General features: G+C 70.7%; 53 protein-coding genes and 3 pseudogenes (1 of these 56 cut by a window edge). 22 read left to right on the top strand and 34 right to left on the bottom strand.

The genetic code is table 11. The features are described from left to right. Together NW895_RS27410 and NW895_RS27405 are read right to left on the bottom strand one after the other, a co-directional pair. Positions 1–821: the 5' portion of a fumarate reductase/succinate dehydrogenase flavoprotein subunit gene (locus NW895_RS27410; RefSeq protein ID WP_289938814.1), read on the bottom strand. 1,138 nt of this gene lie to the left of the window's left edge; only the first 821 of its 1,959 coding nucleotides appear in the window; the start codon lies at positions 819–821; its stop codon lies off the left edge, out of view. A gap of 2 nt (positions 822–823) precedes the next feature. After that, complete coding sequence (locus NW895_RS27405; RefSeq protein ID WP_289938813.1) at positions 824–1,492, bottom strand: succinate dehydrogenase; 669 nt, start codon at positions 1,490–1,492, stop codon at positions 824–826. A 120-nt stretch (positions 1,493–1,612) separates the two neighbouring features. Here NW895_RS27405 and NW895_RS27400 point away from each other — a divergent pair, with 120 nt between their 5' ends. Continuing rightward, on the top strand, positions 1,613–2,497 hold the full coding sequence (locus NW895_RS27400) for a LysR substrate-binding domain-containing protein (RefSeq protein WP_289938812.1): 885 nt from the start codon (positions 1,613–1,615) through the stop codon (positions 2,495–2,497). Positions 2,498–2,747: 250 nt separating this feature from the next. Next, positions 2,748–3,068 (top strand): hypothetical protein, encoded by a 321-nt coding sequence (locus NW895_RS27395; RefSeq protein WP_289939148.1) that lies wholly within the window; start codon positions 2,748–2,750, stop codon positions 3,066–3,068. 48 nt (positions 3,069–3,116) lie between these two features. Here NW895_RS27395 and NW895_RS27390 read toward each other — a convergent pair whose 3' ends face one another. The 3 genes from NW895_RS27390 to NW895_RS27380 form a co-directional block, all read right to left on the bottom strand. Then, positions 3,117–5,258: an EAL domain-containing protein gene (locus tag NW895_RS27390; protein WP_289938811.1), complete on the bottom strand. Its 2,142-nt coding sequence runs from the start codon at positions 5,256–5,258 to the stop codon at positions 3,117–3,119. Beyond that, positions 5,255–6,067 carry an SAM-dependent methyltransferase gene (locus NW895_RS27385; RefSeq protein WP_289938810.1) on the bottom strand — a complete coding sequence of 271 codons (813 nt, stop codon included), beginning with the start codon at positions 6,065–6,067 and terminating at the stop codon, positions 5,255–5,257. The genes NW895_RS27390 and NW895_RS27385 overlap by 4 nt, the downstream gene beginning before the upstream one ends. A 212-nt stretch (positions 6,068–6,279) precedes the next feature. After that, positions 6,280–7,266, bottom strand: coding sequence for an SCO0930 family lipoprotein (locus NW895_RS27380; RefSeq protein ID WP_289938809.1), 987 nt, complete (start codon positions 7,264–7,266; stop codon positions 6,280–6,282). Positions 7,267–8,050: 784 nt separating this feature from the next. Here NW895_RS27380 and NW895_RS27375 point away from each other — a divergent pair. The 3 genes from NW895_RS27375 (at position 8,051) to NW895_RS27365 (ending at position 9,706) form a co-directional block, all read left to right on the top strand. Next, complete coding sequence (locus tag NW895_RS27375) at positions 8,051–8,179, top strand: hypothetical protein (protein WP_289938808.1); 129 nt, start codon at positions 8,051–8,053, stop codon at positions 8,177–8,179. 16 nt (positions 8,180–8,195) lie between these two features. Continuing rightward, entirely contained in the window at positions 8,196–8,960 is a 765-nt protein-coding gene (locus tag NW895_RS27370; protein ID WP_289938806.1) for a DUF4239 domain-containing protein, read from the top strand. Positions 8,961–9,163: 203 nt separating this feature from the next. After that, positions 9,164–9,706, top strand: coding sequence for a hypothetical protein (locus tag NW895_RS27365; protein ID WP_289938805.1), 543 nt, complete (start codon positions 9,164–9,166; stop codon positions 9,704–9,706). A 111-nt stretch (positions 9,707–9,817) separates the two neighbouring features. On the opposite strand, the gene NW895_RS27360 is transcribed toward NW895_RS27365, so the two are convergent. Beyond that, the gene (locus NW895_RS27360; RefSeq protein ID WP_289938804.1) at positions 9,818–10,315 is read right to left on the bottom strand and encodes a hypothetical protein; all 498 of its coding nucleotides are present in this window, start codon (positions 10,313–10,315) and stop codon (positions 9,818–9,820) included. Positions 10,316–10,649: 334 nt separating this feature from the next. Here NW895_RS27360 and NW895_RS27355 point away from each other — a divergent pair, with 334 nt between their 5' ends. Continuing rightward, positions 10,650–11,312, top strand: a complete 663-nt coding sequence (locus tag NW895_RS27355) for a class F sortase (protein WP_289938803.1) — start codon at positions 10,650–10,652, stop codon at positions 11,310–11,312. 30 nt (positions 11,313–11,342) lie between these two features. Here the strand turns inward: NW895_RS27355 and NW895_RS27350 are convergent, their stop codons facing one another. Further along, a complete protein-coding gene (locus NW895_RS27350; RefSeq protein WP_289938802.1) occupies positions 11,343–12,179 on the bottom strand; it encodes a polysaccharide deacetylase family protein in 837 nt (278 codons plus the stop codon). Between the two features lie 390 nt (positions 12,180–12,569). Between NW895_RS27350 and NW895_RS27345 the strand changes: the two genes are divergently transcribed. Both NW895_RS27345 and NW895_RS27340 read left to right on the top strand, forming a co-directional pair. After that, entirely contained in the window at positions 12,570–13,031 is a 462-nt protein-coding gene (locus tag NW895_RS27345; RefSeq protein WP_289938801.1) for a universal stress protein, read from the top strand. Between the two features lie 280 nt (positions 13,032–13,311). Then, positions 13,312–14,724: an amino acid permease gene (locus NW895_RS27340; RefSeq protein ID WP_289938799.1), complete on the top strand. Its 1,413-nt coding sequence runs from the start codon at positions 13,312–13,314 to the stop codon at positions 14,722–14,724. A gap of 44 nt (positions 14,725–14,768) precedes the next feature. Here the strand turns inward: NW895_RS27340 and NW895_RS27335 are convergent, their stop codons facing one another. After that, on the bottom strand, positions 14,769–15,917 hold the full coding sequence (locus NW895_RS27335; protein ID WP_289938798.1) for a CapA family protein: 1,149 nt from the start codon (positions 15,915–15,917) through the stop codon (positions 14,769–14,771). Positions 15,918–16,142: 225 nt separating this feature from the next. Here NW895_RS27335 and NW895_RS27330 point away from each other — a divergent pair, with 225 nt between their 5' ends. The 4 genes from NW895_RS27330 (at position 16,143) to NW895_RS27315 (ending at position 19,195) form a co-directional block, all read left to right on the top strand. Then, complete coding sequence (locus tag NW895_RS27330; protein WP_289938796.1) at positions 16,143–16,700, top strand: sigma-70 family RNA polymerase sigma factor; 558 nt, start codon at positions 16,143–16,145, stop codon at positions 16,698–16,700. A 135-nt stretch (positions 16,701–16,835) separates the two neighbouring features. Further along, entirely contained in the window at positions 16,836–17,351 is a 516-nt protein-coding gene (locus NW895_RS27325; protein ID WP_289938793.1) for a hypothetical protein, read from the top strand. A gap of 173 nt (positions 17,352–17,524) precedes the next feature. Next, complete coding sequence (locus NW895_RS27320; protein ID WP_289938792.1) at positions 17,525–18,193, top strand: zf-HC2 domain-containing protein; 669 nt, start codon at positions 17,525–17,527, stop codon at positions 18,191–18,193. A gap of 81 nt (positions 18,194–18,274) precedes the next feature. Then, positions 18,275–19,195, top strand: coding sequence for a hypothetical protein (locus NW895_RS27315; protein ID WP_289938791.1), 921 nt, complete (start codon positions 18,275–18,277; stop codon positions 19,193–19,195). A 10-nt stretch (positions 19,196–19,205) separates the two neighbouring features. Here the strand turns inward: NW895_RS27315 and NW895_RS27310 are convergent, their stop codons facing one another. The 3 genes from NW895_RS27310 to NW895_RS27300 form a co-directional block, all read right to left on the bottom strand. Continuing rightward, positions 19,206–20,069, bottom strand: coding sequence for a DNA-formamidopyrimidine glycosylase family protein (locus tag NW895_RS27310; RefSeq protein ID WP_289938790.1), 864 nt, complete (start codon positions 20,067–20,069; stop codon positions 19,206–19,208). Between the two features lie 37 nt (positions 20,070–20,106). Then, on the bottom strand, positions 20,107–22,191 hold the full coding sequence (locus NW895_RS27305; protein ID WP_289938789.1) for a SpoIIE family protein phosphatase: 2,085 nt from the start codon (positions 22,189–22,191) through the stop codon (positions 20,107–20,109). A gap of 114 nt (positions 22,192–22,305) precedes the next feature. Continuing rightward, on the bottom strand, positions 22,306–23,106 hold the full coding sequence (locus NW895_RS27300) for a DUF6777 domain-containing protein (protein WP_354670110.1): 801 nt from the start codon (positions 23,104–23,106) through the stop codon (positions 22,306–22,308). A 140-nt stretch (positions 23,107–23,246) separates the two neighbouring features. Here NW895_RS27300 and NW895_RS27295 point away from each other — a divergent pair, with 140 nt between their 5' ends. Further along, entirely contained in the window at positions 23,247–24,668 is a 1,422-nt protein-coding gene (locus tag NW895_RS27295; RefSeq protein WP_289938787.1) for a lipase maturation factor family protein, read from the top strand. Here the strand turns inward: NW895_RS27295 and NW895_RS27290 are convergent. Genes NW895_RS27290 through NW895_RS27255 form a run of 8 tightly spaced genes read right to left on the bottom strand, consistent with a single transcriptional unit; the run spans position 24,656 to position 32,556 of the window. Then, positions 24,656–25,498 (bottom strand): amidohydrolase family protein, encoded by an 843-nt coding sequence (locus tag NW895_RS27290; RefSeq protein WP_289938784.1) that lies wholly within the window; start codon positions 25,496–25,498, stop codon positions 24,656–24,658. The genes NW895_RS27295 and NW895_RS27290 overlap by 13 nt on opposite strands. After that, positions 25,495–25,809, bottom strand: coding sequence for an L-rhamnose mutarotase (locus NW895_RS27285; RefSeq protein ID WP_289938782.1), 315 nt, complete (start codon positions 25,807–25,809; stop codon positions 25,495–25,497). Before NW895_RS27285 ends, NW895_RS27290 begins: the two co-directional genes overlap by 4 nt. Positions 25,810–25,819: 10 nt before the next feature. Further along, on the bottom strand, positions 25,820–26,806 hold the full coding sequence (locus NW895_RS27280; RefSeq protein WP_289938781.1) for an aldo/keto reductase: 987 nt from the start codon (positions 26,804–26,806) through the stop codon (positions 25,820–25,822). After that, the gene (locus NW895_RS27275) at positions 26,803–27,558 is read right to left on the bottom strand and encodes an SDR family oxidoreductase (RefSeq protein WP_289938780.1); all 756 of its coding nucleotides are present in this window, start codon (positions 27,556–27,558) and stop codon (positions 26,803–26,805) included. The genes NW895_RS27280 and NW895_RS27275 overlap by 4 nt, the downstream gene beginning before the upstream one ends. Next, positions 27,555–28,907, bottom strand: a complete 1,353-nt coding sequence (locus NW895_RS27270) for an L-fuconate dehydratase (RefSeq protein WP_289938779.1) — start codon at positions 28,905–28,907, stop codon at positions 27,555–27,557. Before NW895_RS27270 ends, NW895_RS27275 begins: the two co-directional genes overlap by 4 nt. 37 nt (positions 28,908–28,944) lie before the next feature. Continuing rightward, complete coding sequence (locus NW895_RS27265; protein ID WP_289938778.1) at positions 28,945–29,973, bottom strand: ABC transporter permease; 1,029 nt, start codon at positions 29,971–29,973, stop codon at positions 28,945–28,947. Next, positions 29,966–31,474 (bottom strand): sugar ABC transporter ATP-binding protein, encoded by a 1,509-nt coding sequence (locus NW895_RS27260; protein ID WP_289938777.1) that lies wholly within the window; start codon positions 31,472–31,474, stop codon positions 29,966–29,968. Before NW895_RS27260 ends, NW895_RS27265 begins: the two co-directional genes overlap by 8 nt. 8 nt (positions 31,475–31,482) lie before the next feature. Further along, complete coding sequence (locus NW895_RS27255; protein ID WP_289938775.1) at positions 31,483–32,556, bottom strand: sugar ABC transporter substrate-binding protein; 1,074 nt, start codon at positions 32,554–32,556, stop codon at positions 31,483–31,485. 164 nt (positions 32,557–32,720) lie between these two features. Between NW895_RS27255 and NW895_RS27250 the strand changes: the two genes are divergently transcribed. Both NW895_RS27250 and NW895_RS27245 read left to right on the top strand, forming a co-directional pair. Next, the gene (locus tag NW895_RS27250) at positions 32,721–33,419 is read left to right on the top strand and encodes a FadR/GntR family transcriptional regulator (RefSeq protein ID WP_289938773.1); all 699 of its coding nucleotides are present in this window, start codon (positions 32,721–32,723) and stop codon (positions 33,417–33,419) included. 110 nt (positions 33,420–33,529) lie between these two features. Continuing rightward, a complete protein-coding gene (locus NW895_RS27245; RefSeq protein ID WP_289938772.1) occupies positions 33,530–34,873 on the top strand; it encodes an amidase in 1,344 nt (447 codons plus the stop codon). 70 nt (positions 34,874–34,943) lie between these two features. Here the strand turns inward: NW895_RS27245 and NW895_RS27240 are convergent, their stop codons facing one another. From NW895_RS27240 to NW895_RS27205, 8 genes are all read right to left on the bottom strand, one after another. Then, a complete protein-coding gene (locus NW895_RS27240; RefSeq protein WP_289938771.1) occupies positions 34,944–35,426 on the bottom strand; it encodes a GNAT family N-acetyltransferase in 483 nt (160 codons plus the stop codon). A 57-nt stretch (positions 35,427–35,483) separates the two neighbouring features. Continuing rightward, on the bottom strand, positions 35,484–35,657 hold the full coding sequence (locus tag NW895_RS27235; protein WP_289938770.1) for a hypothetical protein: 174 nt from the start codon (positions 35,655–35,657) through the stop codon (positions 35,484–35,486). A gap of 324 nt (positions 35,658–35,981) precedes the next feature. Further along, positions 35,982–37,466, bottom strand: coding sequence for an SDR family oxidoreductase (locus tag NW895_RS27230; RefSeq protein ID WP_289938769.1), 1,485 nt, complete (start codon positions 37,464–37,466; stop codon positions 35,982–35,984). Between the two features lie 103 nt (positions 37,467–37,569). Then, positions 37,570–38,904, bottom strand: a complete 1,335-nt coding sequence (locus NW895_RS27225; protein ID WP_289938767.1) for a wax ester/triacylglycerol synthase family O-acyltransferase — start codon at positions 38,902–38,904, stop codon at positions 37,570–37,572. 332 nt (positions 38,905–39,236) lie between these two features. After that, entirely contained in the window at positions 39,237–39,701 is a 465-nt protein-coding gene (locus NW895_RS27220; RefSeq protein ID WP_289939131.1) for an SPW repeat protein, read from the bottom strand. Between the two features lie 119 nt (positions 39,702–39,820). After that, entirely contained in the window at positions 39,821–41,041 is a 1,221-nt protein-coding gene (gene glgC, locus NW895_RS27215) for a glucose-1-phosphate adenylyltransferase (RefSeq protein ID WP_289938766.1), read from the bottom strand. 77 nt (positions 41,042–41,118) lie between these two features. Continuing rightward, the gene (gene glgA, locus NW895_RS27210; RefSeq protein ID WP_289938764.1) at positions 41,119–42,270 is read right to left on the bottom strand and encodes a glycogen synthase; all 1,152 of its coding nucleotides are present in this window, start codon (positions 42,268–42,270) and stop codon (positions 41,119–41,121) included. A gap of 53 nt (positions 42,271–42,323) precedes the next feature. Next, complete coding sequence (locus NW895_RS27205; RefSeq protein WP_289938763.1) at positions 42,324–43,112, bottom strand: (2Fe-2S)-binding protein; 789 nt, start codon at positions 43,110–43,112, stop codon at positions 42,324–42,326. Between the two features lie 210 nt (positions 43,113–43,322). On the opposite strand from NW895_RS27205, the gene NW895_RS27200 reads away from it, so the two are divergent. Continuing rightward, positions 43,323–44,426: a DMT family transporter gene (locus tag NW895_RS27200; protein WP_289938761.1), complete on the top strand. Its 1,104-nt coding sequence runs from the start codon at positions 43,323–43,325 to the stop codon at positions 44,424–44,426. Here the strand turns inward: NW895_RS27200 and NW895_RS27195 are convergent. Continuing rightward, positions 44,416–45,636, bottom strand: coding sequence for a transglycosylase family protein (locus tag NW895_RS27195; RefSeq protein ID WP_289938760.1), 1,221 nt, complete (start codon positions 45,634–45,636; stop codon positions 44,416–44,418). The genes NW895_RS27200 and NW895_RS27195 overlap by 11 nt on opposite strands. Positions 45,637–45,953: 317 nt before the next feature. Between NW895_RS27195 and gndA the strand changes: the two genes are divergently transcribed. After that, positions 45,954–47,393 (top strand): NADP-dependent phosphogluconate dehydrogenase, encoded by a 1,440-nt coding sequence (gene gndA, locus NW895_RS27190; RefSeq protein WP_289938759.1) that lies wholly within the window; start codon positions 45,954–45,956, stop codon positions 47,391–47,393. Positions 47,394–48,179: 786 nt separating this feature from the next. Here gndA and NW895_RS27185 read toward each other — a convergent pair. Both NW895_RS27185 and panD read right to left on the bottom strand, forming a co-directional pair. After that, positions 48,180–48,524 carry a GNAT family N-acetyltransferase gene (locus NW895_RS27185; RefSeq protein WP_289938758.1) on the bottom strand — a complete coding sequence of 115 codons (345 nt, stop codon included), beginning with the start codon at positions 48,522–48,524 and terminating at the stop codon, positions 48,180–48,182. 20 nt (positions 48,525–48,544) lie between these two features. After that, the gene (gene panD, locus NW895_RS27180) at positions 48,545–48,964 is read right to left on the bottom strand and encodes an aspartate 1-decarboxylase (protein WP_289938757.1); all 420 of its coding nucleotides are present in this window, start codon (positions 48,962–48,964) and stop codon (positions 48,545–48,547) included. Positions 48,965–49,292: 328 nt separating this feature from the next. On the opposite strand from panD, the pseudogene NW895_RS27175 reads away from it, so the two are divergent. Together NW895_RS27175 and NW895_RS27170 are read left to right on the top strand one after the other, a co-directional pair. Continuing rightward, a pseudogene (locus NW895_RS27175) lies at positions 49,293–49,538 on the top strand (transposase); the annotation flags it as partial. A 52-nt stretch (positions 49,539–49,590) separates the two neighbouring features. Next, positions 49,591–50,136, top strand: coding sequence for a transposase (locus NW895_RS27170; protein WP_354670114.1), 546 nt, complete (start codon positions 49,591–49,593; stop codon positions 50,134–50,136). Here the strand turns inward: NW895_RS27170 and NW895_RS27165 are convergent. After that, a pseudogene (locus NW895_RS27165) lies at positions 50,115–50,249 on the bottom strand (IS701 family transposase); the annotation flags it as partial. The gene NW895_RS27170 and the pseudogene NW895_RS27165 overlap by 22 nt on opposite strands. 215 nt (positions 50,250–50,464) lie before the next feature. On the opposite strand from NW895_RS27165, the pseudogene NW895_RS27160 reads away from it, so the two are divergent. Next, positions 50,465–50,605, top strand: a pseudogene (locus NW895_RS27160) (IS110 family transposase); the annotation flags it as partial. A gap of 37 nt (positions 50,606–50,642) precedes the next feature. Here the strand turns inward: NW895_RS27160 and NW895_RS27155 are convergent. From NW895_RS27155 to NW895_RS27145, 3 genes are all read right to left on the bottom strand, one after another. Then, positions 50,643–51,476 (bottom strand): sulfotransferase, encoded by an 834-nt coding sequence (locus NW895_RS27155; protein WP_289938756.1) that lies wholly within the window; start codon positions 51,474–51,476, stop codon positions 50,643–50,645. Between the two features lie 119 nt (positions 51,477–51,595). Then, the gene (locus NW895_RS27150; RefSeq protein ID WP_289938755.1) at positions 51,596–52,912 is read right to left on the bottom strand and encodes a glycosyltransferase; all 1,317 of its coding nucleotides are present in this window, start codon (positions 52,910–52,912) and stop codon (positions 51,596–51,598) included. A gap of 286 nt (positions 52,913–53,198) precedes the next feature. Then, positions 53,199–53,534: a hypothetical protein gene (locus NW895_RS27145; protein WP_289938754.1), complete on the bottom strand. Its 336-nt coding sequence runs from the start codon at positions 53,532–53,534 to the stop codon at positions 53,199–53,201. Between the two features lie 367 nt (positions 53,535–53,901). Between NW895_RS27145 and NW895_RS27140 the strand changes: the two genes are divergently transcribed. Continuing rightward, complete coding sequence (locus NW895_RS27140) at positions 53,902–54,906, top strand: LuxR C-terminal-related transcriptional regulator (protein ID WP_289938753.1); 1,005 nt, start codon at positions 53,902–53,904, stop codon at positions 54,904–54,906. 406 nt (positions 54,907–55,312) lie between these two features. Continuing rightward, positions 55,313–56,704, top strand: a 1,392-nt coding sequence (locus tag NW895_RS27135; protein ID WP_289938752.1) for a condensation domain-containing protein, incomplete at its 3' end; no start/stop codon positions are given.

Below are 56,704 nucleotides of genomic sequence, written 5' to 3'. Positions count from 1 at the left end.
GGGTTGGCGAAGTAGGCGCCGCGCCGGTGGGCCCGCCAGACGGCGGTGGCGTTGGAGTTCATGGCGTTGGTCGACAGGTAGAAGACGTTGCCGTAGCCGCCGCTGGCGAGTACGACGGCGTCCGCGAAGTAGGTGTCGATCCTGCCGGTGATCAGGTCCCGGGCGACGATCCCGCGCGCCCGCCCGTCGATGACGATCAGGTCGAGCATCTCGGTGCGCGGGTGCATCTCGATGTTCCCGGCGGCGATCTGCCTGCTGAGGGCCTGGTAGGCGCCCAGCAGCAGCTGCTGGCCCGTCTGGCCGCGGGCGTAGAAGGTCCGTGACACCTGGACGCCGCCGAAGGACCGGGTGTCGAGCAGACCGCCGTACTCCCGCGCGAAGGGCACGCCCTGCGCCACGCACTGGTCGATGATCTCCACCGAGATCTGCGCCAGACGGTGGACGTTCGACTCGCGCGCCCGGAAGTCGCCGCCCTTGACGGTGTCGTAGAACAGCCGGTGGACCGAGTCACCGTCGTTGCGGTAGTTCTTCGCCGCGTTGATGCCTCCTTGCGCGGCGATGGAGTGGGCGCGGCGCGGGGAGTCCTGGTAGCAGAACTGGACGACGTGGTAGCCCTGCTCGGCGAGCGTGGCGCCCGCGGAGCCGCCCGCGAGGCCGGTGCCGACGACGATGATCGTGTGCTTGCGCCGGTTGGCCGGGTTGACCAGCTTCGCCTCGAAGCGGCGCTTGTCCCAGCGCTCGTGGACCGGGCCGGACGGGGCCTTGGTGTCGGCGACCGGCTCACCGGTCGTGTAGGCCGTGTACTCGCTGTACGAGGTCATGTTCAGCTCACCACTCCGGTCATGACGCCCACGGGTACGGCGATGAAACCGGCCGTGAGCAGCAACGCGAGGACGTTGGCGACGGTCTTCAGGGCGCGGTCGCGGGTGCGGCTGCCGACGCCGAGGGTCTGGGCGGCACTCCAGAAGCCGTGCCGGATGTGCAGGCCGAGGGCGAGCATCGCGACGATGTAGATGACGTTGCCGTACCAGGTGGAGAAGGTGTCCACGACGTTCTGGTACGGGTGACCCGGCCGGAAGCCGGGGTGCACGGTGCCGGTCGTCAGATCGAGGATGTGCCAGACGACGAACAGGCCGAGGATGACGCCGCCCCAGCGCATGGTGCGCGTCGCGTAGCTCGCCCGCGGCTTCTTGTGGACGTACTTGCTGGGCCGTGCCCTGAGGTCACGGCGGCTGAGCTGGTACGCGGAGACGGCGTGGGCGACGACCGCGGCCACCAGCACGACCCGGATGAGCCACAGCGTCCACTCGTAGTGCATGAAGGGCTCGCCGATGGTGCGCAGCCAGTGTGCGTAGTGGTCGAACTCGCCGGCCCCGAAGAAGATCTTCAGGTTTCCGATCATGTGGACGACCAGGTACAGCAGCATGATCAGTCCGCTGACCGCCATCACGGTCTTCTTGCCGACGGTGCTGTCCCACACGGTGCGTGCCATGGACGGCCGTCGGTCCGTCCGCGTTGCCAGAGCCATGGCACAGCACGCTAGAACTGCGGGTGCTCATCGGTCCAAGACATGGTACGGCTCGTTCCGATAGGCATCTCCTATGCTGGCCTCATGCAGTTCCAGCAGCTCCAGTACTTCGTGGCGGTCGCCGAGACCCGGCACTTCACCCGGGCCGCCGACCTGGTGCATGTGGCGCAGCCGTCGCTGTCGCAGCAGATCAAGGCGCTGGAGCGGGAGTTGGGGGCGGATCTGTTCCTGCGGGCGCGCGGCAACATCACGCTCACCGACGCGGGCGAGGCGCTGCTGCCGCTGGCCCGGCGCATCCTGGCCGACGCGGACACGGCCCGGCACGAGGTGCAGGAGCTGGTGCAGCTGCGCCGGGGCCGGATCCGGCTGGGCGCGACGCCGAGTCTGTGCACGGGCCTGCTGCCGGACGTGCTGCGCGCCTTCCACGACCGGTATCCCGGCATCCGGCTGCTGATCGAGGAGGGCGGCTCCCACGACCTCGTACGGGAACTGGCGCGCGGCGCCCTCGACCTGGCGCTGGTCGTCCTGCCGCTGCCGACCCCGTCCCCGGCGCTGACCACCGTGGAGCTGCTGCGGGAGGACCTGGTCGTGGTGTCGTCACCGGAGGCACCCCGGCCCGGCGGCGAGCGGCGGACCGTGCGGGTCGCCGATCTGGCAGGGGAGCGTCTGGTGATGTTCCGGCACGGCTACGACCTGCGGGAACTGACCGTGGCCGCGTGCCGCGCGGAAGGGTTCGAGCCGGACTTCGCGGTGGAGGGCGGGGAGATGGACGCCGTGCTGGGATTCGTGCGGGCCGGTCTGGGCGTCGCCGTCGTACCGCGGATGGTGGCGGCGCGATCGGGCCGTGGACTGCGGGTGACTCCGCTGGCCCGACCCGGTCTGCACCGGACGATCGCCCTGGCCCACCGCAGCGACGTGGCTCCACCGCGGGCGGCGCGAGAGTTGCAGCGCATGCTGCTGGAACGATGACCGGCCAGACTCCGCCGACCCGACCCGCACCGGACAACCGCCCTCACCCACCACAGCGACGTGGCTCCACCGCGGGCGGCGCGAGCGCTGGGCAGCGGCGCACCGCACGCAGAGTCTTCCCCTCCGCGTGGCGCGGCACCTCGGCCTGCGCGACCGTCGGGAAGCCGTCGCCGCCGCCGACCGCTCCCGCGCCGGGTGGCGGCCGGATATTCGCTTCGCCGGGTGGGCACTTGCTGCCTAGGCTTGCGCTGTGAGTGCTGAACAGTACGCCAGGTACCGGGACGACACGGACGTGCTGGCGGCCATCGGTGCCTGTGTCGCCGCGCAGACCGGCCGGGTCACGGTGCGTCTGCCGAGGACACTGGCCGAGGCCGCGGTGGCCGCGTGGAACCGCGACGAGCACGAGGCGCCCGGCGAGGAGACACCCACCCAGTACGCGCTGCGCGACGGCGCCGCGGAACTCGCGCTGATCGGTCTCGCGATCACGGAACGCGGCCGCCACGAAGGCGAGGAGGTCGCCGTCGACCTGGACGTCGCCGCCGCGGGGGCGGCCGTGCGGGCCGCTCGATGACCAGTGGGGGGCCGTGCGGCGTTCCCCGCCCAGCCGCCGCCCCGGCGCTCAGCCCGTCGCGTCCACCAGCGCCAGTTCGTGCAGCCGCTCCGGCGGGCCCGGGCGGGCGTAGTACCAGCCCTGGGCGGTGTCGCAGCCGAGTATGCGCAGCTGCTCGGCCTGGGCGCCGGTCTCCACCCCCTCCACGGTCACCGCGAGGTCCAGGCTGTGGGCCAGGGAGACGATCCCCTCGACGATCTTCAGGTCGACGGGGTCGGCCGGGAACTGCTGCATGCTCTGGGTGAAGGACCGGTCCAGCTTGAGGATGCTCACCGGGAGGCGACGGAGGTTGGCCAGGTTCGAGTAGCCCGTGCCGAAGTCGTCCAGGGCGATGTCGACACCCATCTCGGCCAGTCGGCGCAGGGGTTTCAGCAGGTCGTCGTCGGCGCCGATGAGGGCCGACTCCGTGACCTCCAGGCACAGCGCCTCCGGATCGACGCCCGTGCGCTCCAGGATGTCGACGGTGTCCTGGACCAGGCCGGGGTGGGTCAGCTGGCAGGGCGAGAGGTTGACGTTGATGCGCAGCGGGCCCGCGGCGTCTCCCCCGTGCCGCTCCCGCCACTCGCGCGCCTGGCAAACCGACTGCTCCAGCACCCAGCGGCCCAGCGGAACGATCAGCCCCGTGTGCTCGGCGAGCGGGATGAACCGGTCCGGGCCGAGGACGCCGTGCTGCGGATGCAGCCAGCGCACCAGGGCCTCGGCGCCGCGCACGCTGCCGTCGCCGAGGTGGACCAGCGGCTGGTACTCGATGAAGAACTCGCCCCGGTCCAGCGCCGTCGGCAGAGCCGTCGTCAGCCCGTGCCGGGTGATGACGCGGGCGTCGGCCTCCGGGTCGGCGAGCTCGAACCGGTTGCCGCCCGCCGACTTGGCCCGGTACATGGTGATGTCGGCGCTGCGCAGCACCTCCGCCGGGCTGCGCTCCCCCGCCGGGCCCTCGACGATGCCTATGCTGCCGCGCACGGTCAGCTCCCGGCCGTCCACGCTGATCGGGGCGAGAAGCGCGTTCATGATGCGCGCGGCGAGTTCGTCGACCGTGCGCCGGGTGTCGGGGCCGGTGGTCAGCGCCACGAACTCGTCGCCGCCCAGCCGGGCGACCATCTCGCCGGGCGCGGTCACGCAGGACTGCAGCCGGTCGGCGACCTCGACGAGCAGCCGGTCGCCGGCCGAGTGGCCGAGACTGTCGTTCACGGTCTTGAAACCGTCCAGGTCGAGGTAGCACAGGCCGAAGCGCTGCCCCTCCCCCGCGCCGAGCGCCTTCTCCAGGCGTTCGAAGAAGAAGCTGCGGTTGGGCAGGCCCGTGAGCGCGTCGTGCGTGGCCTCGTAACGCAGCCGCAGGTTGAGCAGCCGCCGCTCGGTGGTGTCCTCCATGAGGGCCAGCTGGTACTGGGGCCGGCCGTCGGCGTCGCGCAGCAGGGAGACCGTCAGGTTGGTCCACAGGACCGTTCCGTCAGGCCGGCAGAAGGCCTTCTCCAGGTGGTAGTGCTCACGCTCGCCGCGGACGAGTTCGTCGTAGAGCCGCCAGGTCTGGGGCGCGTCGTCGGGGTGCGTCCACTCCCTGACGTTGCGGCCGCGCAGGGACTGCTCGGACAGGCCGAACATCCGCAGCAGCGCGCCGTTGACCTGCAGGACGTTGCCCTCCAGGTCGGCGATGCCGATGCCTATGGCCGCGCCCTCGAAGACCGCGCGGAAGCGGGCCTCGGTCGCGTGCAGCGCCTGCGCGACCACGCCCTGCGCATTGAGGGCGGCCTGCGCGATGGCCTCCTGCTCGGCCAGGGTGCGCCGGCGCAGCGCCGCCGCGAACCCGGCGGCCATGGCGTGCTGCAGCCGCGAGGAGCGCGCCCGCAGGTCCTCCTGGTCACCGTCCTCGCCGCAGTACAGCACCAGGTAGGCGTCGACGCAGTCCAGCGACCGGCTGAGCGCCTCGGGGTCGGTGCAGTGCGCGTCGACCAGCGCGGCGCCGACGGCCCTGCCCGCGCCCGCGTCGAAGGTGCGGGCCCGCAGCGCCTCACTCAACGTCCGGGCCAGCGGGAGCAGTTGCTCCTCGAACTCGGGCCGCGTCGACGAGGTGGAGGTCACCGGGAACACGGCCCGGCTCCAGATCGTTGCGAACCGGCGCAGTCTGTCCTCCGGCCCGTCCGGCTCCGCGATCACGCCGTACGCCCCACGCCGGCGAAACCGGAGAACGCGAAGGGGTCCTCGTCCTCCGGCGCCGTCTCGGGCCGCCAGTGCGGCATCGGCACCAGTCCGGGTTCCACCATGTCGTACCCCTCGAAGAACCGCTCGATCTCGTCGCGCGAGCGCATGATCAGCGGGTTGCGAATGTCCTTGTACACATCCACCACACCCTCCGTCCGCTCGGGCGGCAGTGGGATTCCCTCGTACGAGGCGTGCGTGAGCACGAGCAGGCTGCCGGGCGCGAGCGCGTCGCGCAGTTCGGCCACCGCCCCGTACGGGTCGTCCGCGTCTTCCACGAAATGCAGTATGGCAACGAGAAGCAGCGCCACTGGCCGATTCAGGTCTATCAGCCGTTCGACTTGGGGGCTGTTCAGGATCTCCTGGGGCTTGCGGAGGTCCGCGGCCACGACGTCCGCGTCGTCGTTGCCCTCCAGGACCGCCTGGCTGTGCGCGACGGCGACCGGGTCGTGGTCGACGTACACCACGTGCGCCCCGGGTCTCTCCCTCTGGGCCACCTCGTGGACGTTGCCGAAGGTCGGGATGCCGGAGCCTATGTCCAGGAACTGGGTGATGCCCTCACCGGCGGCGAAGCGCACCGCGCGGCGCATGAACGCCCGGTTCGCCTGCATGATCTTGGGGAGCCCCGGCATGAACTCCATGGCCTTGCGGGCCGCTTCCCGGTCGACCTCGAAGTTGTGCGAACCGCCCAGGTAGTAGTCGTAGATGCGGGAGACACTCGGCACCGAGATGTCGATGCTCCGTGGGGCCCAGGCGGGACGCTCCATCTATCTCTCCAAGGCGTAGGCGATCCGGTGTTCGAGCAGAGGCTACTGATCGCCCGCCAAACGAGCGAGCGGAAACGGAAATTGACCGTCCGTTCCCGGTCACTGCCGGCGGCACGTGCCGCCCGAAAAGCGGGCCGCTCCCTCCGCCTGCGAGGCGGAGGGAGCGGCCCGTCGGTCGCGCGCTGTTGGCTGCACCCTGGGGAGGTGTTGTTCTATTCCTTCGGCGCGCCGACCGGCTTTCCGTCGGGCGAGATGGCGTACCAGGTGCCGCCGACGCCCTGACCGTTGGTGTCGCCGGGCTTCTTGTCACCGGCGAAGGTGTAGATCGGCACACAGTCGATGGTCTGCTGCTTCAGTCCGTCGGGACGGTCGAAGACGACGTAACCCTGGCCCCTGGGGCCGGACCCCTTCAGATCGATGCCCTCGGTGTCCTCGGCGGCGACCGGCTCGACGACCGGCCACTTCTCCAGACAGGCGTCGGTGCACGCCGTCTTCATCGGCCAGGGGGAGTCCTTCATGAAGCGGTAGACCGTCATGCCGTTCTTGTCGACGACGATCTCGCCGAGCTTGGGGTCGTTACGGGTGGACAGGCCGGGCAGATCGGACTGCTTGGCCTTCTTGCCGTCGGGTGCGAGCGCGTACCACTTGCCGCCCACGCCCTGGCCCTTGACGTCCCCGGCGTTGGTGTCCTTGGCGTAACGGTACGCGGGCCAGCCGCCGATGGTCAGCTGCTTGGTGCCGTCGGGGCGGGTGACCTCGCCGAGCAGCGCCTCGTCGATGCCCTCGCCGGCCGCGGCGTCGTCCGCGAGCACCGGCGGCCAGGTCTTGGCGCAGTCGCCGTCGCAGTTGGTCTTCGGCGGTTCCGCGGTGTCCTGGTCGAAGCGGTACAAGGTGAGACCGGCACTGTCGGTCACCACCTTGCCGAGTTCGGCATTCGTGGAGACGGACAGCTTGCCCGCGGTACCGGTGTCGGTGCCGGCACCCGCGCCGGCCGGGGGAGCGGAACTCTGCCCGACGCTCGGAGACGCACCCAGGCCGCTCCCGGCCCCGCTCCCGATGCTGCCGAGGTCACCGGGCGCGGCAGTGGCACCCACGTTCTGGCTGCTCGCCGGAGGCGTTTCCTGGCCGCACGCCGTCGTCAGCGCCAGCACCGCCGCAGCGCTCGCCACGAGTGAGGCGCTCCGCCAGGAGGTCTTCATCGTCAACTCCATATAATCGCAAGGGACTTGCAGCGCCCTGCTGCGCCGCCGCACGACATTGGGTACGCATGGAGCCCACCGTTGTGTTCAACCACACGGCAAATTTCTTTCGGGATCCTGTGACAGACGCCCGCCGGGACCGCACGCGCGTGCGCATCGGCGGACATGCGAGCGTCGGCCGAGCAAACCCCCGGCGCCGCCCATCCCTCCTTCGGGGTAACCGCCGGGATCTCGGAGGCGCACCGGCGTGCGAAGGTTCATGATCTTCGTCGTGCATGGACCCGATTCGACCCAATCCGCCCTCGCGAGACGGCTGTTGGCCACAGTGGCGCTGACCTGGGCACTGGTCGGCGCACCGGTCGGTGTGGCGGTGGCCGACTCCTGTGCGTACGCCTCGACCGGCCCGGGCGGCACCGAAGCGGTGGCGGTCGCCGGGAGCGACACCTGTCCTCCTCCACCGCCGTGCCCCGAGCCCACGCCGACCAGGAAACCCACACCGACTCCGACACCCACGCCGACGCCGCCACCCCCTCCGCCGAAGCCGGAACCGAGCCCCACACCCACGCCGACCCCCAAGCCGACCCCCACGCCGACCCCGTCCCCGCAGCCGAGGCCCACGGCGAAGCCGGAGCCGCCGCCCGCGCCGCCCCCGCCCGCTCCCCGACCGGCGGCGCCGCGTCCCCGGCCGGCCCCCACTCCCGAGCCCACTCCCCGTCCCGAACCCACACCCAGGCCGACTCCGACCTCGTCGCCCAGGCCCACGCCCCGCCCGTCCCCGACCCCGGTGCACTATCCGCCGTACCGCACCCAGCCGCATCAGCGGACGTCCGGCAGTGCTCCGTCACCGGTCACCTTCGTCCTGCTCATCACGGCGCCCGCGGTGGTCGCCGTCGCCGCTCTGCGTCCCCGCTGACTCCTGGAGGCTCCTCTTGGCGGAATGGCTTGTTCTCACCCTCGCGATGCTGGCCGCCTGTGCCGTGGTGGTCCTCATCACCTTCGTACGGCACCGCACGGCCTCCGACGACGAGGACCCCTCCGAGACCCCGGACGTCATCGAGTACATGACGATGTGGATCGGTGTGGTGTACGCCATCGTCCTGGGCCTGGCCATCGCCGGCGTCTGGGAGGCGCGCAGCGCCGCCCACGACCACGTGCAGGCGGAGGCCGTGGCGCTGCACGAGATCTCGGAGCGCGTGCGCGTCTATCCGGCCGACGTCCGTGACCGGATCAGGGACGATGTCAACGCTTATGTCGGACACGTCGTCTCCACCGAGTGGAAGACCATGGCCGAGCACGGACGGGTCACCGAGCGCGGCACCGAACTCCTCGACCGCGTCCGCGCGGACGTCACGGACTACGAGCCGCGGTCGGACTTCGAGGCCCAGGCCTACCAGCCGCTCGTCGACCAGGTGGCCGCGGCGGACGAGGCGCGCAGCGCCCGGGCGGAGTCGACCGGGGCCACCATGCCGGGCGTGGTGTGGTTCGGGCTGATCACGGGGGCCGTCGTGACCATCGGAATGGTGTTCGCGCTGCAGATCCGGCGTACGGCGCGGGAGCTGGTCCTCGCCGGGTTGTTCTCCGCGCTCATCGCCTTCCTGCTCTTCCTGATCTGGGACTTCGACATGCCCTACAGCCACGGCATCGCGGCTTCGACGGACCCGTTCCTGCATCTGTTCCCTGACGTCAGGGGCTGAGGGCTCCGCGCCCCGGGGCCGTCCACGCCCACGGCCCCGGCACGATCCCGGGCGTCCCCTGAGCGGCTCACGCCTTTGCCCCGTTCGCCCGACTGCGATCGCGGCACCGCGTGTGCCTTCCTAGCGTTTCGGTCATCGAGGTGCATGTCCGGCGCGAGCGGAACAGGTCCGCAGCTGCTCCTCGGGGACCCGGAGGACCCACCATGCGCGTGATACGCGTCGCCTCGGCCGCTCTGCTGGGCGCCGCCACCGCCCTCACGTTGACCGTGTCCGCCGCATCCGCACAGGACGACGAGCCCGGCGAGTTCCGGGTCTCCGTCTTCCCCTCGACCGTCGTAGCCGGCGGCGCGGTGGCCCTGCACACGACCGGCTGCGACCGGTACGTGACCGTCTCGTCGGGCGTCTTCGATCCGCTCATCCTCCGCACGGGCCAGACCTGGGCCACGGCGGTGGTCGACCGGGACGCCGAACCGGGTGCCATGTACGAGGTGACCTTTCACTGCGGCACCTTCTGGCGGACCGTCGACCTCGCCATCGCGCCCGACCACCCGCACCGGTCCGCTTCCGGGGCGGCACCCACGAGGGCCGAGCCCACCGACTACCCGAAGGCCGTGGACGCCGGTGAGGGCGGCAGCCTCGCCGGTTTCGACCTGCGGGAGATCGGCCTGGGCCTGGCCCTCGTCATGGGCTCGGTCGGTGCGGCGTACCACCTCTCGCGCCGCGGCACCCGCGCGGACGGTGGCTGACGGCACCGCCCGCGTCCTGCACAGGGCTTCGCCCCGGCTCCTCATGAGAGCCGGGGCGAAGCGCTGTCGTCCGACGTGTTCTGTGATGTGCGAGGGGGCAGGGGCCGGGGGTCAGATCCGCCTCTCGGCCCGGCGGCGCATCCAGAACAGGCCCCCGCCGACGGCGGCCGCGGCCACGAGCCCACCACCGATGGCGATGTCGGTCGGGGTCGCGCCGCTGGTGCTGCTGCCGCCGATACCGCCGCGCACTCCGCCGATGACGGTGAACGCGGCCGGGCGGGTCAAGCTCCTGCCGTCGCAGGTGACGGTGATGTCGTGCGGGCCCGTGCGGGCGTTCTCGTCGATCGTGGCGGTGCCCTGCGCCGTCCGGTTGGCGCCGTGGATGGGCTTGAGCTCCGTCGGACGGAACGCGTCGGACGTCGCGGTGCCGCCGTGCGGGCAGCCGTCGACCGTGATGGTCAGCTGGCCGCCGCGGGCGATGACACTGGGCAGGGCGACGATGTTGCTCGGGTTGACGGCCATGCCGTCGCGGGCCACGGCCGCCGGGGCGGTGAGTCCCAGGACGGCGACCGCGGCGCCGGCGGCCGCCAGGGCACGATGGTTACGCATGTGAGCCTCCGCGGAAGACGCCCCGGGACCCGTGTCCGCGGTCGATCGGCGAGAAAGCGCCTCCCAGAAAGACCCTCAGTTGCCTTGCCCGCAGCCGCATTTCGAGAATGGTCCGTCCTGGTGAGAGGGCTCACCCGGGAAACCGTGCGAGTGGATATCGCCGCAGGTCACAGCCCGTCAGAAAATTCCGTTCCGGGGCAACCCGGATGGCGCACCGAAAGCCTGGGGCGCCACCCGTTCGCAGGCTTCCCCGTCGCAGGCCGGGAGCGCGGCGCTTAGCGTTCTGGTATGCGCGAAATGACACGGCGACGGCTGTGTCGAGAGGGGATGGCGAATGTACGCGTCCGAGCTGGCCGAAGAGGAGGAGCGGCAGAGGAAGCGTGCCCCTTGGGGCGTGATAGCGCTTGTTCTGCTGACCGGCCTCGCACTCATTCGGAATGGTTCGGGAGAGTTCGACGTGGGTCCGCCGCAGCCGGCGTCGGCGGCCGCGGCGGACACCCGCACGTCCGGCGACGCCTTCGCGAGGAGCCCGGATCCGCTGCCGTACGGCGTACCCGACCGGGTCAGGATCCCCGCGATCCGGGTCGACGCGCCGATCATGCCGGTCGGTCTGGACGCCGACGGCTGGGTCGGCGCGCCGCCGCCGGAGGACCCGAATCTGGCCGGCTGGTTCACGGGTGCCGTCTCCCCCGGTGAAAAGGGCACCGCCGTCGTCGTCGGCCATGTCGACAACACACAGGGCCCCGCCGTTTTCTACGGACTCGGGGCCCTGAAGCAGGGAAACCAGGTCGAGGTCGCCCGGAGAGACGGAAAGACGGCCGTGTTCGAGATCTACGGCGTCGAAGTCTTCGCCAAGGACAATTTTCCCGGCGACCGTGTCTACGGCTCCAAGGGCGCCCCGGAATTGCGGGTCATCACCTGCGGCGGTGGTTTCTCCCAGCAGAGTGGCTATGCCGGGAACGTCGTCGCCTTTGCCCGCCTGGTCGAGGTCCGCTGAGCGTTCCCCGACCCGGCGGGTGCCGGCGCGTCACGCGTAGTGCCGCCTGGGCACGGTGACGTGGTAACCGGAGTCCAGAAGTTCCGGGAGATAGGTGCGCAGGGCTCTCACGCTCTGGGAGCGGTCGCCCCCGGCGTCGTGTGCGAGGACCACGACACCGGGGGCGGCGCCGTGCTCGACGCGGTTGACGATGGTGCGGGTGCCGGGCATTCGCCAGTCGAGGGTGTCGACCGTCCAGGCGAGCGGTTCCATGCCGAGTTCGGCGCCGAGTTGGAAGACCGTGCGGTTCCAGGCTCCGTACGGCGCGCGGAACCACTGGGGCCGGTCGCCGTAGGCGTCCTCGATGACATCGCTGGTGCGTTCCATCTGGTGGCGGATCTGCCGGCGCGTCAGACGGGTCAGCAGGGGGTGGGACCAGGTGTGGTTGCCGACCACGTGTCCCTCGTCGGCCATCCGGGTGAGCAGGTCCGGGTGGTCGGCCACCATCTCGCCGCACACGAAGAACATCGCGCGTACGTCGTACTCCGCCAGCGTGTCCAGGATGGCCGGGGTGTAGCGGGGGTCGGGGCCGTCGTCGAAGGTCAGCACCATGGTGCGGCCACGTCCGGACACGCGCAGAAGCGGCTTGTGGCGCACGAGGGTCCGGCGGGGAGCGGCGCGCGGCGGGCCGTATCCCGTCAGCGGCTGGAGGCGGTAGGCGGAGGAGTTGAGCGCGGGCCGCGCCTGGGCGCCCGGCACCGGGGCCGCCGGCCGCACCGCTTCCTCTCCCCCGCCCACCGCGAGGACTCCGGCCGTCCCGGCCGCCCCGACAGCGGCGGCACCGGCGAGCAACACCCGGCGCCGCGTGAGCATCTGATGCTTCTGCATGACTCATCAGTCGCCCGGTGAACGGACGACGCACCTGTGCAACACCGAAGCGGCGGCATGAATACACCCGACCGGCCCAGGCAAAAGGGTCAGCCGGGGCGCACCAGGAGGAACGGCGGCGTCCCCGGATCGTCAGCCGGTGAGGGGTAGGCGGGCTCAGCCTCGTCCCCTCCGGCGAGGCCAAGCGCCGCCAGTAAGGGCAGGCCCGCGGTGATGGCGGAGCACTGCCCGCCCTTCGGGTGCCCATTTCCGCCGGGTTCTCTCCTTGTTCACGGAGCATCAGCCCCACTGGGCGTCTGTCGTTCGGATCGGCTCGGCGTCGTCGCGGAAGACAGGCCCTGGGCCCCGGCGCCTCGGGGCGGTCCTGCGGGTTCCGATAGCCTCGCCGACGTGATGGAACAGCACGCTCATCGGTTCGAACGGGGCACGGACGGGCCGAAGGTGATCGTGGTCGGTGTGGACGGCTCCGACTCCTCGCTCCGGGCGGCCGCCTACGCCGGTGGCCTGGCGCGGCGGCAGCACGCGCTGCTCGCCGTCGTGTACGTGCAGCCGGTGCTGGCGACGGGGGTGGCGCTCGGGGTGCCGGTGACCGAGACGACCGACGCGATCGCCGAGGACCTGGTGACGCAGATCCGGGAGGCCGCCGAGCGGGTCAAGGGCATATTCGACGTCCGCTGGGAGTTCCACACGTTCCGCGGCGACCCCTACAGCGGCCTGGTGAAGGCGGCCGACGACCTGAAGGCGGACGCCGTGGTGGTGGGCGCCTCCGAGCAGGCCGGCCACCGGATCGTCGGCTCGGTCGCGGTCCGGCTGGTGAAGGCGGGGCGGTGGCCGGTGACGGTGGTGCCGTAGCCGGTCCCTTGGCCTGGCCAGGTCTCGGCCGCTCACCGGGCCGTGGGCCCGGCTGTACGGCCGGGCCCGGGCCGATGCGGGGGCGCGCCCGGCGTGGACGAGTGCGACCGCGAGCGGTGCTGAAGCCGCGTCCCTCGGCGGCGAACGGCCCGAGTCGCACCGCGGCCCCATGACCGCGCAGGGGGCCGCCGTATCTGTGCGCGATGTCTTCCGTCAAGGGTGTCCCTGGGCCATCATGATCCGCCATCAGCCGTTTGCCGATCGCGAAGAGGTGAGGCGCATGGCCGGGTTCCGAGCGGGCGAGGGGATTCTCCGCCGCAAACCCATCGAACACATCGAGGAGACGGAAGCCGGCGAGGGCGCACGGCTGGAGCGATCGCTCGGTCTGTGGCAGCTGACCGCGATCGGCGTGGGCGGGATCATCGGCGCGGGCATCTTCACCCTCGCCGGGACGGTGGCCAACGGTACGGCGGGCCCTGCGGTCCTGGTCTCCTTCCTCGTCGCCGGCGTCGCGAGTGCCGCCGCCGCGCTGTCGTACGCCGAGTTCGCCGGCCTGATCCCGAAGGCGGGGTCCGCCTACACGTACGGCTACGCGGTGCTCGGCGAGCTCGCGGGCTGGCTCATCGGCTGGGACCTGCTGCTGGAGTACACGGCGATCGTCGCGGTGGTCGCGATCGGCATATCCGGCTACTTCAGCTTCCTGGTCGGCGAGATGGGCGCCGACCTGCCGACCTGGATGCTGGGAGCTCCCGGCACCGGTGACGGACACCGCGTCGACCTGTTCGCGGCACTGCTGTGTCTGCTCATCGCGTACCTGCTGAACCTCGGCATCAGAAACGCGGCACGGTTCGAGACGGCCGTGGTCGTGCTCAAGGTCCTGGTGGTGCTGCTGGTGATCGCGGTCGGTGTCTTCCACATCGACACGGCGCACTACAACCCGTTCTTCCCCTACGGGGTGGGCGGGGCGTTCACGGGTGCGGCGACGGTGTTCTTCGCGGTCTTCGGCTACGACGCGATGTCGACGGCGGCCGAGGAGTCGAAGGACGCGCAGCGGCACATGCCGAAGGCGATCCTCTACTCGCTGGCGATCTCGATGGTCCTGTACGTCGCCGCCTGCCTGGTGCTGACCGGCATGCAGGACTACAAGAACATCGACAAGGAGAGCGGCTTCTCCACCGCGTTCAAGTCGGTGGGGCTGAGCGGGCTGGCGGACGTGATCGCGGTCGGCGCCATCATCGGCATCCTGACGGTCATGTTCACCTTCATGCTGGGTGTCACCCGGGTGTGGTTCAGCATGTCCCGGGACGGGCTGCTGCCGGCCTGGTTCGCCAAGACGCACCCCACGCGGCACGTCCCGACCCGCGTCACCTGGATCGTCGGCGTCGCGTCGGCCGCCATCGCCGGATTCCTGCCGATCGGTGAGGCGGCCGAGCTCACCAACATCGGCATCCTGCTCGCGTTCGTGGTGGTGTGCACGGCGGTGATCGTGCTGCGCTACCGGCAGCCGGACCTGCCGCGCACCTTCCGTACGCCCTGGATGCCGGTCGTCCCCGCGCTGGGTGTCGTCTTCTCGATCTGGCTGATCACCTTCCTGCAGTGGCAGACCTGGGTGCGCTTCGCCGTGTGGTTCGCGATCGGTCTGGTGATCTACTTCGGGTACTCCTACCGGCGGTCGGAGCTGGCTCGGCGGTGACAGGGGGTGCCGAGCACCGGCCGGCGCCGCTCCCCCGCCACCGGTTACTCCCCCATCACCAGCCCGTCCTTGGCCGCGCCCCGGCTGAGCACCACCTCGCGGATCCGGTCACGTACGGCCCGCAGGTCGGCGCCCTGGGCGAGGGCGCGGTTGAGGTTGACGACCCGGCCGGCGTCGATGTCGAACATCTGCGGGACGAACTCGGCTCTGGTCACCTCCCAGCGGCCGCCGGGCCGGGCGGGCGGGGCGAAGGTGAAGCGGCCGAGGGTGGACTGGTTGCCGCGCGCGTCCCGGGCGCCCTGGTGGTTGAACATCTCGCCGGCGATCTGGTCACCCATCCCGTAGATCACCCAGGTGCCGTTGACCTTCTCGTACGCCTGCGGCACATGGGCGTGGGTGCCGAGGATCAGGTCGATGGCGGGGCGGCTGCCGGTGCGGGCGGCGGTGAGCCGTCGGGCCAGCGTCAGCTGCTGCTGGTCGGGCTCGTCCTGCCATTCGGTGCCCCAGTGCAGGGAGACGACGACCACGTCGGCGCCGGCCTGCCGCGCGGTGCGCGCGTCCGACAGGATCCGGTGCTCGTCGATGAGATTGACGGCCCAGGGCTGTCCCTGCGGCAGCGGGAGGCCGTTGGTGCCGTAGGTGTAGGCCAGGTGGGCGACCCGGGCGCCGCCCGCGCGCAGGATCGTGACGTCGAAGGCCTCCTCCTCGGTGCGCGCCGACCCCGCGTGGCGCACGCCGGCGCGGTCGAGGGCGTCCAGGGTGCGCAGGATGCCCGCGGCACCGTCGTCCAGGGTGTGGTTGGAGGCCGTGGAGCAGCCGTCGTAGCCGGTGGCGGCCAGGCCGTTCGCCACCTCGGGCGGGGACTTGAAGGCGGGGTAGCCGGTGTAGTCGCCTTGCGCGCCGTACACCGTCTCCATGTGGCACAGGGCGAGATCGGCGCGCGAGACGACGGGTTCGACACCGGCGAGCATGGGCCGGAAGTCGTACCCGGCGCCGCCCGCGTCGTAGTGCGCCCGTGCGATGACCGAGTCGTGCGGCAGGACGTCGCCGGAGGCGACCAGGGTGAAGCCGGCGGCCTTTCTCGCGGACGGGGCCAGGCGTCCGCGCGGCTCGTGGTCGCGGGCCTGGCAGGCCGCACCCGCGGCGAGGACGGCCGTCAGGACCAGGGCCACCTGTCGACTGCGTACGATCATCCGTTCACCCCACTGTGACCTTATTTACGTACAAATCAGCACACAGATAGGTAAGGAGTCACACACCGCCCCACCCGGCTCCGACACGCTCATTAGCCCGTCCGGCGTGTACACCCGGGGTGGGCCGACCGTTCGTCGAACCGTTCGCCGACGCGATCGACCGTCCGTCGCACAAGCCGTGTGCGTGCCCTGTCCACCGGCGGCGCCCTGCGGTGCCATACGGCCATGACGGCCGGAACCACCACCCTCACCGACGGGACGAACGGGACGACCGCCGAGCACGAGCTCGCCGCACTGCAGCGGGAGCACGGCCGGCCGCTCTTCGCGCTGCTGCTCCGCCTCTGTGACGGCGACCGGCAGCGCGCCGAGGACCTCGTGCAGGAGACCCTCGTACGTGCCTGGCAGCACCCCGAGGCCCTGCGCGCCGACGACTTCGACTCCGTACGGCCGTGGCTGCTGACCGTGGGCCGACGGCTCGCGATCGACGCGCGGCGGGCCCGGCAGGCCCGGCCCGCGGAGGTCGGTGACGCGGTCCTGGAGAACGCGCGGGTGATCGCCGACCACGCCGAGCGGGCGGCCGCGATGCTCGACGTGCGCCAGGCTGTGAAGACACTCACTCCCGAGCACCGTGAAGTCCTGGTGCTCGTGTACTTCCAGGGGGCGAGTGTGGCGGAAGCTGCGGCGACCCTCGGCATCCCGCCCGGTACCGTGAAGTCCCGCGCGTACTACGCGCTGCGCGCCCTGCGCCGGGTCCTTCCGGGCTACGCCGCCGACCTGCGGTGAAACCAATGGCCGAGTCAAACCTCCGTAAAGCGCCTTGCTGCGGACCCCGGTTGAGTAATCGGCTGTACTCATCCGTGTTCGGGATGGGGGCCCGGGGCCGGGCCACGCGCACGCACCGGAGGAAGGCAGGAAGGGATGCTGCACAGAGGTCACGAGGGCACGGACGGCACCGGTGGCGGTGAACTGACCGTCCCCATGGCGTGGTTGTACGCCGAGTACATCGCCGACGAGCTGCTGCGGTCCGGCGATCTGATGCCGCCGACGTCCTTCGAGTTCCGTGCCGGGCGGGAGGCGCTGGCGCTGACCATCTTCCTCTCGGACACCGACGGTGAGCTCTCGGGCATCCGGGTGGTCACCCAGCTGGAGACCTGGCTTTCGCTGACGGCGTACGACCAGCCGTGGCAGGAGTGGGTGCGCGAACGCATGGCCGAGATCACCGCCGAGACGGCCGGCTCCGGGCGGCGCGCACCGGACCTGGAGCTGGCGGAGGCGGCCTGGCGCTGGCTTCGGGAGACCGAGCTGCTCGCGCCCGATCTGAACGCCGTCCCTGGTGGTGGCCCGGTGGTCGGGGAGGACGAGGGACCGAAGGTGTGGACGCCGGCGTGGCAACTGGGGCTGCCCCTCGGCCACCTCGCCATCCACCTGTTCTAGGACCGGACTTCTCCGTCTCGGACTTTTTTTGATCCGGGACCAATCCGGGGGCCGGGCCGCTCCGAATCCCTTGGTTGCGATTCTGCAACTGCCTTGAGTGATTCGCCTGTCCGGTGCGTACGGGTGGGAGCACGGAGTAACCCCACCCGCACTCGACGGCACGAGGATTCGGCATGAGGTCCCTGGAACGGCATCGCGACGTCGGCGCTTACGCGCTCGGCGTGCTGGACGAGGCGGAAGCCTTCCGCTTCGAGGACCACCTCATGGAGTGCCCTCGGTGCGCCGCGCAGGTGACCGAATTCGGCGCCACCACGCGGCAGTTGATGCTGTACCGGCGGTCCACGCCGCGCTTCGTGCACCCGATGGCCAAGCCCGGCCCGCGGATGCTGGACCAGTTGCTGTCGGAGGTGGCGTCCCGGCACCGGACCGGGCGCAGGCGGCTGGTGTTCGCCCTGGCCGCCTCGGTGGTGTTCGCCGTGGCCGGGCCGACGGCCGCGATCCTCGCGGAGCAGTCGGGTCAGGGCGAGCAGACGGTACGGGTCACGGCCACCGACGAGCGGTCCGGGGTGTGGGCGCGGGTCACGGCCGAGGACGAGGACTGGGGCAGCGAGGTGCGCGTGGAGGTGAAGGACGGAGCCGGACCGCGCGCCTGTCACCTCGTCGTGATCGGCCGGGACGGCTCGGAGGAGACGGTCACCAGCTGGAACGTTCCCCATCACGATGCCCGCCCCAACATGATGCAGGGCGGCACCACCATGCACACCGACCAGATACTCCGGTACGAGGTGCGCACGAGGGAGGGGGAGCATCTGGTGACGCTGGAGGCGCCACCGGGCGGATGAGGATGTGAACCCCGGACGGGGCCCGGGCGTCCAAGGAGCGGTACGGCTTCCACTCGTCACCGCCGACGCCCTGGGGGACCCATGCGTGCGACCACCACACCCACCGTCCGTCTGCTCATCACCCTCGCCCTGGTCACCGCCGGAGCCGGCGCTGTCGCCGGCTGCGGCACCGAGAAGGGCGGCGAGCGCGGTCGAGAAGTCCGCGACGCCGGCCCGGAGGGGCGGTCGGGGGACCGCGCCCGGCAGGTGGCCGACGCCTGGGACGGCTCGCCTGCCGCCGAGGCATGGCGCGAGGGCTACTACCCCATGGGCGAGGCGGTCCAGCTGCCGGAGGACGCCTTCCGCAACGAGGCCGACAAGCAGGCCTACGCGAGCCAGAACTTCGCCCTGCGCGGCGACCTGCCCGTACCCGAGCGGAAGGAGGGGCAGGCGAGGTGGCAGGACGGCGGTTCGCTCACGCTGCCGCTCATGGGGCCCCGCGAGGCGTACGAGACGCTGGACCGCAACAGCGCCGAGGCACCGCACCTCACCGTGACCGGGGCGGAGCTCGGTGAGATGACGCTGGCCACCAGCCGCGGCCCGGCCACGGTCCCGGCCTGGCTGTTCACCCTGGAGGGCTACGACACCCCGCTCAAGCGGGCCGCCCTCCGCCCGTCGAAGCTTCCCGAGGCACCGATCGGGCCGGCCGCGCAGGCCCCCTCCGACGCGCTCTGGAACCTCGACCACCTGGTCGCGGTGGCCGCCGGCGGCCGGACCGTCACAGTGGCGGCCCATCACGGTTCCTGCGACGACGGCCCCGCCGTGGACGTGCTGGAGACGGACGGCAGCGTGGTGCTCTCCGCCTCCGTCGTCGGGACCGAGGACGGCCCCTGCACCGCCCAGCTGCTCAGCCAGGAGGTGGACGTGAAGCTGGACCGCCCGCTCGGCGACCGGGTCCTGCTGGACGCGTTCACGGGCCGTCCCGTCCCGTACGGCCGGCCGCGGGCGCAGTCGCCCAGCTAGGCCCTGTGGGTCACTTCAGCAGCCTGGACAGCCGTCGGTCCGCCAGTGGCTTGCCGCCCGTCTGGCAGGTCGGGCAGTACTGGAGGGCGGAGTCGCTGAAGGAGACCTCGCGGATGGTGTCGCCGCAGACCGGGCAGGGCTCGCCGGTGCGGCCGTGGACACGCAGGCCGCTCTTCTTCTCGGCCTTCAGGCGTCCGGCGGCCAGCCCCCGGGAGCGCTCGACCGCTTCTGTGAGCGTGCTGCGCAGCGCCTCGTACAGGCGACTCGTCTCCTCCGGCGTGAGCGACGAGGCCAGCTTGAAGGGGGACATCCTCGCCGCGTGCAGGATCTCGTCGCTGTACGCGTTGCCCACACCCGCGATCAGGGACTGATCACGCAGGGCGCCCTTGAGCTGACGCCGCTCGCCTGCCAGGAGTCCGGCGAACCGCGCCTCGTCGAAGTCGTCGGCGAGCGGGTCCGGGCCGAGGCGGGAGACACCCGGCACCTCCCGCGGGTCATGGACGACATGGACGGCGAGCCGCTTCTGGGTGCCCGCCTCGGTCAGGTCGAAGCCCTCGCCGGTCTCCAGGGCCACGCGGAGCGCGAGAGGGCCCTTGCCGGGGCGGGGCGGGCCGTCGGGCAGGCGGTCCTTCCACTGCAGCCAGCCCGCGCGGGCCAGGTGGGTCACCAGGTGGGGGCCGCCGTCCGTCTCCAGGTCGAGGAACTTGCCGTACCGGCGCACGGCGGTGACCTCGTGGCCCTCGACGGCCGCGAGCGGAGGGTCGTACGTCTTCAGGACGCTGATCGCCACGGGCAGCACCCGGACGATCTCGTGGCCGACGAGGTGCTCGGCCAGGAAGTCCTTGAGCGCCTCGACCTCGGGGAGTTCCGGCATGGGTCCAGAGTGCCACCGTCAGGCCGGTGAGGTGAGGTCAGCCGCGCTCCGGCACCACGAACTCGGCCCACACGCACTTGCCGCCGCCCCGCGCCTCCACGCCCCACACGTCCGAGAGCAGCTCGACCACGAGCAGGCCCCGCCCGGACACCCCGCACTCCCCCGCGTCGCGGCGGCGCGGCAGGGCACTGGAGGAGTCCTCGACCTCGACGCGCAGCCGGCGGTCGCTGCCGGTGAGGACCCTGAGAGTGACGACGGCGGAGCCCTCGGTGTGCATGAGGGCATTGGTGATCAGCTCGTCGGCGACCAGCTCCAGCTCGTCGGCGAGGCCCTCGGCGCCCCAGGCGCGGACCGCTGCGCGGATCATGTGCCGGGCTTCGGCGAGGGCCTCGGCGTCACCGGGCGCCACGTGCTGCTGGAGCCGCCCACCGGACTGCGGGAGGTCCAGGCCGCGGCGGCGCAGCAGGAGCAGCGCCACGTCGTCGTCGCCGCCGCGCTCGTCGGCCACGTCGATCAGGCAGTCGGCGAGGTCCCGTACATCGTCGGGACCGGCGGCGATGAGCGCTGTCAGGGTCTTCATGCCGTCGTCGAGGTCGGCGCCGGGCTGCTCGACCAGGCCGTCGGTGCACAGCAGCAGGGTCTGGCCGGGGAAGAGCTCAAGGGTGCCGACCGGGTAGGCGAGGCGGCCGAACTCGGCGGACAGGCCGAGCGGCAGCCCGCCCTCGACGGGCACCCGCCGGCAGGTGCCGTCGGTCTCCCGCACGAGCGGGTCGATGTGGCCGGCCCGGACCACCTGGACCACGCCGGTGGCGAGGTCGGCCTCCGCGTACAGACAGGTCGCGAAGCGGTCGGTGTCGAGTTCGTGGAGGAAGACGGAGGCGCGGGCCATCACGGTGGCCGGGGGATGCCCTTCGGCGGCGTAGGCGCGCAGCACGATGCGCAGCTGGCCCATGACGGCGGCGGCGTGCGTGTCATGGCCCTGGACGTCGCCGATGACGGCGCCGACGCGGCCCCCGGGCAGCGGGATCAGGTCGTACCAGTCGCCGCCGATGTCCCGGCCGGCGCCCCCGATGGAGGCGGCGCGGTAGCGGACGGCGACGTCGGCGCCGGGCACGCTGGGAATGCTGCGCGGCAGCATGGCCTGCTGCAGCCCCTGGGCGAGGTCCATCTCCTGTTCGTAGAGCATGGCCCGCTGCAGGCTCTGCGCGATGCTGCTGCCGAGCGCGAGGAGCACGTTGCGGTCCTCCGGCGAGAATCCGCGCCGGTCGCTGTAGAGCAGGCCCATCGCGCCGATCGGCCGGGCCTGGGCGATCAGCGGCAGATAGGCGGCGGAGGTGATGTTCAGGCCGGTGATGTGCGGCCAGAGGATGGGATAGCACTCGGCGAACTCCTCCGGCGACTCGATGAAGCGGGGGCTGAGGGTCCGTACGACCTCGCTCATCGGGTAGGGCTCGTCGATCCGGGTGACGCGGGTTCCGGGGACGAAGGCGCCGTCGGGGCCGTCGGCGACCAGCCGGATACGGCCCGCCTCGACCAGGCCCATGACGAGGCTGGTGGCGCCCAGGCGGGTGAGGCCGTGGGTGTCCTTGAGGACGTCGATGACGTCGTCCACGGTGCGGGCGTGGGCGAGGGCGGCCGTGGTGAGCTGGACGACGTTGGTCTGCCGGCGACGGGCCTCGTCCTGGGCGGCCTGGTCGCGGCGCGCGGCTATCTCGCCGAGTTCCTGGGTGGCATCGCGGACGATGCCGATGATCCGGCGGGGGCGTCCCGTCTCGTCCCGCCGGATGTAGCCCTGGGTGTGGGTCCAGCGCAGCGTGCCGTCGCGGCAGCGCATGCGGAAGTAGGTGCCGTAGTTCTCGCTGCCGTCCTTCATGGCCTGGGCGACGAGGGCGTCGAGCCGGTACGCCTCCGCGGCCGGGAAGCGGACGGACAGGGTCTCGGGGTGCCCGTCGAATTCGTCGGGGCGCATCTCGAAGACCTCGTGGGCCTGGGCGTCCATGTGGATCAGACCGGTGTCCAGGTCCCAGTCGAAGCTGCCCATGCGGTTGAGCGCCAGGATCGGATCCGGGTGGGCGGGCCAGTCATCCGGGAGAGACAAGGCGCTCGCTCCCCGATCAGCCATGGGCCCACCTTGCCAGGATTCGCCCGATTCTTCGACTTCTCCGGTGCCTTCTCTTCAGCTTCTCCTCGGCCTTTGCGTCACTCTTTACCTGTCTTCTGTCTTTCTTTACTTTCTTCAACTCAGCGAGCCGGTCGCCCACACCGGCGGGGGGACGACGTAGTCGTGGTGGGCGTCATGGCCGGTGCGCCGCTCGATCCAGTTCTTGTTGACCGCGTTGACGATGGTCAGACTGGTGATCACCTCCGGTGCGGGGGTCACCACGATCACCTCGCCGGGCCGGTAGCCGGGCCAGGGGCGGCCGCGGGTGCCCCCGTCGTCCTTCGTCTCCACCGGCGGCTTCAGGGGGTTGCCGCAGGCGCAGCGGACGCGGGGCACGCCCCGGTTGTCGACGAGGACGGCGGTGCCCGCCTGCAGGACGGACTGGTAGCCGGTGGCCCGCCCGTCCCGGAACGCGTGGTTGGTGACGCGGGTGTCGTTGCGCAGCACGACCGGGGTCAGGGCACGCAGGTGGTCCGGGAGCGAGTCCGGGGAGACACCCGCGACCCGGGCGAAGGCGCGGGCCTTGCGCCGGTCCGCGGTCAGCTGGCCGATCTGCCGTTCGACGTCGCAGCTGCCGACCCGCTCGGTACCTCCGTACAGGCCGGGCGTTCCGCCGGAGAGGGACCGCAGCACGCTCAGGGCCGCGGACTCGCCGGCGGCGGGGGCGGACTGCTGCGTTCGGGTGGCCGGTGGCGGGGTAGCCGTCGAGGTGGCCGTGGAGTCCGTGAAGGGGTCCGGGCCCTGGTCGGCGACCGGCTGGAGGACAAGCTCCCCGCCCGCGCGCCGGCCGCCGTGGGTGCTGCCGCCGCAGCCGGCGAGGAGGAGTGCCGCCGCGAGCGCGCACACCGCGATGGAGGGGGCGGTGGATCTTCGCACGTCGTTCTCCCCACCTCGTCTCGGCCGATTGCCCCTCATTGTCTGCCGTAGGCGTGTTTGGGTCGCAACTTGAGGAAAGGGCACGATGAAGCGACAACGACCGCAGCCATCAGCCGTGGAGAAGGGGGGCGTACAGAGCCGTGGAGTGGTTCACAGCACCCGACTACTGGCTGAGCCGGCTGGTCTTCCAGCGGGCTCTGGCCTGCCTGTATCTGGTCGCCTTCCTGACGGCGGCCCTGCAGTTCCGCGCGCTGATCGGGGAGCGCGGCATGCTGCCGGTGCGCCGCTTCGTGGAGCGGGTGCCGTTCAGGCGGGCGCCGAGCCTGTTCCAGCTGCACTGCTCGGACCGCTTCTTCGCGGCCTGCGCCTGGATGGGCTGCGCGGTGTCGGCGGGACTGGTCGCGGGGCTGGACTCGCTTCTGCCTCTGTGGGGCGGGATGCTGCTGTGGCTGGTGCCGTGGGCGCTGTACCTGTCGATCGTCAACGTAGGGCAGACCTGGTACTCGTTCGGGTGGGAGTCCCTCCTTCTGGAAGTCGGGTTCCTCGCGGTCTTCCTCGGCAACGACGAGGTGGCCCCGCCGATCGTCGTGCTGTTCCTGCTGCGCTGGATCCTGTTCCGCGTGGAGTTCGGCGCGGGACTGATCAAGATGCGCGGCGACGAGTGCTGGCGCAAGCTGACCTGCCTGGACCACCACCATGAGACGCAGCCGATGCCGGGCCCGCTGAGCTGGTTCTTCCACCATCTGCCGAAGCCCCTGCACCGCGTCGAGGTGGCGGCGAACCACGTCACCCAGCTCGTGGTCCCGGTCCTGCTGTTCACCCCGCAGCCCGTCGCCACGGCCGCGGCCGCACTGATGATCGTCACCCAGCTGTGGCTGGTGCTGTCGGGCAACTTCTCCTGGCTGAACTGGATCACGATCGTGCTGGCCCTGTCGGCGGTTCGGTTCCCGGCCGATCCTCCGTCGGTGCCGGACGCCCCGCTGTGGTACGAGGTCGTGGTCCTGGCGGTCGCCGCGCTGCTGGTGTTCCTGAGCTACCAGCCCGTGCGCAACATGATCTCCCGCCGCCAGGTCATGAACCGCTCCTTCGACCCGCTCCACCTGGTCAACACCTACGGGGCGTTCGGCAGCGTCAGCCGCGTCCGGTACGAGGTGGTGATCGAGGGGACCGCCGACGAGGTGCCGCGCGAGGACTCCGTGTGGCGGGAGTACGAGTTCAAGGGCAAGCCGGGGGATCCACGGCGCTGGCCGCGCCAGTTCGCGCCGTACCATCTGCGGCTCGACTGGCTGATGTGGTTCGCCGCGCTGTCGCCCGCGTACGCCGGGGAGTGGTTCGGCGCCCTGGTGGAACGGCTCCTGGAGAACGACCGCGACACGCTGAGGCTGCTGCGCCGCTCTCCCTTCCCGCCCGACGCACCGCCCCGGTACATCCGCGCCCGCCTGTTCCGCTACCGCTACACGACCTGGCGCGAGCTGCGGGAGACGGGCGCGTGCTGGGAACGGACGTATGTGCGGGAGTACCTGCCGCCGACCCGGCTGGCGGGGGTGGCTCAGAGGTCGTAGACGCGGCCGGCGGTGGTCTCGAAGATCTGCGTGCGTTCGTGTGCGCTCGTCACCTGTCCCGTCAACTGCTCCGCGAGGCCGAGCACTTCACCGTACGACGCGCCCAGCGTGCAGACCGGCCAGTCCGAGCCGAACATCAGCCGGTCAGGGCCGAAGGCGTCCAGCACTACGTCGGCGTACGGGCGCAGGTCGTCGGGGGTCCAGGAGGCGAGGTCGGCCTCGGTGACCAGACCGGAGAGCTTGCAGACCGTGTTGGGGAGTGCGGCGAGGGCACGGATGTCCGAGGCCCAGGGGTCGAGCTCCCCGGAGGCGATGGGGGGCTTGCCCGCGTGGTCGAGGACGAAGGTGAGGCCGGGCAGCAGGGCCGCCGCCTTGATACAGGCGGGCAGCTGGTGGGGCAGCACCACCAGGTCGTAGACCAGCCCGGCGTCGGCGACGGCGGCGAGGCCCCGCCGTACGTCGGGACGCAGCAGCCACTCAGGGTCGGGCTCGCCCTGGACCTGGTGGCGGATGCCCTTGAGGTACCGCCCGCCGGGGAGTTCCCTCAGCCGGGCCAGCTCCTCGGCCACGTCCGGGCGGGTCAGGTCGGTCCAGCCGACGACGCCCGCGATCAGCTCGTGGGCGTCGGCCAGGGCGAGGAACTCCGGGGTCTCCTCGGGGACGGTGATCGTCTGGACGAGGACGGTGCGGTCGACCCCGGCGGCGCGGGCCTCGGGTTCGAGGTCCTTCATCGTGAAGTCACGCCGCAGGGGCTTCAGTTCGGGTCCGGTGATCCAGTCCTGGTCCCGGACCGACAGCTCCCACACGTGGTGGTGCGCGTCGACGGTCACGGCAGCTCCCACACGACGGGCAGGCCGGCGTCGGCGCCCTCGCCGGAGTAGTCGTGCACCACGTCCAGCAGCTCGGCCATACGGGCCTGCCAGGCCACGTTGACCGGCAGTTTCTCCAGCTCGGCGAGGAGGCGGGCGTAGTCCTCGCACTCCAGGACGTGGAAGAGGTCGGTGCCGCTGCGCCAGATGGTCCAGGAGGTGGCGCCGGCGGCGCGGATGGCGTCGGTGAGTTCCTCGGGGACCTCGCGGTGGGCGGCCTCGTACTCGGCGATGCGGTCGGCGCGGACCTTGGTGTGCAGGGCGACTCTCATGGCGGCTCTCTCAGGACGGCTGGTCGGCGGGCACGGGGGCGTCGGCGGGCAGGAGGCCGGTGGCGCGCAGCTCCTGCCAGAAGGCGGTGGGCACGGGCGCCGTGAACTGGTGGGCGCAGTCCCGGACTTCGTGCGCCGACCGGGCGCCGACCAGCACGCAGGCGACGGCCGGGTGCGCGGCGCAGAAGGCCAGGGCGGCGGCGCGCAGGGTGGTGCCGTGCCGGACGGCGACGGACTTCAGGCGCAGGGCTCGGTCGAGCAGCTCGGCGGGGGCCGCCGTGTAGTTGTACGTCGCTCCCGGTTTCGGGTCCGCCAGCAGGCCGGAGTTGAAGGCGCCTCCGATGACGACGGACGTGCCGCGTTCCTCCGCGGCGGGCAGCAGTTCGACGAGGGCCCCCTGGTCGAGGAGTGTGTAGCGGCCCGCGCACAGCACCACGTCGACGTCGGTGTCGCGGACGAAGCGGGTGAGCATCTCGGCCTGGTTCATGCCCGCGCCGATCGCGCCGACCACGCCCTCGGAGCGCAGCTGCTCCAGGGCCGGGTAGCCCTCCCGGAAGGCCTGTTCGGCGTGGTCGTCGGGGTCGTGGAGGTAGACGACGTCCACGCGGTCCAGGCCGAGACGCTCCAGGCTGGACTCCAGGGTGCGGCGTATGCCGTCGGCGCTGAAGTCCCACACGCGGCGGTGTGTGGCGGGCACGGCGAAGCCGTCCGCGAGGTCGTCGCCGCCGTCCTGTGCGGGCTCCAGGCGGCGGCCCACCTTGGTGGAGATCGTGTACGCCGTGCGGGGGTGCTCGCGCAGGGCGGCGCCCAGGCGGCGTTCGGACAGGCCGAGGCCGTAGTGCGGGGCGGTGTCGAAGTAACGGATGCCGCGCTGCCAGGCGGCGGCCACGGCCTCGTGCGCCTGCTCCTCGGTGACCTCGCTGTACAGGTTGGCGATGGCGGCGGCGCCGAAGCCCAGGGGGCTGACCTCGACGCCGCTTCTCCCGAGCCGGTTCACCGGTCGACCGGCCGCAGTCGCAGGCCCTGCATGCCGCCGTCGACGGCGAGGGCGGTTCCGGTGGTGGCGCCGGACAGGGGGCTCGCCAGGTAGGCGATGGCGCCCGCGACCTCGGCGGGGCCGACCAGGCGGCCGGTGGGCTGGCGGGCCTCCAGGGCGGCGCGCTCGGCGGCGGGGTCGGCGGCCGCGTCGAGCAGCCGGCCCACCCACGGGGTGTCGACCGTGCCGGGGTTGACGCAGTTGACGCGGATGCCCTCACGGACGTGGTCGGCGGCCATGGCGAGGGTGAGGGAGTACACGGCGCCCTTGGTGGCGCTGTACAGGGCGCGCTGCGGCAGGCCCGCGGTGGCCGCGATGGAGCAGGTGTTGACGATCGCCGCGTGCCGGGAGGCCCGCAGGTGCGGCAGGCAGGCGCGGGCCGTTCGGACCATGCCGACGACGTTGACGTCGTAGACCCGGTGCCACTCGTCGTCGGGGTTGTCCTCGACGGTGCCCTGGGCTCCGATGCCCGCGTTGTTGATCAGTACGTCGAGTCCGCCGAGGTCGGCGACGGCGGCCGCCACCGCCTCCCGGACGGACGGGTCGTCGGTGACGTCGGCGCGGTAGGCGAGCAGGGGTTTCTCGACCGGCGACGGGTCCAGGTCGAGGACGGCGACCTGGGCGCCGCGCTCGGCCAGGAGCTCCGCGGTGGCCCGGCCGATGCCGGACGCCCCGCCCGTCACCAGGGCCTTCAGGCCCTCGAAGTCGCTCATGCCGCCTGTCCTTCCTTCGTCCTGTCGAGGTCGGCGGCCCAGAACGTACCGCCGGGGTAGGTGTACCGCGCGATCGACTCGGGCCGCATGGCGGCCGAGAAGCCCGGCGCGGTGGGTGCCGTGTAGTGGCCCTCGCGGATCACCACCGGGTCGAGGAAGTGGTCGTGCAGATGGTCGACGTACTCGATGACCCGGTCCTCGGTGGTGCCGGTGACGGCCACGTAGTCGAACATCGACAGGTGCTGGACGAGTTCGCACAGGCCGACACCGCCCGCGTGCGGGCACACCGGCACGCCGAACTTGGCGGCGAGCAGCAGGATGGCGAGGTTCTCGTTGACTCCGCCGACGCGGGCCGCGTCGATCTGGACGAAGTCGAGGGCGCCGGCCTGGAGGAGCTGCTTGAAGACGATCCGGTTCTGGATGTGCTCGCCGGTGGCCACTTTCACCGGGGCCACGGCCCTGCGGATCGCCGCGTGGCCGAGGACGTCGTCGGGGCTGGTGGGTTCCTCGATCCAGTAGGGGTCGAACTCGGCGAGGGCCTTGGTCCAGCGGATCGCCTCGTCGACGTCCCAGCGCTGGTTGGCGTCGATCGCCATGCGCACGTCCGGTCCGACGACGGATCTGGCGACCCGGCAGCGCCGGATGTCGTCCTCCAGGTCCGCGCCGACCTTGAGCTTGATCTGCCGGAAGCCGTCGGCGACGGCCTGGGTGGCGAGCCGGGCGAGCTTGTCGTCGCCGTAACCGAGCCAGCCGGCGGACGTGGTGTAGGCGGGGTACCCCTTGGCGAGCAGTGCCTCGACGCGCTCGGGGGCGCCGTCCCGCCCCCGGCGCAGGATCGCCAGCGCCTCCTCGGGCGTGAGGGCGTCGGTGAGGTAGCGGAAGTCGACCTGGCCGACCAGCCACTCGGGCTCGGCCTCGGCGAGCAGCCGCCACAGCGGCTTCTTCGCGCGCTTGGCCGCCAGGTCCCACACGGCGTTGGTCACGGCCCCGATCGCCATGTGCATCACACCTTTCTCGGGCCCGAGCCAGCGCAGCTGGCTGTCCCCGATCATGTCCCGGAACAGCGATCCCGGGTCGGCGCACAGCTCCTCGACGGACCGTCCCACCACGTGGTGGCGCAGCGCGTGGATCGCGGCGACCTGGACCTCGTTGCCCCGCCCGATGGTGAAGGTGAAGCCGTGCCCCTCCGGGCTGTCCTCCGCGTCGGTACGCAGCACGACGTACGCGGCGGAGTAGTCGGGGTCCGGATTCATCGCGTCGGAGCCGTCGAGCTCGCGCGAGGTGGGGAAACGGATGTCGTGGGTGTCGAGCGCGGAGATGCGACAAGAGGGGCCGGGGCTCGGGGACACGGGGGGCCTTTCGGGTCGGTTACGGGTCGGGGCGGGGTCAGTCCTGGGCGCGGCCCGTGGTCACGCGGGCGATCATGAGGGCGACCAGGATGATGCCGCCGTAGATGGCCTGGATCCAGAAGGACGGCACCTGGGCGAGGGTGAGCAGGTTCTGCACGACACCCAGAAGGAGTACGCCGGTCAGGGCGCCGAACATGGAGCCCTTGCCGCCGTCGAGGCTGATGCCGCCGATCACCGCGGCCGCGAACACGGTGAAGATCATGTTCTGGCCCTGGTTGGCGCTGATCGCGCCGACGTACCCGGTCTGCATGATCCCGCCGACCGCGGCGAGGACCCCGGCGACGACGAACACGCCGAGCATGACCCGCTCGACGCGGATCCCGGCCGCGCGGGCCGCGTCCGCGTTGCCGCCGATGGCGTACAGGGCACGTCCGACGCGGTGGTACTTCAGCACCAGTCCGGCGACGGCGAAGGCGATCGCGGCGAGCCACACCGACAGCGGGGCGGAGAGGAAGGTGGTGGTCGCCAGGGAGTAGAAGCTGTCGGGCATGCCGAACAGCGTCTTGCCCTTGGTGGCGCCGACGAGCAGCCCGCGCAGGACGATCAGCATCGCGAGCGTCACGATGAACGCGTTCAGCCTGAACTTCACGACCAGGATGCCGTTGAAGGCGCCGACGGCCGCGCCGACGAGGAGGATCGCGAACAGGGCGAGCGCGGCGGGGAGTTCCGTCCCCCAGCCGGACTGGGCGGCGGGCAGCACGAGCAGCGCCCCCGCGGCGGGCGCGATACCGACGACCGATTCGAGGGACAGGTCGAACTTGCCGGTGATCAGCACCAGCGACTCGGCCAGCACCACCATCGCCAGCGCGGCGGAGGCGCCGAGGATCGAGACGATGTTCCGCTCGGTGAGGAACGAGTCGTTGACCACCATGCCGAGCACCATGAGCAGCAGCAGGGCGGGCAGGAGGGCGAGTTCGCGGGTACGGCGCAGCAGCACGGTCCGCGCCGACCGCGCGGCGGGGACATGGGGCGGCGCCAGCGGCTGGGCCGCCTTGGTGTCAGCCATGGTCCACTCCTTCGCCATGGTCCACTCCTTCGATGGAGGCGATCAGCTCGTGGTCGCGCCAGCCCGCCGGGTGCTCGGCGACGACACGGCCGTGGAAGAGGACGAGGACGCGGTCGCAGCGCCTGAGGTCGGCGAGTTCGTCGGAGACGACGAGCACGGCGGTGCCGTCCTCGCGGGCACTGTCGACGCGGGCGAGCAGGGACTCCTTGGACTTCACGTCGACGCCCGCGGTGGGGTTGATCAGCACCAGCAGCCGTGGGTCGGTGGCGAGGGCACGGGCCATGACGACCTTCTGCGCATTGCCGCCCGACAGGTCGGAGACGGGCTGCTCGGGGCCCTCGGTATGGATGTCGAGACGTTCGATCAGCTCGGCGGCGACGTGGCGTCTGCTGTCGGTGCCGACGAAGCCGAAGCGGCCGAGCCGGTCGAGGACGCTCAGGGTGGCGTTGTCGCCGACGGTCATCCCGGCGACCAGCCCCTGGTCGTGCCGGTCGCGGGGCACGCAGCCGACGCCGGCGTCGAGGGCCGCCCGCACATCGCCGAACGGGAGCCGCTCACCGTCGAGCCGGGCGGTCCCGTGGGTCGGGGTGTGCAGGCCGGCGAGGGATTCGGCGAGCTCGATCTTGCCGCTGGCGCTGGATCCGGCGAGCCCGACGACCTCGCCGCGGCGGACGGTGAGGTCGATGTCCTGGTACACCTCGGAGGTCAGACCGCGCACGTCGAGGACGACGGGTGCCCGGTCGTGAACCTCCCGGTTCAGCACCGCCTGTTCCGCCATCGCCTCCCCCGCCATGGCTTCCACCAGCGCCGATCTCGGCAGATCGGCGACGGGGGCCGTGGTGATCCAGCGGGCGTCCCTCAGGACGGTGACGGTCTGGCAGACCTCGTACACCTCCTGGAGGTGGTGCGAGATGAACAGGAAGGTGACCCCGGACTCCTGCAGGGCCCGCATACGGGTGAAGAGACGCTCGATCTCGCGGTTGTCGAGCTGGGCGGTGGGTTCGTCGAGGATGATGAACCGGGCGCCGAAGCTCAGCGCCCGGGCGATCTCGACCATCTGCCGGTCCTCGACCTTGAGGTCGGCGGTGCGCGCCTCGGGGTCGACGTGCACGTCCCAGGTGTCGAGCAGCTCGGCGGCTTCCGCCTTCAGCCTGCGCCAGCTGATGAACCCTCGTTCGAGCGGCTGACGGTTGATGAACAGGTTCTCGGCGACGGTCAGCTCCGGGACGACCGTCGGCTTCTGGTACACGCAGGCGACCTTGCGGCGCCAGGCGTCCCGGTCGCTGAGCGGGGGCGCGGGTTCGCCGTCGAAGTGGACGGTGCCCTCGTCGGGGGCCTGGAGGCCGGTGAGGAGCGTGACCAGCGTGGACTTGCCGGCGCCGTTGCGGCCGACGAGGGCGTGGGACTCGCCCGGCAGCACGGTGAGCCGGCCGTCCTGGAGGGCGGTGGTGGGGCCGTACCGCTTGACGACGCCCCGCGCCTCGACAAGGGGGGTGATCACTGCCGTACTCATCCGACCGTGTTGCCCCACAGCTTGGGGTCGTCGACGTTGTCCTTGGTCACCAGTGGCGCGGGCAGCTGGTCCTCCAGGATGCCGCTGGGCAGCTTCACGATGGTGGAGTCGTGGTCGGTCGGTCCGGGCTCGAAGGTCTTCCCCTCCATCGCCGCCTTGATGTAGTACATGCCGTACTTGGCGTAGGCGTCGGCGGGCTGCGAGACGGTCGCGTCGATCTCGCCCTTGCGGATGGCGTCGTACTCCTGCGGGATGCCGTCGTTGGAGACGACGGCGATGTGACCCTGCTGCCCGGCCTTCTTCAGCATCCCCTTGGCCTTGAGCGTCTGCAGGGTCGGTGCGAGGTAGACACCGCCCGCCTGCAGGTAGATGCCCTTGATGTCGGGGTTGGCGTTGAGGAGGGTGTCCAGCTTGGAGGCCGCGGTGTCGGACTCCCACTTCGCGGGGATCTCCAGGACCTTCAGCTTCGGGAAGTTCTTCTTCACGCAGGCCCGGAAGGCCTCCGAGCGGTCCCGGCCGTTGACGGAGGCCAGGTCTCCCATGATCTGCACGACCTTGCCGGAGGAGACGTGCTCGCCGAGGTACTGGCAGGCCTTCTCGCCGTACGCCACGTTGTTCGCGCGGACCACCATGGCGACCTTTCCCTTGTCGGGCGCCACGTCCACGGCGACCACGGGGACCCCCTTGCGCTCGGCCTGGTCGAGGCCGGCCTCGATGGCGGCGCTGTCCAGCGGGGCCACGACCAGGCCCTTGACGCCCTGGTTGAGCTGGTTGTTGATGTCGGTGATCTGCTGTGAGGGATCGCTGTTGGAGTTGACCGTCTTCAGCGCGTCGACGCCTTCGGACCTGGCCATCCTGGGCACGTAGTCGTTGTACGACTGCCAGAACGGCGAGGTCAGCAGGGGCAGGATCACGCCGACCTTGCCGGTGCCGCCGCCTTGGCCGGCGCTGGAGGCACCGGTGTCCTTGGTGCTGCCGCACGCGGCGAGCACGAGCGAGGCGCCGACGGCGGCGGCCACCGCTCCGACGGCCCTTGTCCTGTTCCGCTTCCACGCTGTTCTGCCGGGCATCTGGCGGCTCCTCATCGAGCGTCTTCGAGCAGATGCCCGCATACTTATCAGACCACTTCCTCGATGCAACACCCCGCAGCGCGGATTTTCCCCGCTTCTGACTCATAGTGGTCGGACCACCATGGTGGTTAGACTGCGGCGCATCCGGTGACGGGAGGAGTGGCGTGGACGAGGCAGCCCCGCAGAAGGGCACCGTGACGCAGCGCGCCATGGAGCAGATCAAGGCGATGATCGCCGAAGGTCGGCTGGAGCCGGGGCAGCGCCTGCCCACCGAGCGCGATCTGGCGGCCCGGCTCGGCATCTCGCGCAGCTCGATGCGCGAGGCGATCCGCGCGCTCACGGTGCTGGGCGTACTGGAGGCACGGCACGGCTCGGGCATCTACGTCACGCAGCTGGAGGCCGGGGACCTGCTGGAGACCTTCGGTGTGGTGGCCGACCTGTCCCGCGGCCGGCGCCTGGTGGAGCTGCTGGAGGTGCGGCGCGTGCTGGAGTCGACGGCGACCGCGCTGGCCGCCGCCCGCATCACGCCCGACCAGCTGGCCGAGGTCGAGAAGCATCTGACGGCCATGAACGCCACCGACGACCCGGAGGAGATCCTCGCCCACGACCTGGCCTTCCACCGCGAGATCGCGATGGCCGCCGGCAACGAGACCATGGCCGCCATCCTGGAGGGCCTGTCCTCCCGCACCTTCCGCGCCCGCGTCTGGCGCGGCTACCAGGAGGAGGGTGCCTTCGCCCGCACCCGCCGCGAACACGCCGCGATCCACCGCGCCCTGGTCGCCCACGACCCGGACGCGGCCCGCGCGGCGGCGGCCGCGCACGTGGGCGAGGTGGAGGAGTGGCTGCGCAGCCAACTCGGGTGACCGGTCACGCCCTCCACACCACCGGCCGGACCCGGCCCCTGTCGGGGCGCCGTGAGCGAGGGCATACTACTCGCCAGTAGCCCGCCCCACCGCACCCCTGAGGAGCCCATGTGACCAGCTGGGTCGGCCGGACCGCCGCCGAGATCGCCGCCGCCGTACGCGAGAAGCGGGCCACACCCCGCGAGGTGGTCGCCGAACACCTCGACCGGATCGCGCGGCTGGACGGCCGCGTCGGCGCCTTCCGCACCGTGCGCGCCGAGGCGGCGCTCGCCGAGGCCGACGAGGTGGGCGCCTCCGGCGACCTGGCGGACCTGCCGCTGGCCGGGGTGCCGGTGGCCGTCAAGGACAACCTCGCCGTGCGCGGCGAGTCCACCCGCATCGGCTCCGCGGCGACACCGGACACGCCCGCCGAGGAGGACCACGTCACGGTGGCCCGGCTGCGGGCGGCCGGCGCGGTGGTCGTGGGCCTGACGAACGTGCCGGAGCTGTGCGTGTTCGGCACCACGGAGGGTGTGCTCGGCACCGCCCGCAACCCGTGGGACCTCTCCCGCACGGCAGGGGGGTCGTCGGGTGGCAGCGCGGCCGCCGTGTCCGCCGGCATGGTGCCGATCGCCCTCGGCAACGACGGCCTGGGCTCGCTGCGCATTCCGGCGGCGAACTGCGGTCTCGTCACCATCAAGCCGGGCTACGGCGTGGTGCCCGCGGGCATCAGCGACGGCGACTGGTTCGGCATGTCCGAGAACGGTCCGCTGGCCACGACGGTCGAGGACGCGCGTCTGATGCTGTCGGTCCTCACCGGCACCGAGCCGGTACGCCGGGACGGCTCCGGTTCGCGCCGGGTGGCCGTCTCCCTGCGCAGCCCGCTCGCCGGCATCACCATCGGCAAACCGTACGCCACCGCGGTCCGGGAGGCGGCCGGGGTGCTGATGAAGTCGGGCCACCAGGTGCGCCGGGCCGACCCGCCCTATCCGGCGTCGCTGAGCCTCACCTCGCTGGCCCACTGGACGGCGGGCACGGCCGTGGACGCGCAGGGCTACGATCCGCGACTGCTGACGCGGCGCACCCGGGTCCACGCGACCGTGGGTCGGCGCTTCGTGCGCGGGGCGCGCGCCGGTGAGAGCCGGGAGCAGCTGCGCCGCCGCCTGGAGCCGTTCTTCGCCGAGTACGACGTGCTGCTCACCCCCGCGCTCGCCCGGCGCTCCCCCAAAGCCGCGCCCTGGCACGAGAGAGGCTGGCTGCGCAATGTGCTGGCCAACTCCGCCTACTCGCCCTTCACGCCGCCGTGGAACCTGACCGGCTGGCCCGCGATGTCCGTGCCGTTCGGCACCCTGCCCTCCGGCGCCCCCTGCGCCGTCCAGCTGGTGGGGCTCCCGGGCTCGGAGGCGGTGCTGCTGGAGCTGGCGGAGCAGATCGAGCGGCTGCGTCCGTGGCAGCGGACGGCGCCGCTGGACTAGGCGCCTTGTGCGTGGGCTCTTGTACCTGGGTCTTTTGTCTGGGCCTTGTACCTGGGCTCTTGTACGCGGACTAGAGGGCCTTGTACATGATGTGCAGGCCCACCCTGCCCTGCCGGGGGTGCTCGAACGCGTCCGGCACGGTGCCGAGGATGGTGAAGCCCAGGGAGGTCCACAGCTTCACGGCCGGGTTGGTCTCGACGACGGCGTTGAACACCATGCCCCGGTAGCCGTCGGCCTTGGCCTCGGCCAGGATGTGCTCGGCGAGTGCACGGCCGATGCCACGGCCGCCGTGGTCGGGGTCGACCATGAAGCCGGCGTTGGCGATACGGGCGGCGGGGCCGGCGTAGTTGGGGGTGACGTAGGCGGAGGCGACGACGGTTCCGGCGTCGTCCTCGGCGACGTAGACGCGCTTGGCGGGATTCATCCACAGGGCCCGGGCCTCCTCCTCGGAGGTGCCCGGGTCCCAGGCGTAGGTCTCGCCGGCGGCGACGATGCGGCGCCAGAAGGGCCAGATGTGCGGCCAGTCCTCGGCCGTTGCTTCCCTGATCAGCATGGCCGTGAGTCTCGCACGCCCATGCGGTCGGCGATCGCGACGGGGTCTGCCGGACGGTCAGTCGACGCTGGGCAGGATGTGGGGCTCTGCGAGATCCTCTTCGTAGCCCGCCAGGCGGATGGGGGCGGATCTGGCCCACACGTCGAGGCTGCCGAGCTCGTCCGTCCGGCGGCCGGCGCGCTCCGTGCGTTCCTTGGGGCGCTGTTCGCGATTCGTCTTCTCCGGTGTCACCGCGCACTCCTTATGTGTCGGGTCACCCTCGGGGCACGCCGGCCAGTCTGTCGTCCGGCGCCAGAAGCCCGCTCGGGTCTGCATCAAAAGCCGTTCGGACGCGGTGGCGCCGGTCACTCGGGTCAGAGCAGGCCGTTGTGAACCGGCTTGCCCCATGACGGACCGTGGGTGTGGGTAGGACCCTGTGTTGCTGTCCGTCCGCTCCAGACTAACCAAATGAGCGCGGGCCCGCTCGATGGGGCTGAAAACACCGGGTAACTGTCGTATTTCGTTATATGCCGAGGGGCCTCACAGCCCACTCCTGGCCTCTCCCCCGGCGGGCCGTCACCACTTGCCGGGCGCGTAGTCCTTCAGGAAGACGCCGTACAGGTCCTCGCCCGCCTCGCCCCGCACGATCGGGTCGTAGACGCGGGCCGCGCCGTCGACCAGGTCGAGCGGGGCGTGGAAGCCGGCCTCGGCGAGGCGGAGCTTGTCGGGGTGGGGGCGCTCATCGGTGATCCAGCCGGTGTCGACGGCCGTCATCAGGATGCGGTCCTTGTCGAACATCTCCTGGGCGCTGGTGCGCGTCAGCATGTTCAGGGCGGCCTTGGCCATGTTCGTGTGCGGGTGACCGGCCCCCTTGTAACCGCGGGCGAAGACGCCCTCCATGGCGGAGACGTTCACGATGTACGTCCGCCGGGCCGGGGAGGCGGCCATCGCCGGGCGCAGACGGCTGATCAGGATGAAGGGCGCCGTCGAGTTGCAGAGCTGGACCTCCAGGAGCTCGACCGGCGTGACCTCCTCGACCGTCTGCACCCAGCTGTTGGTGTCGTGCAGGTCGGGGACCAGGCCGCCCGCGTCGATCGCCGTACCGGCCGCGATGCGCTCCAGGGACGCCGAGCCGGAGACGAGTGCCAGGTCGGTGACGTCCTGCGCGGTGAGCGCGCCGCCCCCGGCGACCGGGAGCTCGGCCACCGCGCCGGAGCCGAAGGTGCCGATCACCTCGGCGGCGGGCAGTTCACCGGCGGGCAGCGGGGCGGACTCGGCGGCGAGCAGCTCACTGTAGGCCTGCGGGGAGCGCCGTACGGTCTGGGCGGCGTTGTTGATCAGGATGTCGAGCGGGCCCTCGGCCGCCACGGAGTCGGCGAGCGCGACCACCTGGGCGGGGTCGCGCAGGTCGATGCCGACGATCTTCAGGCGGTGGATCCACTCGTCGCTGTCGGGCTGGGCCTTGAAGCGGCGGATGGCGTCGTTGGGGAACCGCGTGGTGATCGTGGTGTGGGCGCCGTCGCGCAGCAGCCGCAGCGCGATGTACATGCCGATCTTGGCGCGGCCACCGGTGAGCAGCGCGCGCTTGCCGGTGAGGTCGGCGCGGGCCTCGCGGCGGGCCCGGTTCTCGGCGGCGCACGTCTGGCAGAGCTGGTGGTAGAAGTAGTCGACCTCGACGTACCGGGTCTTGCAGACGTAGCAGGAGCGGGGGCGCTGGAGTATCCCCGCGATCTGGCCGGGCTGCACCTGCGAGGAGGGCAGGACCCCTTCCGTCTCGTCGTCGATGCGCTGGGCGGACCCCGTCGCCGTGGCCTCGGTGACCGCCTTGTCGTGGGCGGTCTTGGCGGCCCGGCGCTCCTGGCGGCGGCGCTGCTTGACCGTGCGGTAGATGTGCGAGGTGGCCCGGCGCACCAGAATCGCGTCGGGGTGGTCGACGTCCAGCTTGTCGAGCTCTTCGAGCACACTGAGGCAGACGGCCAGGCGCTCCGGGTCGATGCCGGGGCCGTACGAGGGTGCGGTCACCTCGTCCGTGGTCGCCGAGCCGTCCTGTGTCACCGTCATCGCCGCTGCCGTTCCTGGTCTGCCGTCGCGGCGCTCCGGTCGCGTCCGCTGTCGAAGGCGGAATTTTACGGAGCGCCGGGCCGTGCGGCCAAACCCGTGCCGGTCAGCGATCGCAGGCTGTGATCAGGGTCTCCACCTCCTCGGACACGGCCTGCGCGAACCGGTCGAGGTCCGGCACGGCCCGCGCGTCGGCGACGAGCCCGTAGTGGACCTTCCCGCGGTACGTCGAGATCGCCACCGCCAGGGACTGCCCGCGGGCCAGCGGTGCGAAGGGGTAGACCTCGGTGAGGGGGTGACCACCGAGCTTCAGGCCGAGGCTGGGCAGCGGGACGCTGGTGACCAGGATGTCGAACCAGAGCCGGGCGGCCTGGCTGACCAGGGGCCCGCCGAGCCGGTGGCCGAGCGCCGGGACATGGTCGGCGAGCAGGGCGACGGCGCCGGCGCCCCGGTTGGGGCCCGCGTCCTTGTTGCGGTCCATGGCGGTACGGACCACGTCGAGGCGGCTCAGCGGGTCGGGATCGCCGACCGGCAGCCGTATCAGGTAGCCCGACAGCCGGTTGCCCTGTGGGTAGGCGGTGCGCGGGCGGCGGTTGGAGACGGGGATCAGGGCGCGGGGAGCGACGCCCTCGCTGCCGTCGCCGCGCTCGTCCAGCCAGCGGCGCAGGGCGCCCGCGACGACCGCGATCAGGACGTCGTTGACGGTACCGCCGACGGCCTTGCGGACGCGGTGCACGTCGTCGAGGTCGATGACCACGCCGGCGGTGCGGCGGGTGCCGCTGGACTCGGCGGTGAGCGCGGGCGTGGAGCGCGCGTCCAGGGTGGACAGGGCGACGGAGGTGCCGATGTCGAGGGCCCGGCCGACGTCCCCGAGGGCTCCGCGCAGCCGCTCCGGCAGCCTGCGCACGTCCGGGATGCGTCCCGGCCGCGGCTCCTCGGGGCGGGGCCGGCGCGCGGGCAGGTCCATCGGGTCCAGGATGCCCGCGGCGAGCGTCAGCGCCCGCAGTCCGTCGGCCAGGGCGTGGTGGAACTTGAAGAGCACCGCGAAGGACACCCCGTCCTGCCCCGGCAGCACATGTGCCTCCCACGGCGGACGGCCGCGCTCCAGCGGGCGCTCCATGAGCCGGCCCGCGGCGGCCTGGAAGTCGGCGGTCGGCGCGTGCAGGCGGACGTGGTCGAGGGGGTCGAAGTGGGGGTCGGGCTCGCGGGTCGCGCCGCCGAAGGAGAACGGCCTCAGGGCGAGCGGCTGCCACACGTCCCGGATGCGCATCCGCAGTCCGGGCACGGCGGCCGCACGGGCGGCGAGCAGGTCCGCCGCGTGGGCACCCGCGGTGGGCGAGTGGGCCGCGAAGACCCCGAGCGCGCCGAGGTGCATGGGGTGCTCGGCGGACTCGATGTTCCAGAACGCCAGGTCGAGTGGAGCGAGCAGGTCAGAAGTCAATGGCTTGCCTCGCGTCGACGAAGGGTGGAGAAGCAGTCAATCGCCCACCGGAGATTACGGTCAAGTACGATCAGGCTACGCACAGTTAACAGCAGATTAAGTCCCGCCCCCACGAAAAGGGCGGGACTTGTGGGGCATCTGTGGTCGTGTCGGCACAGGTGACGCCGTGCGCGTCGCGGCACCCACTCGGACGGCTGCGGGCCGACCGTGGAGGCGGATGGCCGGATCGGTTCGCCGGACAACACTCCGGCGCGGAACGCGGACCTTCCCCGCGTTCCGCGACGGCTTCGGGTTCCCGCACTCCCTGCGGGACCTGACCTGCTTGCGGGATCTCAGGAACCGGCGCCTCCTTGGTACGGCGCGGCCCGCTGACCGCGCAGACGGCGCGCGCCGAGTGCTGCGACGATACTGGCGGCGATGCCCAGCACGAGGGCGATCACACCCACGAGGACGTTGTTGACCACGGTCTTCGTGGTGTCGACGTTCCCCGAGATCACCCACTGCGAAATGACCGTCCATACAGCCAGTGCGCAGCCGGCCCACGCCTTGCTGTGCGTCCACTCATAGGCCCGGCCGAAGCCGCCGCTCATGATCAGCGCATAGGCGATGCCGACGATCAGGTTGTTGACGGTCAGGGTCGTGAGGTTGTTGAACCCGACCACCCAGGGAGAGATGGCGAGGTACGTACCCGTGAGCAGTGCCAGCGCCTCGACGGCCTGCGCACCCACCGTGGTGGTGGCGCGCTCCGCCCTCTCGTGACGACTTCGCATTTCGATGATGTCGGGATGGGCTTCCATCGTCGACCGGGGAGTGGTGCTCACTCCCATCACCTCCTGGGACTAACAGCGCTCTTACATCCTGAGTACCCAGGAAATGGAGTTATAGGAGGAAATGTCCGATAAGCCTGTGGTTCCTCCTACGAGACCCGCTGGCCCTTCCCCAGCGCGATCACGCCGCCCTTGGACACCGTGTACAGCTCCGCGTCCCGCTCCGGATTGACGCCGATCGTCGCGCCCGGGGGCACCTCGACGTTCTTGTCCAGCACCGCCCCGCGCACCACCGCTCCCCGGCCGATGTGCACGCCGTCGTGCAGCACGGAACCCTGCACCACGGCTCCCGGGTCGACCACCACGTCCGGGGAGAGCACCGACCTCGTGACCTGGCCCCGGATCAGGCACCCGGCACTGATGATCGACTCACTGGCGATGCCGCCGGCGTTGAAGCGGGCGGGCGAGAGCTGGTTGGAGTGGGTGTAGACGGGCCACTGGCGGTTGTAGAGGTTGAAGGCGGGGCGCTCGGCGATCAGGTCCATGTGGGCGTCGTAGTACGCGTCGAGGGTGCCGACGTCTCGCCAGTAGCCCCGGTCACGGTTGGTCTCCCCCGGCACGTGGTTGGCGCTGAAGTCGTAGAGTTGGGCCTCTCCGCGCTCGGTGAGCTGGGGGAGGATCGAGCCGCCCATGTCGTGGACGGAGTTCTCGTCCTCGGCGTCCCGCTGGAGCGCCTCGATCAGCGCCTTGGTGGTGAAGATGTAGTTGCCCATCGAGGCGAAGACGCACTCGGGGTCGTCGATCAGCCCGGGCGGGTCGGCCGGCTTCTCCAGGAAGCGCTCGACGGTCTGGCCGTCCGAACCGGGGGTGATCACACCGAAGGACGACGACTCGGCACGCGGCACCCGTATCCCGGCGACGGTGACGCCGGCACCGCTCTCCATGTGCTGGGCGAGCATCTGCCGGGGGTCCATGCGGTACACGTGGTCGGCACCGAACACCGCGACGTACTCGGGCCGCTCGTCGTAGATCAGGTTCAGCGACTGCAGGATCGCGTCGGCGCTGCCCAGGTACCAGCGCGGGCCCAGACGCTGCTGGGCCGGGACCGGCGTGACGTAGTTGCCGAGCAGGCTGGACATCCGCCAGGTGGTGGTGATGTGCCGGTCCAGCGAGTGCGACTTGTACTGGGTCAGGACGCAGATGCGCAGAATGTCGCCGTTGACCAGGTTGGAGAGCACGAAGTCGACGAGGCGATACGTTCCTCCGAAGGTGACCGCGGGTTTCGCGCGGTCTGCGGTCAGGGGCATCAGCCGCTTGCCCTCTCCGCCCGCGAGCACGATTCCGAGCACCGAAGGACCACCACGACGCATGGCCGCTCCCCTCACACCGGTTGACCCATGCCTGCCCCTGCACATGGCCTGCTAAGCCTGCTGAAGGCCCCGTTGATCTACGTCTGTTCGAGGATCTCCTCGTAGAGCCGGACGGTACGGCGGGCCACCGCGTCCCAGCCGAACTCGTCCACCGCGCGTGCCCGTCCCGCCTCGCCCATCCGCCGAGCGGCCTGCGGGTCCCCGAGGACCTGGTCCAGGGCCCGCGCGAGCCCCGTCTCGAAGTCGTCGTCCACGGTCACGAGTACCCCCGTCTCACCGTCCGCCACGACCTCCGGGATGCCGCCGACCCGGGAGGCCACGACCGGCGTGCCGCAGGCCATCGCCTCCAGGTTGACGATCCCGAGTGGTTCGTACACCGAGGGGCAGACGAAGACGGCGGCGTGTGTGAGGAGCTGGATGACCTCCGGGCGCGGCAGCATCTGCGGGATCCAGTGCACGTCCTCGCGTACGCGGCTCAGCTCCCGGTAGAGCTCGCGGAACTCCTGGTCGATCTCGGGCGTGTCGGGCGCGCCCGCGCACAGCACGACCTGCGCGGCGGGATCGATGTCGCGCACCGCGCGCAGCAGGTGGGGCACGCCCTTCTGCCGGGTGATGCGGCCGACGAACAGCACGTACGGGCGAGAGCGGTCGAGACCGATCCGGTCCAGGGCGTCCGTACCGTGGTCGGGCTGGTAGAGGGTGGTGTCGATGCCGTTGTGCACGACGTGGACCCGGTCCTTCTCCAGCGCCGGGTAGCAGGCGAGGATGTCCTCGCGCATGGCGCCGGAGACGGCGATCACGGCGTCGGCGCTCTCGATCGCGGTGCGCTCGGCCCAGCTGGAGAGGGCGTATCCGCCGCCGAGCTGCTCGGCCTTCCAGGGGCGCAGGGGCTCCAGCGAGTGCGCGGTCATCACGTGCGGGATGCCGTAGAGGAGCTTGGCGAGGTGGCCGCCCAGGTTGGCGTACCAGGTGTGGGAGTGGACCAGTTCGCGGCCTTCGAGGCCGGCGGCCATGGCGAGGTCCACGGAGAAGGTGCGCAGCGCGTCGTTGCTGCCGTCGAGGGTGGACCAGGGGCGGTGGCGCAGCACGCCGTTGCTCCGGCCCTCGCCCCAGCAGTGCACGTCCAGGTCGACGAGTGATCTCAGCTCCTGGGCCAGGAACTCCACGTGGACGCCCGCGCCGCCGTACACGTCCGGCGGGTACTCCCGGGTCAGCAGGCCCACTCGCACCCGGAACCTCCCGTCTCGGCGTACTGGTCCTTTCATGGTCACCCAGATGTGGCTCATGGGGAAGAGCGCGGCGGTGAAGAGCGCGGGGCTCGTGTGAAACAACAGTCACCGCAGACGCCTCCGCCGGGCACGCGGTAGTACAGGCAGCAGCTGCGGCGGCGGAAGGCGGTGCCGGTGAGGGTGCCGGTGCCGGCGAGCAGGGGGTGGGCGAGCAGTTCCGCGGTGAGGGCGTGGGCCCTGGCGGCGGTGTCCGTACGGCCGTGGATGCGGGCCCAGCGGTCGAGTTCCCGGGCGGCGCCCGCGAGGGCGGAGGCGGCGTTGCCCCACAGGAGTCCCGCGGCCACGCGGTAGCGGGTGCGCAGGGCCGCCGTCAGGGGGACGAGGTGACCGTGCAGCACGGTGTCCGCGATGGTCGCCGCGGCTGCCGGCAGCGGGCGGGTCTCCGACAGGAACAGGTCGTCGGGGGCGCTCGCGTCGGCGTCCCAGTGCAGCAGCCTCGGGTGGAGATCGGGGACGCGGCCGTACAGGGCGGCGCAGCCGAGGGCCGCCGACCACAGCCGGGCCGCCAGCGCCTGGTGGGCCACGGACGCCGCGATCCGTGGCTCGGGGGCACGGAGGGCGGCGGCGACCTTGCGGACGCGGAAGGCCAGGGAATCGGACTGGGGGGACAGAGGATCGGACTGGGGGTGGGACTGAACGTCCGGCGCCGCGTGTGCGTATACCTGTGCGAGGGTGGGAAGCGACCCGGGCGGCGATGCGGAGGTACGCAGGGCGAAGAAGCCACCGAGCGGGCGGAGCGCGGCGAGATCGGGGTCGAGGTCCACGAGGCCCAGTACTACCAAGCCCCCTAGGGGATCACCTCACGGGATCTCCCTCCGGGGTTCCCCACCCTGGGGAGGACGGACCTCCGGTCGTACTCCATCGGCAGTATGACCCAATGAGTGCTCAGGGACGACGACGGGAACAACCTGACCCGGCAAGGTGTTGGTCATGGAAGCCGACCCTTCGCCGCGCCGGGCCCAGCGCCCCGGCCCCACGCAGAGGAGCAGCCGATGAGCGCCCTCGCGTTGTCCGTGCTGCTGTCACTCGTCTCCGCCGTCGCCTACGCGGGCGGGGCGATCGTGCAGGAGCAGGTCGCGGTGTCCTCCCCCGACCGGCAGTACGCGCCGCTGCGCCGGCCCAGCTGGTGGGCGGCGGTCGCGCTCAACGGCCTGGGCGGTCTGCTGCACGTGGTGGCTCTCGCCTGCGGCCCGCTGAGCCTGGTCCAGCCGCTGGGGGCGCTGACCATCGTGGTCGCCCTGCCCATGGCGGCGCTGTTCGTGCGCCGCAAGGCGGGGGCCACGGCCTGGCGGGGCGCGATCATGGCGACGATCGGGCTCGCGGGTCTGCTGTCCCTGGTCGGCACGGCCGACGCGCAGTCGCTGGACACCGCCCAGCGGGTGGCCGTGGCCTTCGTGACCGCCGTCGCGGTGGTGACGCTGATGATCGCCGGTCGGGCCGCGCATCGGCACCCGGCGGTGCGCAGCATGCTGCTCGCGACCGCGGCCGGCATAGCCTTCGGCATGTCCTCGGTGTTCACGAAGACGGTCGCCGTCGACTGGACCGGCGGCGTCTCCTCGGCCGACGTGCCCTCCCTGGCCGTGATCGGCGTGCTCGCCACGGCCGGCATGCTGCTGTCGCAGGCCTCCTACCGGGACGCAGGTCTCGCGGCCCCGCTGGCCACGCTCACGGTGGTGAACCCGGTGGTGGCGGCCGCGGTCGGCATCACGATGTTCGGCGAAACCTTCCGCTACGGCACCACGGGCACCGCGCTCGCCCTGAGCTGCGGTGTGGTGGCCGCGGGCGGGCTGATCCTGCTGACGACGGAGCGGATCGCCCGTACCGAGCAGGAGGCGCTGCCGGTGCGCGAGTCCGGGCCGGAGCCCCTGCCCGTGCCGGCTCCGGCCGACGAGCTGCCGGCCGGACTGTCCGGGCAGCCGGTCGCCGCGCTCCCCGAAGCCCTCTTCGTACCGTCCCCGGTGCCGGCGCCGGTCCCGCAGGGCGTGTACGAGTCGGCGGGCCCCGGGGATCCCCCGCACTCCTACGGCCCGTTCCACGACGGCCCGTACGTGCCGTTGCCCGTCCTCGACCGGAGCCGGGAGCGGGTCAGATCCTGACGCCGCCGGCCCTCAGATAGGCCACCGGGTCGATGTCCGTACCGAAACCGGGCCCCGTCCGCACCTCGAAGTGCAGATGCGGGCCCGAGCTGTTGCCGGTGGACCCCGAGCGGCCGATGCGCTGGCCGGCGCCGACCGTCTGCCCGGTCTTCACGGAGATCGCCGACAGGTGCGCGTACTGGCTGTAGCGGCCGTCGGCGTGCCGGATCACCACCTGGTAGCCGAAGGAACCGCCCCAGCCGGCCGTGACGACCCTCCCCGCCGCGACCGCCTTCACGGAGGTGCCGGTCGGCACGGGGAAGTCGACGCCGGTGTGGTAGCCCTTCGACCAGGAGGAGCCCGCCTTGCGGTAGGGCGTGCCCAGGGAGGCGCTGACCGGCGCGACGAGCCCATGACTGCTCGTGGCCTTGTCGGTGCTGCCCGAAGAGGAAGACCCGGTCGAGGGCTTGGACGACTTCGACGGGTTTGACGGCTTGGCGGGCTTGGACGACTTGGAGGGCTTGGACGACTTGGACGGTGTCTCGGTCGTCGTGGCCGTGCCGTCCGTGCGCAGCTTCAGCCGCTGGCCCGGGATGATGAGGTCGGGGTCCGCTCCGATCGTCTTGCGGTTGGCGGCGTACAGTCCCTGCCAACCGCCCTTGACGCGCTCGGTCTTCGCGATGCCGGACAGCGTGTCGCCGGTGACCACCGTGTACATCTCGGCCTTGCCCGCCCGGGACTGCGGGGTGGTCTGCGGCTGCACGTCCCGTACGGAGCTCCTGGCCCGCTTGTCGGTGGCCTGCTCCGCGGACCTCGTGGAGGCGCCGGCGGGGCGGATGTCGGGGGCGCTGCCGCCTCGCGTGAGTCCGGCGCGCACCGAGCACAACGGCCAGGCACCGGGGCCCTGGCCCTCCAGCACCTTCTCCGCCACGGCGATCTGCTGGTCCCTGGTGGCCAGATCCGCGCGCGGCGCGTACCGCGTGCCGCCATAGGCCTCCCAGGTGGACTGGGTGAACTGCAGTCCGCCGTAGTGGCCGTTGCCGGTGTTGATGTCCCAGTCGTTGCCGGACTCGCACGCGGCGACCTTGTTCCAGGTGTCCACGTCGGCCGCCTGGGCGGCACCGGAGCCGATGAGCGGGAGGGCCATTCCGGCTCCGCCCGCCGTGACGGTGAGTGAGGCGCGGTTGATCCTGTTCGGCTGATACCGGCGGTGCCGGCCGCGTGCCGCCATGAAGAAGCCCCCCTAGACATGCGTCAGGAGGGGCAAAAGTAAGCGCTGCGAACTGGCCACGCCAAGACGGTAATCGGCCGCCCGGTCGCGCCAATGGCCGGGATCGGCCCTCTCCTTGCCACGCGTGCCACGGCTTGTGCGACCTGCGCGACGGCTGAGCATCCCGGGCCCCGCGTGCGTATCTGCCTGCGCGACGGTCGCACGGCGGACGTGCGGACGGTGTGGCGGCACGTTGCGGCACGTCAGAATGGTCGATGGGGCGATACTGGCGGGCACGACCGGCACCATCGATACCGAGGTCACTAGGAGCAAGCGCAATGAGCACTTCAGCCCAGATCGGCGTCACGGGACTCGCGGTGATGGGCCGCAATCTCGCCCGCAACTTCGCCCGCAACGGTTACACGGTCGCGGTGCACAACCGGACGGCGTCGCGCACGCACGCCCTGGTCGAGGAGTTCGGGCACGAGGGCGACTTCATCGCGGCCGAGACCGCCAAGGAGTTCGTGGCGGCGCTGGAGCGGCCGCGACGGCTGGTCATCATGGTGAAGGCCGGTGACCCGACCGACGCCGTGATCCAGGAGTTCGCCCCGCTGCTGGAGCCCGGCGACATGATCATCGACGGCGGCAACGCCCACTTCGCGGACACCCGGCGCCGGGAGCGCGAGCTGCGCGAGCGGGGTATCCACTTCGTCGGTACCGGCATCTCCGGCGGCGAGGAGGGCGCACTGCACGGCCCGAGCATCATGCCGGGTGGCTCGAAGGAGTCGTACGAGTCCCTGGGCCCGATGCTGGAGAAGATCTCCGCCAAGGCGGCCGACGGGGCGCCGTGCGTGACGCATGTCGGTCCGGACGGCGCCGGGCACTTCGTGAAGATGGTGCACAACGGCATCGAGTACGCCGACATGCAGCTGATCGGCGAGGCGTACCAGCTGCTGCGCGATGTCGCCGGGTACTCCCCCGCCGAGATCGCCGAGATCTTCCGCACCTGGAACACCGGCCGGCTCGACTCGTACCTGATCGAGATCACGGCGGAGGTGCTGTCGCACGTGGACGCGGCGACGGGCAAGCCGTTCGTGGACGTGGTGGTGGACCAGGCGGAGCAGAAGGGCACCGGCCGCTGGACGGTTCAGATCGCCCTCGACCTGGGCGTTCCGGTGTCCGGCATCGCGGAGGCCGTCTTCGCCCGCTCCCTCTCCGGCCACGCCGCGCTGCGCGAGGCCTCGCGGGGGCTGGCCGGGCCCAAGGCGGTACCGCTGAGCGAGTCGGAGGCGCGGGCCTTCGCCGACCGGGTGGAGCAGGCGCTGTACGCCTCGAAGATCGTGTCGTACACGCAGGGCTTCCACGAGATCGACGCGGCGCGCGGGGAGTACGGCTGGGACATCGACCTGGGCGCCGTCTCGGCGATCTGGCGCGGCGGCTGCATCATCCGTGCCGCGTTCCTGGACCGCATCCGCGCCGCGTACGACGCCCGGCCTGACCTGCCGAGCCTGCTGTCGGACGACACGTTCGCGCGGGAGATCGCGGACGCCCAGGACGACTGGCGCGAGGTTCTGATCGCCGCGACCCGCCAGGGCGTGCCGACGCCGGGCTTCGCCGCGGCGCTCGCCTACTACGACGCCCTGCGTGCCGAGCGCCTGCCCGCCGCGCTCACCCAGGGCCAGCGGGACTACTTCGGGGCGCACACCTACCGGCGCACCGACCGGGACGGGTCGTTCCACACGCTGTGGGGCGGCGACCGGTCGGAGGTGTCCGCGTAGGCCGGCTTGCCGGTGACGGTACGGGGCGGTGGACGGCCGGGTGGCCGTCCACCGCCTTTGTCCTGCCGCTCAGGAGAGCGGTGGGCCGGGTTCCGGGTTCGGTACCGGCTCGGGCCCCGGTGGGATCGGGGACGGTGAGGGCTCGGGCGGTGGGCCCGGGTGCGGTGGCGCCGGAGGCGGCGTGGGGCTCGGCGGCGGGGTCGGCTCCGGGCCGGGGGGCGGTTCCGGAGGCGGAACCGGGTCCGGGTACGGCTGCGGGTGCTCGGGGTCCGGGCCCGGTGTCGGCCCCGGCTGGACCGGGTCCAGGTACGGGTTCGTCATCGTGCGTCCTCCAGCCAGTCGGTCGACTTCGGCTCTGGACTACTCCCCCGCCTACCCGACGGCCGCGTCCCCACTCACTCCCGCGCATGAACGGCGAGGCCCAGGGGGCCTAACCGATAGGCACCGCCGCGGCCGGCCGTCGGCCGCCACCGGGGCCGAGCGTCTCCGGGGGGCGCCACGCGGGGCTCCGCGCCTGGACAGGACGTCGGGCACGGCGCACCTCCTCCCCGACCGGTGCTGCCGTCGGCCCGACCGGGCTGTGTGCGGTGCAGACGTGGACGGACGAGGGGTGCGGCAGGGGCCGTCTGCCGTCGACTCCCGGTACCGGCTGCCCCGGCCTTCGGCTGCGGCCGCCGTCGCGACGCCGCCGAAGGCCGAGCACCCGTACAGCCCGGCCCGCGCGGGGCGCGTCAGAAGACCGGGACGTGGACGGACGAGGGGTGGTGCAGGGCCGGTCGCGGGCTGTCAGAAACCCTCGGGATGCGCCACGAGCCAGTCCTTCGCTGCCCGCAGCAGTTCGGGGCCGGCCGCCGGAGCCTCCTCGGGGTGGCGTTCGGCCCACTTGGCGACGTACGGGCACAGCGGGGCGACGGGGACGCCCTCGCCCCGCGCGATGCCGTACAGCTCGCGTGCCAGCGAGCCCGCGATGCCTCTGCCCTCGTGGGCGGGCTCCACGATCGTGTGGACGGGGACGAGGGCGCGTTCGGGGGACTCCAGGACGAAGTACTGGATGTGGCCGACCACTTCACCGTCGCCCACGGCCTCCAGGCGGCCCGCCGCCCGGTCGTCGCGGATCTTGACCTCGCTCATGGGCACCCCTCGTCGGTCGGTCAGACGCGTACGGCCTGCGGGCTGCGTTCCTGGTCCGAACCAGGCACCGGCTCGGACGGGTCGGCACCCAGGGCCACGATGCGGTTGTCGTGGTCCACGTGCACGACCCGCGGCTTGAGGGCCCGCGCCTCGGCGTCGGTCACCTGAGCGTAGCTGATGATGATCACCAGGTCGCCCGGGTGGACGAGATGGGCGGCGGCCCCGTTGATCCCGATCACACCGGAGCCGCGCTCGCCCTCGATGACGTAGGTCTCCAGCCGGGCGCCGTTCGTGATGTCGACGATGTGCACGAGCTCGCCGGGCAGCAGATCGGCGGCGTCCAGCAGATCGGCGTCGATCGTCACCGATCCCACGTAGTGCAGGTCGGCCTGGGTGACGGTGGCTCGGTGGATCTTGGACTTGAACATGGTGCGCAGCATTTTGAACTCCTGGAAGACGGCTCCCTGCCAGCTTTTTGCAGGTCAAGGGCGTCGTTCACTGTACATCGGTATGCCTTCGACTCGAAGACTTTCCACAACATCGTGCGTCGCTGCGAGCAGGCTTCTCACCTGCGCGGTCTGCGCAAATCGAGCTACCGCGAAGCCGTCGAGCAGGAGCATGTACGGAAATCTGCCGCGGACTGGTACTCATTTTATGCCGACTTTCCTGATGGATCGTCAGGCAAGCGAGGGTCTCCAGCAAGATCGGGGGCTGCTGCACGATCGGGTGACAGGCCGGGTTTATGCAGCGAGTGCTGCGTGAGAAGCCATGATGGTCTCGTACTCGACGGGGTCAAACGACCCAGACGGACCTGACGGCTTCGGCCGACGTCCGTGCGGCGCAGCCACTTGTTCAACGAAGCCGGGCGGACCCTTAAGTCAGCGGCAACCTGTTTGTGCCCGGTGGGACGCGGACGCGGTCCGCGACGATGTGCAGGCATACGTCGCTGTTCGGCTTGGCGAGCCTGAGGGCGTCCTCGTCATCGACGAGACAGGGTTCCCGAAGAAGGGCGATACCTCGGCTGGGTGCAACGGCAGCACTCAGGCACTGCGAGACGCGCTGAAAAGTGCCAGGTCGCGGTGTTCGCCGCCTATGCCTCGTCGCGGGCCGAACCTTGGTGGACCGGGAGCTTCATCTCCCCAAGTCCTGGACGTCCGACCGCGAGCGGTGCCAGGCGGCGCAGGTCCCCGACAGCCGTGGCTTCGCCACCAAGACCGAGCTGGCCCAAACCCTGGTCACACGGGCCCTGGCCTCGCCGCTGCCGACCTCCTGGGTGACCGCGGACGCTCTCTACGGTCAGGACTGGCACTTTCGGCGCATGCTCCAGGGGGCCGGCATCGGCTATGTCGTCGCGGTGCCGAAATCGCAGCAGGTCAAGTCCCTCGCCAGCTGCTGGCGCATCGCCCAGCTCATCGGTGATGTGCCTGGGAGCGGCTCTCGTGCGGGGATGCCAAAGGCCCCCGCGTCTACGACTGGGCAGCCCCACAGCTTCCCGCCGTCCCGTTCTTCGACGGCGACGAGCCCGGCCATCGGCGGTGGCTCATGGCCCGCCGCAGCATCGCCCGGCCGGACGAGATCGCCTACCTGGGTGGCCATGGCTGGAGTCATGTGACAGTGCCAGCCGGGATAACGGCGGACCCGGCAGCCGTCCAGGCCGCACTCCTGCTTCGCGCTCTGGAACCATTCCTCGATGGCCCACCGGCTGCCCGCGACACGGATCAGCTCGTCCAGGGTGGTCTGGGCCGCAAGCAGGACGACGCACACGTGTGCCGGTATTGCGGGGCGGCCACTTCTGGTCCGGCTCCTACTCCGCCGGCAGCTGCGGCGAGGCGCGAGACGGTTTTCGCCGGGATCGGCCGAACGGCCGAGGAGTCCGGCGGTGAACCCTGGCCAGATGACCGACTAGCATCGCCGCGTTCCTACGCGCGCCGGAGCACCTCGGATCTCCGGCTCACATCCGCAGGGCCGGCCACCGTCGGTTGATCACCCTGTTACGGCCCGAGGCACCGAGGATGGCCGAGCAACTGGTCGATAAGATCTTCACCGCGTCGAACGAGCAGACCGTGACAGTCCTGGGGACCGAGGTGGCTGCACCCACCGGGAACGGCCGTCGACGCGCTATGGAAGATATGCGAAGGCCTTGCAGTAAGCCAACAATTCTTCGGGGACATCATCGGCGCTTGGCAGTTCGCGATGAGGCTGGATAACCCCGGACAGGATCTTTTCATGCCAGTCCCCCAGGAACATCTGATACGGCCCCTGTTCGCGGCTGCCGTAGTCCAACATGCCAGCTTCCCACGGCACGTCCAGAAATTCACAGATGCGCTGGGTGACAATTCTCGGGTGCGCTGTCAGGTCCTCGTACCTCACCGTGATTCCCGGAAGGTTGTCACGAGCCTCGATAACTGCTTCGATCATCGGCACAAGCATCCGAAGAGCCGCCCTCTTCAGCCTCGCCGCCACCTCGTCCGCGTCGCCTACAGCAAGCTGCTCTTCGGTCGCACCCTCGCGGATAACCTCCACCAGCGATTCCAGGACGTGCAGCGGATGGCGTAGCAGGAAGATGTACCTGGCCTGGGGCCAGCACTCGGCGATCCTTTTCCAGATATAGGCGTTACCCGGCGTTTTCTCCACCAGGACATTCTTCCCACTGTTCTTCAGCTGACGGTCAAGAAGGCGATCCCAGAGAAGGTACTCGAGCTCAGCACTGGAAATACCCAGTGCACTCATCGCCGTAACTGCCGGATCCGTGTCCAGTCTGACCTGCAGGTCCCCCAAGTGCAGCTCATGACCGGCGTGCAGCTCGGAATGGGCGTTGAGCACGCATCGAAGCAGGGTGGATCCGGATCTCACCGTCGAGATCACAAACACCGGCGATTCAACTAGCCTTACCGAAGAGCGGTCACACACATCGTTGACTGCGTTCAATTCCAGCCTCTCCATCATTGCCATCCGAGCGAATCACGATTGTGCGGCGAGAGCCTCTGCGGGTTGAGGACCTGTCCGAACAGATGGCAGCTGCCGTTGGTTGAGTGAGCAAGGAGCCAGGTCCGGAGAGAGCCAGGCGTCGTCTATCGAACTGGTTGTCCTGACGCACTGCCGGCACATCGCTGGATTTCCTCCAGCAGACGCACAGCCTTTGCGCAACCGTCCTCCGGCCGGACCATCTCCGCGAACCGTGCGGCGTTCTGGACTATCCCGGAGTCCGTGGTCGCCTGCCGGATGGCATCTGCCAGGTTCTCGCCGGTGAGTTCACGCTGCTTGATGGGGCGCGGCGCCACACCGAGTGTGTGCAGGTGCTCGCTCCACATGAGCTGCTCGGCATGGAATGGGACGGTGACCTGGGGGATGCCGACCACGAGGGCCGCGTTGTGTGTGCCGATCCCGCCAGCATGGACGGCGGCACGGACGCGCGGGAAAAGCCAGTCGTACGGCACCTCGTCCACGACGAGGATGTCCTCGGACGGCTCCGTAATCTCAATGCCTCCCCAACCCGTCACGATCACTGCCCGGTTGTTCGTTTCTTGGACGGCCACCTGCACCATGCGGCCGACGTTCTCGGTATCCGGCCGCGTCATGCTCCCGAAGCCCACGGCGATAGGCGTCTTCCCAGCCGCCAGGAATTCCAGGAGCTGGCTGGAAGGCTGCCAGCCCTCGTGAGCCGGAAGAGTCCAGAAACCTGTGACGTGGGCCCACGTGGGCCAGTCCGGGGCGGGCGGCAGTTCGTGTGGGCTGAACCCATGGAGCACCGGGGTGGGTGTGCCGTCGGCGCTACAGCGGTAGTCGAGCCAGCCCTCGCGCGGTGGCAGGCCCAAGGTGTTTGCACGCCATGTGGAGACCATCTCGGTGGTCAGCGGATCGAGGGGGTTGCGAATGGCCTCCTCGTGGTCCGCCAGATTCGAGGGATGGGCGGAGAGACCGTCGCCTGCCGGGTAGTGACGGGACGGCAGGAAATGCGGGTACAGCGCAGCCAGAACGTGTGGCACCCCGAGCCGCTCCGCGATCTGGTGCACCGCCTGCCGCCAGACGTGCGAGTAGACAATGATGTCCGGCTCTTCGTCACGCGCCACCGCCCATATCTCGGCAAGCAGATCGGGGAAGAAGCGGGGCATGACCTCCTGGAGGAGGGCCATCCGCAGTTCCTGGTCCTCGCGGCGTGGAGCGTCGCTGTACAGGAGGGTCTCCTGGACGTCGGCCCGCGCATAGAGGCCGAGAAGCTCGTCGGTGAGGGAGACGAACCGGATGCCGTACTGCTCCGCGAGACCGGTGAAGCGCCGCGGGGCGGCCAGCACCGCGGAGTGCCCGGCCGACTCCAGTGCGTATGCCAGCGCGAGATAGGGCTGGACGTCACCACGGAATCCATGGCAGGCATAGATCAGCGCTTTCACGCTTTCCTCCACCGTCGGAGAGCTTCGATGGTCAGTCCCAGCTGTTGTTAAAGCCCATTTCTCCGTTGTGACCGGCGGTTCTCACCGACGCCACTGGACCGGCAGTCACACCGGTACCGGGGCCCCGGGAAAGCGATAATTCAACATCGAAGGACACGGGAATCTCCCCCATATGCCACATTCCGTTCTGGCCGACGAGAACCCCCGCGACAACGAGTCCCCATCGTCGGTATTCCGGATTCTCACGCGGTGGTGACTCGATTCTGGCTGTCAGGGAAGGCCCACGTCACGCTTGGGAGGAGTCAGGGTGTTGCCACGGCAAGTCATTGCCATCCGCCGGCTCTCGGCCGGGCTGGGCTCGGCCCGGCACGTCCTCATCGGAGACCAGCAGATGCCCGAGGGCGGGAACGAGATCCGCGGCCAGTGCCAGCAACTTGGCACCGTCATGAGTCGACGACTGGGCCAGGAAGTTCTCACAGACGGTCCTGGCGGCTGCTTCGGCCCGGAACAGGGAAGGAGCGCAGATGAACAGCACCGCCGTCGTAGCACGATCGCCGTCCTGGACGAACACGTGCTCCAGGCCGTCGGCCGGAGTGGCGGCTCGCAGCAGTCCGCGCCGCACGCTCGTGGGGTCCCATGGGTGCCGGGACTCCAGATGGGCCCGTACGAGGTACATCGGCTCCCTGAATGGTCGCTGGTGGATCACGCGCCGGGCGAATCGTGCGACAGGACCTGACAGGACCGCGCCCGCAGGGCGTGGTCGGCACTCAGACGGCAACGTGATTGGGAGAATGCCTAAATCGGATGAACCGTACGACGGCTCCGCTCGTGATGCTAGTCGGCCGCCGCCATGAGATGCGGACCCGCACGCGAGAAGCACAGCCGAAGAGCCCAAATCCAGTCACTCTGTGTAACTTGATTGGCTGAACCCCCTGACCGAAGCTACTGTCGCGATCATCATCGTTCACGGCGTGTCGGGGTGAAGGAACGTGCTGGAATCACTGGGGATCGGGGCCGCGGCGGCGGCTGTATACCAGGAGATGCTGAAGGACACCTCTGCCGGCGTGACCGAAATCGGTAGCAGACTCGGATGGAATGAGGAGAGAGTCCGCGCGGGGTTGGATGAACTGGCCAGACTGTCTCTCGTACGACCGTCGTGGGAAGACCCGAGTGCTTTTCGTGCGGTCGAACCGGAAGTAGGACTGGCTTCGCTGCTGGCCGGCCAGGAAGCCGAATTACGCCGTCGCCAGGAAGAGATCAACGCCGGCAAACAGGCGCTGGAACTTCTGGTCTCCGAGTATGGCCACCTCAACAGAAGCCGCCGGAGCCTCGATGTGGAGCGGCTCGATGGCATAGACGCCGTTCGTCTCCGGATCGAGAGCCTCTCCGTCAACTGCACCACCGAGATCATGGGCTTCGTCTCCCCGGGCGCCCAGTCCGCCGCGAGCCTGGATGCCAGTCGGCCACTCGACCTGGCCACTCTGCAACGCGGGGTGCGGATGCGGACGGTGTACCTGGAGAGCGTCCGCAATGACGCACCGAGTATGGACTACACACGCTGGCTGGTCCGTACCGGCGCCCAGGTCCGTACAGCACCGATACTGCCTCCCCGAATGGTGATCTACGACCAGGAGACCGCCGTCACTCCGGTGGATCCCGAAGTCACGCGCGCGGGTGCATACATCATCAAGTGCCGGGGAATCGTCACTTCTCTGTGTGAATTGTTCGAACAGGTCTGGCGCTCGGCAGAGCCACTCGAGAAGAGCGACGACGGTCAGAACGAACACGGTCTCAGCGCTCAGGAGCAGGCCGTTCTGCACCTTTTGGCCAAGGGGCACACCGACGAGGTCGTCGCCCGCAAACTGGGCGTCTCCGTGCGCACAGGACGTCGTATCACCGCGACCCTGGCCACGCGCCTCGGAGCGAAAAGCAGATTTCAGGCGGGGGCAATGGCCGTGGCCCGTGGCTGGATAGATCCCACTACGGCTGACTGACGTCTCCGGCAGTCTCTGCCCGAGAAGCCGCATTCAGTGGGGCTCGGTCATCGGCAGCGCCATCGGCGAGCCGATGACCGAGCCCCACTGCTGTGTATCCATACCGCGGCTCCCGACTGTTACGGTCCGTGACGATCCTGGTAGCCAAAGACGGCCTCGTCACCGTTATGCGGCTAGTGGCAAGTAGCTGTCCGGGGGAGGTCTTGACACCCCGTCCGGCTAGCGAATGGATCACGCCCCAAGAACACTTGTCCGCACTGGCGCCGTGCGCGAGGCCGGGGACATCACAGAGCCGGGGCCGGGTCGGGTCGTCCCTGCGGTACGACGAACTCAGCTGCGCCCGGTCGTGAGGCCAACCGGTCTCGCGCGCGCAGGCGAGGGGACTTCCATGGGTGGAGAAATGGGTATGATCAGGCCGCTTCGGCCGCTGTCAGGGGCTCAGGCCGGAATCTGGTATGCGCAGCAGTTGGCCCCGGACTCCCCGATCTTCCGACCGGGCGAGTACATCGAGATCCATGGTCCGATCGACCATTCCGCGTTCGAGTCCGCGCTACGACAGGCCGTCCAGGAGACCGAGGCCTTGCGGGTCCGGTTCGTCGAAGGGCCGGACGGCGTCGGCCAATACATCGGCGACACGCCGGAGTGGCGCTTGGTCCACCTTGATGTCAGCGCCGAGTCCGACCCGCGGGCGAGCGCCGAGGAGTGGATGCGCCAGGATCTGAGGCGCCCCCTCGATCTGCGAGTGGACCCGCCATTCAGCCACGCACTGTTCACCGTGGCCCCCGACCGGTTCCTCTGGTACCAGGGCTACCACCACATCGCCATGGACGGCTTCGGCGCGGCCATCTTCGCCCGACGGGTGTCTGAGCTGTACAACGCGATATTGCGCTGCTGTCCCACTCCCACTCGGACGTTCGGCTCCCTCAATGCGCTGCTGGACGAGGAGAGCGCCTACCTCTCCTCGTCCGAGGCATCGCGCGACCAGCGGTTCTGGGAGCAGATGTTCGCGGACGGAGCGGAACCCTTGACCCTGGGACTCCGCAGGGAGGCGGACGGCGCCGACTTCCGGCGTGCCACCTGCTCGTTGACCCCCGCCGAGACCGAACTGGTCCGGCTCGCCGCCAAGCGCGGCGGTGTGAGCCTGGCGCGATTCGTGATCGCTGCGACCGCCGCCTTCATGCACGCGGCCACCGGCAACGACGAGGTGCTGCTCGACCTTCCCGTCACCGGCCGGACCACCGAACTCGCCCGCTCTGTCCCCGGGGTCATGGTGAACGTCCTGCCGCTACGGGTGCCGATCCTCGGCAACCTGCGGGTCTCGGAACTGATCGGCCAGGTATCCGCCGGCGTCAAGGACGTGCTGCGCCACCAGCGCCACCGAGGCGAGGCACTTCGCAACCGGCTGGGAGGCCTCAAGAGCTTCGGACCGCAGATCAACGTCATGGCGTTCGACTACTCCCTCGATTTCGGCGGCCATCCCGCCACCGCGCACAACATCTCTTACCGGCGGATCGATGACCTCTCCATCGCGGTCTACGACCGGTCCGGCGACAGCCCGCTGCGTATCGACTTCGACATCAACAACTCGCTCTCCAACGAGGACACTCCCGCCGTTGATGTCGACCGATTCGCGCGCCTCCTGTGCGACATGGCGGCCGCCGGCGAAACCGACCTGCCCGTAAGCCGGCTGAGCATCCTCTCCGCGGTGGAGCGTCGGCGGTTGGTGCATGACTGGAATGAGACGGCGCATGCCACGCCGTGTACCACGCCGTCTGCCCTGTTCCAGCAGCAGGCCGAG

This window comes from Streptomyces sp. S.PNR 29, from assembly GCF_030386795.1.
GTDB lineage: Bacteria > Actinomycetota > Actinomycetes > Streptomycetales > Streptomycetaceae > Streptomyces.
Note: the sequence above shows the minus strand (reverse complement) of the source record. Positions and strands in the feature narration are given on the sequence as shown.

What these genes read in the sequence shown, in the direction of transcription:
- NW895_RS27405 (WP_289938813.1), bottom strand. Translation starts at nt 1,492, where the DNA reads ATGGCACGCACCGTGTGGGACAGCACCGTCGGCAAGAAGACCGTGATG.
- NW895_RS27400 (WP_289938812.1), top strand. Translation starts at nt 1,613, where the DNA reads ATGCAGTTCCAGCAGCTCCAGTACTTCGTGGCGGTCGCCGAGACCCGG.
- NW895_RS27385 (WP_289938810.1), bottom strand. Translation starts at nt 6,067, where the DNA reads ATGGAGCGTCCCGCCTGGGCCCCACGGAGCATCGACATCTCGGTGCCG.
- NW895_RS27380 (WP_289938809.1), bottom strand. Translation starts at nt 7,266, where the DNA reads ATGAAGACCTCCTGGCGGAGCGCCTCACTCGTGGCGAGCGCTGCGGCG.
- NW895_RS27365 (WP_289938805.1), top strand. Translation starts at nt 9,164, where the DNA reads ATGCGCGTGATACGCGTCGCCTCGGCCGCTCTGCTGGGCGCCGCCACC.
- NW895_RS27360 (WP_289938804.1), bottom strand. Translation starts at nt 10,315, where the DNA reads ATGCGTAACCATCGTGCCCTGGCGGCCGCCGGCGCCGCGGTCGCCGTC.
- NW895_RS27355 (WP_289938803.1), top strand. Translation starts at nt 10,650, where the DNA reads ATGTACGCGTCCGAGCTGGCCGAAGAGGAGGAGCGGCAGAGGAAGCGT.
- NW895_RS27350 (WP_289938802.1), bottom strand. Translation starts at nt 12,179, where the DNA reads ATGCAGAAGCATCAGATGCTCACGCGGCGCCGGGTGTTGCTCGCCGGT.
- NW895_RS27340 (WP_289938799.1), top strand. Translation starts at nt 13,312, where the DNA reads ATGGCCGGGTTCCGAGCGGGCGAGGGGATTCTCCGCCGCAAACCCATC.
- NW895_RS27335 (WP_289938798.1), bottom strand. Translation starts at nt 15,917, where the DNA reads ATGATCGTACGCAGTCGACAGGTGGCCCTGGTCCTGACGGCCGTCCTC.
- NW895_RS27330 (WP_289938796.1), top strand. Translation starts at nt 16,143, where the DNA reads ATGACGGCCGGAACCACCACCCTCACCGACGGGACGAACGGGACGACC.
- NW895_RS27325 (WP_289938793.1), top strand. Translation starts at nt 16,836, where the DNA reads ATGCTGCACAGAGGTCACGAGGGCACGGACGGCACCGGTGGCGGTGAA.
- NW895_RS27320 (WP_289938792.1), top strand. Translation starts at nt 17,525, where the DNA reads ATGAGGTCCCTGGAACGGCATCGCGACGTCGGCGCTTACGCGCTCGGC.
- NW895_RS27315 (WP_289938791.1), top strand. Translation starts at nt 18,275, where the DNA reads ATGCGTGCGACCACCACACCCACCGTCCGTCTGCTCATCACCCTCGCC.
- NW895_RS27310 (WP_289938790.1), bottom strand. Translation starts at nt 20,069, where the DNA reads ATGCCGGAACTCCCCGAGGTCGAGGCGCTCAAGGACTTCCTGGCCGAG.
- NW895_RS27305 (WP_289938789.1), bottom strand. Translation starts at nt 22,191, where the DNA reads ATGGCTGATCGGGGAGCGAGCGCCTTGTCTCTCCCGGATGACTGGCCC.
- NW895_RS27285 (WP_289938782.1), bottom strand. Translation starts at nt 25,809, where the DNA reads ATGAGAGTCGCCCTGCACACCAAGGTCCGCGCCGACCGCATCGCCGAG.
- NW895_RS27275 (WP_289938780.1), bottom strand. Translation starts at nt 27,558, where the DNA reads ATGAGCGACTTCGAGGGCCTGAAGGCCCTGGTGACGGGCGGGGCGTCC.
- NW895_RS27265 (WP_289938778.1), bottom strand. Translation starts at nt 29,973, where the DNA reads ATGGCTGACACCAAGGCGGCCCAGCCGCTGGCGCCGCCCCATGTCCCC.
- NW895_RS27255 (WP_289938775.1), bottom strand. Translation starts at nt 32,556, where the DNA reads ATGCCCGGCAGAACAGCGTGGAAGCGGAACAGGACAAGGGCCGTCGGA.
- NW895_RS27240 (WP_289938771.1), bottom strand. Translation starts at nt 35,426, where the DNA reads ATGCTGATCAGGGAAGCAACGGCCGAGGACTGGCCGCACATCTGGCCC.
- NW895_RS27230 (WP_289938769.1), bottom strand. Translation starts at nt 37,466, where the DNA reads ATGACGGTGACACAGGACGGCTCGGCGACCACGGACGAGGTGACCGCA.
- NW895_RS27220 (WP_289939131.1), bottom strand. Translation starts at nt 39,701, where the DNA reads ATGGAAGCCCATCCCGACATCATCGAAATGCGAAGTCGTCACGAGAGG.
- glgC (WP_289938766.1), bottom strand. Translation starts at nt 41,041, where the DNA reads ATGCGTCGTGGTGGTCCTTCGGTGCTCGGAATCGTGCTCGCGGGCGGA.
- NW895_RS27200 (WP_289938761.1), top strand. Translation starts at nt 43,323, where the DNA reads ATGAGCGCCCTCGCGTTGTCCGTGCTGCTGTCACTCGTCTCCGCCGTC.
- NW895_RS27195 (WP_289938760.1), bottom strand. Translation starts at nt 45,636, where the DNA reads ATGGCGGCACGCGGCCGGCACCGCCGGTATCAGCCGAACAGGATCAAC.
- gndA (WP_289938759.1), top strand. Translation starts at nt 45,954, where the DNA reads ATGAGCACTTCAGCCCAGATCGGCGTCACGGGACTCGCGGTGATGGGC.
- NW895_RS27185 (WP_289938758.1), bottom strand. Translation starts at nt 48,524, where the DNA reads ATGAGCGAGGTCAAGATCCGCGACGACCGGGCGGCGGGCCGCCTGGAG.
- panD (WP_289938757.1), bottom strand. Translation starts at nt 48,964, where the DNA reads ATGCTGCGCACCATGTTCAAGTCCAAGATCCACCGAGCCACCGTCACC.
- NW895_RS27155 (WP_289938756.1), bottom strand. Translation starts at nt 51,476, where the DNA reads ATGGCAATGATGGAGAGGCTGGAATTGAACGCAGTCAACGATGTGTGT.